Annotated in this window: 39 protein-coding genes (1 of these 39 only partly in view); 10 read left to right on the top strand and 29 right to left on the bottom strand. The window is 71.8% G+C overall.

Going from position 1 to position 41,749, the window contains the following annotated elements:
* Positions 1-136: 136 nt before the first annotated feature.
* Genes ACTZWW_RS01310 through ACTZWW_RS01295 form a run of 4 tightly spaced genes read left to right on the top strand, consistent with a single transcriptional unit; the run spans position 137 to position 4,387 of the window.
* The gene (locus ACTZWW_RS01310; protein WP_444779115.1) at positions 137-1,555 is read left to right on the top strand and encodes a multicopper oxidase family protein; all 1,419 of its coding nucleotides are present in this window, start codon (positions 137-139) and stop codon (positions 1,553-1,555) included.
* A 37-nt stretch (positions 1,556-1,592) separates the two neighbouring features.
* Positions 1,593-1,748 carry a hypothetical protein gene (locus ACTZWW_RS01305; protein WP_444779114.1) on the top strand — a complete coding sequence of 52 codons (156 nt, stop codon included), beginning with the start codon at positions 1,593-1,595 and terminating at the stop codon, positions 1,746-1,748.
* A complete protein-coding gene (locus ACTZWW_RS01300; protein ID WP_444779113.1) occupies positions 1,745-2,209 on the top strand; it encodes a c-type cytochrome in 465 nt (154 codons plus the stop codon). The genes ACTZWW_RS01305 and ACTZWW_RS01300 overlap by 4 nt, the downstream gene beginning before the upstream one ends.
* A gap of 60 nt (positions 2,210-2,269) precedes the next feature.
* On the top strand, positions 2,270-4,387 hold the full coding sequence (locus tag ACTZWW_RS01295; RefSeq protein ID WP_444779112.1) for a heavy metal translocating P-type ATPase: 2,118 nt from the start codon (positions 2,270-2,272) through the stop codon (positions 4,385-4,387).
* 110 nt (positions 4,388-4,497) lie between these two features.
* On the opposite strand, the gene ACTZWW_RS01290 is transcribed toward ACTZWW_RS01295, so the two are convergent.
* The 17 genes from ACTZWW_RS01290 to ACTZWW_RS01210 form a co-directional block, all read right to left on the bottom strand.
* Entirely contained in the window at positions 4,498-5,685 is a 1,188-nt protein-coding gene (locus ACTZWW_RS01290; RefSeq protein ID WP_444779111.1) for a CaiB/BaiF CoA transferase family protein, read from the bottom strand.
* Between the two features lie 46 nt (positions 5,686-5,731).
* On the bottom strand, positions 5,732-7,039 hold the full coding sequence (locus tag ACTZWW_RS01285) for a TRAP transporter large permease (protein ID WP_444779110.1): 1,308 nt from the start codon (positions 7,037-7,039) through the stop codon (positions 5,732-5,734).
* Entirely contained in the window at positions 7,036-7,521 is a 486-nt protein-coding gene (locus ACTZWW_RS01280) for a TRAP transporter small permease (protein WP_444779109.1), read from the bottom strand. Before ACTZWW_RS01280 ends, ACTZWW_RS01285 begins: the two co-directional genes overlap by 4 nt.
* Positions 7,522-7,609: 88 nt before the next feature.
* Positions 7,610-8,623, bottom strand: coding sequence for a TRAP transporter substrate-binding protein (locus ACTZWW_RS01275; protein WP_444779108.1), 1,014 nt, complete (start codon positions 8,621-8,623; stop codon positions 7,610-7,612).
* A 135-nt stretch (positions 8,624-8,758) separates the two neighbouring features.
* The gene (locus ACTZWW_RS01270; RefSeq protein WP_444779107.1) at positions 8,759-9,796 is read right to left on the bottom strand and encodes a hypothetical protein; all 1,038 of its coding nucleotides are present in this window, start codon (positions 9,794-9,796) and stop codon (positions 8,759-8,761) included.
* On the bottom strand, positions 9,786-10,397 hold the full coding sequence (locus tag ACTZWW_RS01265; protein ID WP_444779106.1) for a DAK2 domain-containing protein: 612 nt from the start codon (positions 10,395-10,397) through the stop codon (positions 9,786-9,788). The genes ACTZWW_RS01270 and ACTZWW_RS01265 overlap by 11 nt, the downstream gene beginning before the upstream one ends.
* Positions 10,394-11,395 carry a dihydroxyacetone kinase subunit DhaK gene (locus ACTZWW_RS01260; RefSeq protein ID WP_444779105.1) on the bottom strand — a complete coding sequence of 334 codons (1,002 nt, stop codon included), beginning with the start codon at positions 11,393-11,395 and terminating at the stop codon, positions 10,394-10,396. The genes ACTZWW_RS01265 and ACTZWW_RS01260 overlap by 4 nt, the downstream gene beginning before the upstream one ends.
* Before the next feature lie 17 nt (positions 11,396-11,412).
* Complete coding sequence (locus ACTZWW_RS01255; protein WP_444779104.1) at positions 11,413-13,158, bottom strand: acetolactate synthase catalytic subunit; 1,746 nt, start codon at positions 13,156-13,158, stop codon at positions 11,413-11,415.
* Between the two features lie 236 nt (positions 13,159-13,394).
* Positions 13,395-14,417 (bottom strand): LacI family DNA-binding transcriptional regulator, encoded by a 1,023-nt coding sequence (locus tag ACTZWW_RS01250; protein WP_444779103.1) that lies wholly within the window; start codon positions 14,415-14,417, stop codon positions 13,395-13,397.
* A 280-nt stretch (positions 14,418-14,697) separates the two neighbouring features.
* Positions 14,698-15,000 (bottom strand): SH3-like domain-containing protein, encoded by a 303-nt coding sequence (locus tag ACTZWW_RS01245; protein WP_444779102.1) that lies wholly within the window; start codon positions 14,998-15,000, stop codon positions 14,698-14,700.
* On the bottom strand, positions 14,997-16,004 hold the full coding sequence (locus ACTZWW_RS01240) for a nitrile hydratase subunit alpha (RefSeq protein ID WP_444779101.1): 1,008 nt from the start codon (positions 16,002-16,004) through the stop codon (positions 14,997-14,999). The genes ACTZWW_RS01245 and ACTZWW_RS01240 overlap by 4 nt, the downstream gene beginning before the upstream one ends.
* Positions 16,005-16,006: 2 nt before the next feature.
* Entirely contained in the window at positions 16,007-17,911 is a 1,905-nt protein-coding gene (locus ACTZWW_RS01235; protein WP_444779100.1) for a TRAP transporter permease, read from the bottom strand.
* Between the two features lie 27 nt (positions 17,912-17,938).
* Entirely contained in the window at positions 17,939-18,925 is a 987-nt protein-coding gene (locus tag ACTZWW_RS01230) for a TAXI family TRAP transporter solute-binding subunit (RefSeq protein WP_444779099.1), read from the bottom strand.
* A 51-nt stretch (positions 18,926-18,976) separates the two neighbouring features.
* Positions 18,977-19,957, bottom strand: coding sequence for an ABC transporter substrate-binding protein (locus ACTZWW_RS01225; protein ID WP_444779098.1), 981 nt, complete (start codon positions 19,955-19,957; stop codon positions 18,977-18,979).
* Complete coding sequence (locus ACTZWW_RS01220) at positions 19,950-20,498, bottom strand: hypothetical protein (protein WP_444779097.1); 549 nt, start codon at positions 20,496-20,498, stop codon at positions 19,950-19,952. The genes ACTZWW_RS01225 and ACTZWW_RS01220 overlap by 8 nt, the downstream gene beginning before the upstream one ends.
* A gap of 4 nt (positions 20,499-20,502) precedes the next feature.
* Positions 20,503-21,786 (bottom strand): 3-isopropylmalate dehydratase large subunit, encoded by a 1,284-nt coding sequence (locus ACTZWW_RS01215; RefSeq protein WP_444779096.1) that lies wholly within the window; start codon positions 21,784-21,786, stop codon positions 20,503-20,505.
* Positions 21,783-22,580, bottom strand: a complete 798-nt coding sequence (locus ACTZWW_RS01210) for an IclR family transcriptional regulator (protein ID WP_444779095.1) — start codon at positions 22,578-22,580, stop codon at positions 21,783-21,785. Before ACTZWW_RS01210 ends, ACTZWW_RS01215 begins: the two co-directional genes overlap by 4 nt.
* Positions 22,581-22,677: 97 nt before the next feature.
* Between ACTZWW_RS01210 and ACTZWW_RS01205 the strand changes: the two genes are divergently transcribed.
* The 5 genes from ACTZWW_RS01205 to ACTZWW_RS01185 are packed head-to-tail and all read left to right on the top strand — an operon-like array spanning position 22,678 to position 28,558.
* A complete protein-coding gene (locus tag ACTZWW_RS01205; protein WP_444779094.1) occupies positions 22,678-23,565 on the top strand; it encodes an isocitrate lyase/PEP mutase family protein in 888 nt (295 codons plus the stop codon).
* Positions 23,562-25,937, top strand: a complete 2,376-nt coding sequence (locus ACTZWW_RS01200; protein WP_444779093.1) for a xanthine dehydrogenase family protein molybdopterin-binding subunit — start codon at positions 23,562-23,564, stop codon at positions 25,935-25,937. The genes ACTZWW_RS01205 and ACTZWW_RS01200 overlap by 4 nt, the downstream gene beginning before the upstream one ends.
* Complete coding sequence (locus ACTZWW_RS01195; RefSeq protein ID WP_444779092.1) at positions 25,934-26,749, top strand: aspartate dehydrogenase; 816 nt, start codon at positions 25,934-25,936, stop codon at positions 26,747-26,749. Before ACTZWW_RS01200 ends, ACTZWW_RS01195 begins: the two co-directional genes overlap by 4 nt.
* A gap of 33 nt (positions 26,750-26,782) precedes the next feature.
* Entirely contained in the window at positions 26,783-27,529 is a 747-nt protein-coding gene (gene cnbZ / locus ACTZWW_RS01190; protein WP_444779091.1) for a 2-amino-5-chloromuconate deaminase CnbZ, read from the top strand.
* 57 nt (positions 27,530-27,586) lie between these two features.
* Positions 27,587-28,558: a D-2-hydroxyacid dehydrogenase family protein gene (locus ACTZWW_RS01185; RefSeq protein ID WP_444779090.1), complete on the top strand. Its 972-nt coding sequence runs from the start codon at positions 27,587-27,589 to the stop codon at positions 28,556-28,558.
* 68 nt (positions 28,559-28,626) lie between these two features.
* Here the strand turns inward: ACTZWW_RS01185 and ACTZWW_RS01180 are convergent, their stop codons facing one another.
* From ACTZWW_RS01180 to ACTZWW_RS01135, 10 genes are all read right to left on the bottom strand, one after another.
* Positions 28,627-29,712 carry an AbrB family transcriptional regulator gene (locus tag ACTZWW_RS01180; protein WP_444779089.1) on the bottom strand — a complete coding sequence of 362 codons (1,086 nt, stop codon included), beginning with the start codon at positions 29,710-29,712 and terminating at the stop codon, positions 28,627-28,629.
* 71 nt (positions 29,713-29,783) lie between these two features.
* Entirely contained in the window at positions 29,784-30,776 is a 993-nt protein-coding gene (locus ACTZWW_RS01175; protein WP_444779088.1) for a tripartite tricarboxylate transporter substrate binding protein, read from the bottom strand.
* Between the two features lie 46 nt (positions 30,777-30,822).
* The gene (locus tag ACTZWW_RS01170; protein ID WP_444779087.1) at positions 30,823-32,355 is read right to left on the bottom strand and encodes a tripartite tricarboxylate transporter permease; all 1,533 of its coding nucleotides are present in this window, start codon (positions 32,353-32,355) and stop codon (positions 30,823-30,825) included.
* A 10-nt stretch (positions 32,356-32,365) separates the two neighbouring features.
* Entirely contained in the window at positions 32,366-32,893 is a 528-nt protein-coding gene (locus ACTZWW_RS01165; protein ID WP_444779086.1) for a tripartite tricarboxylate transporter TctB family protein, read from the bottom strand.
* A complete protein-coding gene (locus ACTZWW_RS01160) occupies positions 32,890-33,768 on the bottom strand; it encodes an isocitrate lyase/PEP mutase family protein (protein WP_444779085.1) in 879 nt (292 codons plus the stop codon). Before ACTZWW_RS01160 ends, ACTZWW_RS01165 begins: the two co-directional genes overlap by 4 nt.
* 54 nt (positions 33,769-33,822) lie before the next feature.
* A complete protein-coding gene (locus ACTZWW_RS01155) occupies positions 33,823-35,229 on the bottom strand; it encodes an MmgE/PrpD family protein (protein ID WP_444779084.1) in 1,407 nt (468 codons plus the stop codon).
* Positions 35,226-36,002, bottom strand: a complete 777-nt coding sequence (locus ACTZWW_RS01150) for an SDR family NAD(P)-dependent oxidoreductase (RefSeq protein ID WP_444779083.1) — start codon at positions 36,000-36,002, stop codon at positions 35,226-35,228. The genes ACTZWW_RS01155 and ACTZWW_RS01150 overlap by 4 nt, the downstream gene beginning before the upstream one ends.
* Entirely contained in the window at positions 35,995-36,612 is a 618-nt protein-coding gene (gene leuD, locus ACTZWW_RS01145) for a 3-isopropylmalate dehydratase small subunit (RefSeq protein ID WP_444779082.1), read from the bottom strand. The genes ACTZWW_RS01150 and leuD overlap by 8 nt, the downstream gene beginning before the upstream one ends.
* A 2-nt stretch (positions 36,613-36,614) precedes the next feature.
* Positions 36,615-38,012 carry a 3-isopropylmalate dehydratase large subunit gene (leuC, locus tag ACTZWW_RS01140; RefSeq protein ID WP_444779081.1) on the bottom strand — a complete coding sequence of 466 codons (1,398 nt, stop codon included), beginning with the start codon at positions 38,010-38,012 and terminating at the stop codon, positions 36,615-36,617.
* The gene (locus ACTZWW_RS01135) at positions 38,005-38,808 is read right to left on the bottom strand and encodes an IclR family transcriptional regulator (protein WP_444779080.1); all 804 of its coding nucleotides are present in this window, start codon (positions 38,806-38,808) and stop codon (positions 38,005-38,007) included. Before ACTZWW_RS01135 ends, leuC begins: the two co-directional genes overlap by 8 nt.
* 118 nt (positions 38,809-38,926) lie before the next feature.
* Here ACTZWW_RS01135 and ACTZWW_RS01130 point away from each other — a divergent pair, with 118 nt between their 5' ends.
* Positions 38,927-39,928, top strand: coding sequence for an NADPH:quinone reductase (locus ACTZWW_RS01130; RefSeq protein ID WP_444779079.1), 1,002 nt, complete (start codon positions 38,927-38,929; stop codon positions 39,926-39,928).
* Positions 39,929-39,940: 12 nt separating this feature from the next.
* Here the strand turns inward: ACTZWW_RS01130 and ACTZWW_RS01125 are convergent, their stop codons facing one another.
* Together ACTZWW_RS01125 and ACTZWW_RS01120 are read right to left on the bottom strand one after the other, a co-directional pair.
* Complete coding sequence (locus ACTZWW_RS01125; RefSeq protein ID WP_444779078.1) at positions 39,941-41,173, bottom strand: CaiB/BaiF CoA transferase family protein; 1,233 nt, start codon at positions 41,171-41,173, stop codon at positions 39,941-39,943.
* 20 nt (positions 41,174-41,193) lie between these two features.
* Positions 41,194-41,749 carry the 3' portion of a thiolase family protein gene (locus tag ACTZWW_RS01120; protein ID WP_444779077.1) on the bottom strand. The gene runs 584 nt beyond the window's last position, so 556 of the gene's 1,140 nt are visible here — the last part of the coding sequence; the start codon falls outside the window, past its right edge — the gene reads right to left on this strand; it ends in the stop codon at positions 41,194-41,196.

The raw sequence follows: 41,749 nt of genomic DNA, 5'->3' as shown, positions 1-41,749 counted from the left end.
GTCCGCGCTCGCGCTGCCGCGGGGCCGCACGCTCGGCCCGGACGGCGAGCCGCCGAGACGCCTGACGCGCGCCTGAGCCCGCGGCCGACGGCCGGCGGGCTCCCGAACGCTCGTCCGCCACCAGGAAACCGCATCCATGATCCGCATCCTTCGCGAGCCTGCGCTCACGCGCCGGTCCTTCCTCGCGCGCTCGGCCGCCCTCGTCGGCGCCGCAGCACTCCCCGCCGCTCCCGCCCGCGCCGCCGGGCCGCGCGAGATCACCCTCGCCCCCGCGCCCTCCCGCGCGGCGATCGTCGGCGCGCCCTATCCCGAAACCTCCGTCTGGGCCTACGACGGTCGCATTCCGGGCCCGGAGATCCGCGTCGCCCAGGGCGAGCGGCTGCGCATCGCCGTCGACAACCGCCTGCCGGCTCCGACGACGGTCCACTGGCACGGCCTGCGCCTGCCCAACGCCATGGACGGCGTCGCCCACGTGACCCAGGAGCCGATCGCGCCGGGTGCGCGCTTCGTCTACGCGTTCGACGCCCTCGACGCCGGCACCTTCTGGTACCACCCGCACTACGCCAGCGCGGAGCAGCTCGAGCGCGGCCTCGCGGGCGTCCTCGTCGTCGAGGAGCCCGAGCCCCTGCGGGTCGATCGCGACCTGGTCTGGGCGCTGGACGACTGGCGCCTCGACCGCGAGGCGGCGATCGTCGAGGACTTCGGCAACGGGATGGACACGAGCCATGCCGGGCGGCTCGGCAACACGGTCACTCTGAACGGTCGCGTCCCCGGCGAGATCGCCGTCTCCCCCGGCGAGCGCCTGCGCCTGCGCCTCGTCAACGTCGCCAATGCGCGCATCTTCGCGCTGCGCTTCGCCGACCATGCGCCCGTCGTCGTCGCGCGCGACGGCCATCCGGTCGCGCCGCACGAGCCGAAGGACGGCGTCGTGCTGCTCGGCCCCGGCATGCGGGTCGATCTCGTCCTCGATTGCGGCGCGGATCCCGGCGCGCGCGCCTCCGTCGTCGACGTCTTCCCGCGCGAGCCCTACCGCGTCGTGGATCTCGCCTACGGGCGGATGCCCCTGCGCGAGAGCCCGCTCGATGCGCCCCTCGCGCTGGCGCCGAACCCCGTGCCCGAGCCCGACCTCGCGACGGCGCTGACGCGAGAGGTGGTGTTCGAGGGCGGCATGATGGGCGGCTTCCGCGGCGGCCCTGAGACGATGCGCGCCATGACGAGCCGTGGCCTCGCCTGGGCGGTGAACGGCGTGGCCGACGACGGCGCCCACGCGATGCCGCCGCTGCTGACCGTCGAGAGCGGGCGCTCGGTCGTGCTCGATCTGGTGAACGAGACGGCCTGGTGGCACCCGATCCATCTGCACGGGCACGCGTTCCGGATCCTGGAGCGGGACGGCGCGCCCGAGCCTCATGCGCCGCTCGCCGACACCGCGCTGATGGCCCCGCGCGAGCGCATGCGCATCGCGTTCGTGGCCGAGGGCGCGGGCGCCTGGCTGCTGCACTGCCACGTGCTGGAGCACCAGGCCGGCGGCATGTCGGCCGTCCTGCGCGTCGTCTGACCGGACGCGTGAAACCACGAGAACGGAGGAACGACCGATGCTCACGCAGCGAGGATGGGGCGATCACATGAACGGCTGGATGAACGATCACATGGGCGGCCTCTGGGGCTGGGGCATGGGGCTCTGGGGCCTCCTGCTCCTCGTTCTGGTGGTTCTCGTCATCGCGGCGCTGATCAAGTACCTGCGCCGATGAGGCGGAGCGTCGCGATCGCGCTCGCGGCGGCGCTTCTCGGCATCGCCGCGGCGGGAGCCTGGCTCGCGCTCGGCGAGCGGGGCGAGGCCGCGCGGGTGGCCCAGGGGCGTGCGCTCTACGCGGAGCATTGCGCAGCCTGCCACGGCGCTGAGCTGGAAGGGCAGCCGCGCTGGCGCGAGCGCCTCCCGAGCGGCCGCCTGCCGGCGCCGCCGCACGACGAGACCGGCCACACCTGGCACCATTCCGATCGCCAGCTGATCGCCATCACCAGGCACGGCCCGGGCGCGCTCGTGCCCGGGTACGAGAGCGACATGCCCGGCTTCGCCGACGTGCTCGAGGACGCCGAGATCGAGGCCGTGCTCGCCTTCATCAAGAGCACCTGGCCCGAGCGGGAGCGGCGGTTCCAGGAGGAGCGCACCCTGGCCGACCCGCGCCGAGAGGCGCGCGAGGAAGGCCGTTGACCTTCCAGTCGTTGGAAGGTCGACGGTCCGATCACGACGAGACGAACCGGGAGAAGCGCCATGCCCGAACGAGCCCACGCCCATCGTCACGCACGAGATCACGCCCACGAGGGCGGGGGTCCCGCCGCGACCGCGCGCCGCGCGCAGGATGACGCCGGCCACGGCGGCGGCCACGGCGGCCACGGCGGCCACGACCACACGGCCATGATCGCGGATTTCCGCCGCCGCTTCTGGGTCACACTCGTGCTGACCCCGCCGATCCTGCTGCTCTCGCCGATGATCCAGGAGTTCCTTGGCCTCGCCGAGGCGCTCGCCTTCGGCGGCTCGAGCCTCGTCCTGTTCGCGCTGTCGACGATCGTCTTCTTCTACGGCGGCTGGCCGTTCCTGACGGGCTTCGTGTCGGAGGTCGGCAAGCGCAAGACCGGGATGATGACGCTCATCTCGCTGGCGATCACCGTCGCCTACGTCTACTCCACCGCGACCGTCTTCGGCCTCTCCGGCGAGCCGTTCTTCTGGGAGCTCGCGACGCTGATCCTGATCATGCTGCTCGGGCACTGGATCGAGATGCGCTCGGTCATGGGCGCCTCGGCGGCGCTCCAGGCGCTGGTGGCCCTGATGCCGGCGACGGCGGACCGGGTGGCCCCGGACGGGACCACCGAGGCGGTGCCCGTCTCGGACATCGTGCCCGGCGACCGCGTCCTCGTCCGCCCCGGCGCCAAGGTGCCGACGGACGGCGTCATCGTCGAGGGCCGCACCAGCCTCGACGAATCGATGCTCACGGGCGAGTCGAAGCCGGTGGCGCGCGGCGAGGGCGAGGTCGTCATCGGCGGCGCCGTCAACGGCGAGGGCGCGATCACGATCGAGATACGCAAGACCGGCGGCGAGACCTACCTCGCGCAGGTGGTCGAGATGGTGCGCCGGGCGCAGGAGACGCGCTCACGCAGCCAGAACCTGGCGGACCGTGGCGCCAACATCCTCACCTACAGCGCGATCGCGGTGGGCATCGTGACGCTCGTCGTCTGGCTCGCGGTGGGCGCGGCCCCCGAGTTCGCCATCGCGCGCATGGTGACGGTGATGGTGATCGCCTGCCCCCACGCGCTCGGCCTCGCCGTCCCGCTGGTCGTCGCCGTCAGCACGCGGCTGAGCGCGACGAGCGGCCTCTTGATCCGCGACCGGGCGAGCTTCGAGCGCGCGCGGGGCCTCGACGCGGTCGTCTTCGACAAGACCGGCACGCTCACCGAGGGCCGCTTCGGCGTGAGCGACGTCATCCCGCTCGGCTCGCTGTCCGCCGACGAGGTCCTCGGGTGGGCCGCCGCGCTCGAGAGCCAGTCCGAGCACCCGATCGCCCGCGGGGTCACCCGCTCCGCGCAGGAGCGCGGGCTCACGGTCGAGGCCGTGCGCGACTTCCGGAACCTGCCGGGGGAGGGGGCGGAGGCCGCCGTCGCCGGGCGCGATGTCAAGGTCGTCGGTCCGGGCTACCTTCGCCGGCACGAGATCGCGGCGCACAGCGCGGAGGTCGCGCGGGTCGCCGAGCAGGGCAAGACGGTGGTCTACGTCCTCCTCGACGAGGCCGTCGTCGGCGCCGTCGCGCTGGCGGACGTGATCCGGCCCGAATCCCGCGAGGCGATCGCCACGCTCAAGGCGATGGGCGTCGAATGCATGATGCTCACGGGCGATTCCCGCGCGGTCGCCGCCAGCGTCTCCGCCGAGCTCGGCCTCGACGACTTCTTCGCCGAGGTTCTGCCCGGCGAGAAGGCGGACAAGATCCGCGAGGTGCAGGCGCGCGGCAAGACGGTGGCCATGGTCGGCGACGGCGTCAACGACGCGCCGGCGCTGGTGCAGGCCGATTGCGGCATCGCCATCGGCGCCGGCACGGACGTCGCCGTCCAGTCGGCCGACATCGTGCTCGTGCGCAACGACCCGCGGGACGTCACCGCGATCCTCGCTCTGTCGCGGGCGACCTACCGCAAGATGATCGAGAACTTCGTGCTGGGCGCAGGCTACAACGTCGTCACCATCCCGCTGGCCGCCGGCGTCGCGTATTCCTGGGGCGTGGTGCTCACGCCCGCCGTGGGCGCGGCGCTGATGTCGCTGAGCACCGTCGTCGTCGCGATCAACGCCAAGCTGCTGGAGCGCCGTCGCAAGGACATCGCGGCGCTCGGCCTGCGGCGGAGCTGAACCGGCGGCGACGTCCCGCGACCGGCCTCCGCTCGCAGGGACCTGCTCCAGACTCGCCCTCGGAGCATGATCTCGTCCACCAACCGGATTCCACTTGGTGGGATCATGCTCTAGACGGCGCTCGCGGCGCGGAGGCGCGCGATGTCGTCCGCCTGGTAGCCGAGCCAGTCCCGCAGCACCTCGTCGGTATGCTCGCCCACCACCGGCGGCGGGTAGCGCAGGGTGCCGGGCGTGTCGCCGAGCTTGATCGGGATGCCGGCCATCGTGAGGCTGCCGTAGGCGGGGTTGAACACCTCCATCAGCTGCTCGCGCGCGCGCAGCTGCTCGTTCGCGAAGAGGTCGCCGATCGCCGCGACCTTGCCGCAGGGCACGCCGGCGGCATCCATGATGCGCAGGACCTCGTCCGACTCGCGTTCGAGCGTCCATGCGGCGACGATCGCCTCCACCTCCGGGATGCGCTCCATCCGCGCGCCGTTCGTCGAGAAGCGCGGGTCGTCGAGGAGGTGGCCGAGGCCCGCCGCCTCGGCGAAACGGGGGAAGAGGCTGTCGCTCCCCGCGTTGATGTGCACCCAGCGACCGTCCTCGCACTGGAAGTTCGCCGCGGGGGTCGAGTAGCGATCACGGCTTCCGCCCCGGGTCAGCTCGCGGCCGGTCAGCGCGTATTCCGGGATCGCGGTCATCAGCAGGGACACGGTGCAGTCGAGCATCGCGAGGTCGATCAGCTGACCCTTCCCGGTCCCGTGGCGCGCTTCGACCGCGGACAGGACGCCGATGGCCGCGTAGAGCGAGGTCACGTAGTCGACGATGAAGGTTCCCGCGGGCAACGGCGCGCCTCCGGCCTCGCCGGTGAGCTCCATGATCCCGCCCCCCGCCTGCGCGATCGCGTCGAAGCAGGGCTTGCGGCTCCAGGGCCCGGTCTGGCCGTATCCCGAGATGCGCAGGAGGATGAGCCGCTCGTTGCGGGACCGCAGGGTCTCCCAGTCGCAGCCCATCTTCTCGAGCGTGCCGGGACGGAAGTTCTCGATGACGACGTCGGCCTCGTCGATCAGCGCGCGCAGCAGCTCCTGGCCCTCCGGGCTGCGGAAGTTCAGCGTCATCGCCCGCTTGTTGCGGTTGAAGACGAGCGGGTAGATCGCGTGATCGCCGATCTTCGGCGGAAGGATGCGCGTCTCCTCGCCGCGGCCCGGGCTCTCGACCTTGATCACGTCGGCGCCCTGGTCGGCCAGGATCATGCCGCAATTCGGGCCGGCGATGTAGCGGGAGAGGTCGAGGACCTTGAGGTTCTTCAGCGCTTGCATGGAGCGTCACTCTCGGGCGGGGGCGTGAACGGGGACGACGGCGGGGTCAGCGGCCGAAGACGAGGCTCGGGATCCAGGTGATCGCCTCGGGAACGAACATCAGGAACACGCAGACGAGCAGCTGCGCACCCACGAACCAGCCCGTGGTGATCACCACCTTGTTGAGGGGTATGCCGGCGATGCTGCAGCCGATCAGCAGCAGGGTCCCGACGGGCGGCGTGCAGGCGCCGAGCAGCGACACCATGACGATGATGACGCCGAAGTGGATCGGATCGAAGCCGAGCGTCACGCCGATCGCCGCGAGCGGAGCCGCGAACATGATCAGCATCGCCGTCACGTCGAGCACGAAGCCGAGGACGAAGAGCATCAGGAGGATGATCGTCAGGTGGACGTAGCGGTTCTCGCTGACGAGGCCGATGTTCTCCAGCAGCCAGGTCTGGAACTGGTTGCGGGTCAGGATGTCCGAGAACAGCGTCGAGAAGGCGATGATGGCCATGACCACGGCCGTGAGGACGGCCGTGCGGTAGGAGGCCTCGTAGATCTCCGGCCAGCCGAGCGTGCGGTAGAAGAAGAGCCCGGCGATCATGGCGCAGGCGACCGCGAGGACGCCCGCCTCGGTGGGCGTGGCGAAGCCGCCGACGATGCCGCCCACGATGATCAGCGGGATGACGAGCGCGATCGACGCGTCGCGGAAGGAGACGAGCAGCTCCTTCCAGTACGGCCCGTCGGACGCCGCGACGTCGGACACGCGGAAATCGTAGCCGCGGGCGCGCCCGACGACGTAGGCGACGGCCATCAGGGCGAAGCCGAAGAGGAAGCCGGGGATGATGCCCCCGAGGAAGAGCTGCCCGACGGACAGGCTCGTGAGGGACCCGTAGAGCACCATGAGGATGCTCGGGGGAATGAGCGCGCCGATCGTCCCGGACGTCGCGGTGACGGCGACGGCGTAGTCGGCGTCGTAGCCGGCCTTCTTCATCGAGGGGATCAGGAGCGATCCCATCGCCGCGCTGTCGGCGGTGATCGAGCCCGAGACGCCCGCGAAGATCATGCTCGAGAGGATGTTCACGTAGGCGAGGCCGACGCGGAAGAACCGGCCCACCAGGACATCGGCGAAGCGGACGATGCGTCCGGTCAGCCCGCTCGCCGTGCAGAGCTCTCCGGCGAAGATGAAGAAGGGGATCGCCAGCAGCGTGAAGGAGTCGATGCCGGCGAAGAACTTCGACGTGACGACGTAGGCGATCATCGCCGGGTCGAAGGCGATGATGACGAGGGACGCGACGCCCACGGCGAAGGCGATCGGCATGCCGAAGGCGAGCAGCGCGAAGAAGCAGACGAAGAGGATCGTGATCGTCATGGCGCGGCGCCCTCCGGCCGCCGGCCGTCGCGGCCCCGCAGGACGCCGACGAGCGAGATCAGCGTCTGGACGAGGACGAGCGCGCCGCAGACGGGGATGCCCGCGTAGACGTACGACATCGGCACCTCCATCGCGGCGGAGAGCTGATCGAAGTTCCAGGCCATCATGTCGATGCCGTAGTAGATCAGCACCGCGGCCAGCACGAGGACGCCGACGTGGCTCGCGACCGCCGCCGCACGCTGCAGGGGCCGCGGCAGGGCGTCGACGAGCATCGTCATGCTGAAATGCGCGCCGAGATGGAGCGCGATGCCGATGCCGAGGCACGTGATCCAGAAGTTGAGATAGCGCGTCGCCTCGCCCGCCCAGTAGAGGCTCGGCAAGACCGGGAACAGCCGGGCGACCGTCGCCGCGAAGGTGATCAGCGTCATCAGCAGGAACAGGAACACGATGATCGGCTTCAATGCCTTGACGATCAGCGACACGGCGGCCTCCACGCTCGGGGAGCCGCGAGAGGCCGGGCCTCCCGCGGCGGGCTCCGGGGCGACACGCGCGCGCGCCGCCCCGGCGCGATCACTGCGCAGCGAGCGCGTCGCGCACCTTCGCGAGGAGGTCGACGGCGTCCGCGTTGATGCTGCTCGCGTATTCCTCGCCGAAGGGGCGCAGCACCTCGCGGAACTTCTCGGCCTCCCCGGGCGCGAGCGGGACGACCGTCAGGCCCTGCTCCTTCATCTGCGCCATCACCTCGTCGTTGGACGCGATGACGTCCTCGAGCATGATGTCGGTGGACCGCCGTCCGGCCTCGCGCAGCACCTCCCGATGCTCCTCGGACAGGCTCTCGAACAGGCCCAGATTGATCGCGAGGTAGCACGGGTTCACGATGTGCTCGGTCTGGACGTAGTAGGGCGCGACCTCGAAGAACTTGTTGTTGAAGGTCGTGCTCGGTCCCGATTCCATCCCGTCGGCCACGCCCGTCTGGAGCGACGTGTAGGCCTCGCTGAACGCCGTCGGCGTAGGCACCGCGCCGAGCGCGCGCGCCATGCCCACGTAGAGCGGCGCCTCGGGAATGCGCAGCTTGTATCCCTGCATCTCCTCGAGCGTGTCGAAATGCTCGACGGAGTTGATGCTGCGGGGGCCCTCGTAGCCGAAGCCGAGGATCTCGTAGCCGCGATCGTTGGCGAGCGCGTTGATCTCGTCGACGACCGCCCAGGTGACCGTGTTGATGGCGCGCATCTCGGGATACAGGAACGGCAGCTCCAGCACGTAGAGCTCCGGCACGAAGCGGCCCAGGCCGCCGCCGCCGCTCATCACCATGTCGATCGAGCCGCGCCGGACGGCTTCGGACGCCTCGCGCTCGTTGCCCAGCTGGTTGTTGCAGAAGACCTCGATCTCGATCTCGCCGTTCGTCCCCTCCCGGACGAACTGGGCGAAGTTGTTGGTCTGGATGCACATCGGGTGGTTCTCGGGATAGAGGTTCGAGAGCCGGAACGTGTGGGTCTGCGCCATGGCCGGGCCGACGAGGGACCCGGCTGCGAGAACGGCGACGCCGCCGCGGATGGCGGCCTCGATGATCTTGGAACGCGTCATGATCGTTTCCTCCAGCTTATGATTCGTGACAGGGCTCGCGCCCGGCTCGTGCGCCGCTCGGGAGCGGCGCCTCGACGCTCGCGGCTCTTCGGCCGCGAGCCGAGTGGTCCGGCGCACCGTTCGGTGCGCGCGGCATCACGCCTTCACGGTGCAGCTGCCCCACCCGACGGTGGTGAGCTTCCCGTCGCACAGCCGGCGGATCCACAGGTCGACATCGACCCGGACGCCCTCCGGCACGCGCTCGACCTTGGTCACCAGAGCCGTCGCGCGGATCGGCTCGAACACCTCCAGCGTGTTGACGAACTTCACGCGCAGCCAACCGGAAGTGAAGAAGTCCCGCCCGAACGCGGCCGTGAGGTATTGGCCGAGAAAGCCCACCTGCTGCTGTCCCTGCACGATCGGGACGCGCAGCCGTCCGGCGCGCGCGATGGCGAGATCGTTGTGGATGTTGCGGACGTATTCCCCGATCCGGGAGAACACGGCCGCCTGCTCCGCGGTGAACGTCTTGTCCATCGATGCGAGGACATCGCCCTCGCGGACGTCGCCGTCGACGCGCGCGACGATCCGGGCGTCGGCCGGGACCTCGCCCGTGACCTTGCGATCGGGGGTCCCCTCGCCGCGCCCCGCGACGGCGCCCGGCACGGTCCTGAGGATCTCGACGCCGCGATGACGTACGATCGAGCGACCGTCCTCGCCGGTCGCCCGGGCCTCCATCACGACGTAGCCCTGGCCGCGGCGCTCGTAGGCCTCGACATAGGCGCCCTCGAGCGTCACGCGTTCCCCGAGGAAGACCGGGCTGTCGAACCACATCTGCTCCTCGGTGTGGAACCCGACCGTCTTCGAGCCGGCATAGACGAGCGTGAAGAGCTGCAGCAGGTCGTTCCCGAGCAGGCAGGCGTGTCCGATGCGGCGACCCCCGAAGGGGCTCGCGTCGAGGGTCCAGGGATCGTAGTCGTCCTGCGTGAAGGCGAAGCGCTTGATCTTGTGATCGTCGACCGTGACGGTGACGGGGCCGAGCGCCTCCGGGATGGCGAGGTTCTCGAAGACCGGCTCCTTGAGGCCGGCCTCGAGATCCTCGACCTCGATCGCACGCCGCGGATCGGTCAGGTCGCGCCGAGGCGATCGGTCGATCCCGCGGGCGCCCGACGCGTGGGCATCGTTCTCAAGCGACATGCGGCGGTTCCTCGTGTTCGAGCAGGAGCGCGACGGCGAGCATGCCGGGGTCGTCCGAACCCGTGCTGCGGTCTGGGAACATGCGGGCGCGACCCACGCGGCAGGGCCTGTCGCGAAACGTCGCGAGCGCCTCGCGCGCAGCGCGCGCGGCGGCGCCGCGCCCGGGGCCCTCCTCGTCGAGCGCGCGCGCGATGGCGTCCAGGCTGTCGAGGACGGTCTTGTCCCCCCGCTCGGCCCGGCCGCGGGCGGCCATGGCGTCGCGCGCCCGGCTGACGATCACCGCGAGATCGCGCGCGTCGATCGCGCCGTCGCGCGCGCGCGCCTCCTTGGCGAGCGAGATCAGCCCGGTCGCGACGAGCGTGCCGAGGCTCGAGCCGGTCTCCCGCGCCGCGGCCTGCGCGAGGATCGTCGCGGCGGCCCCGAGATCCGCGGCCTCGCCGGCCCCGCTCTCGTCCATGGCCCTGGCGATGCGGCGCAGCATCGAGCCGGTGTCGCCGTCGCCGAGCCTCGCGTCGGCCGCGTTGAGCCGCTGCTCGACGGCGTCGGCGGCGGCGCGCATGCGACGGACGAAGGCCGCGAGGGTGGCGGGCGCGATGTTCATGACGGGGTCCGCCAGAACGGGCACGAGGCCGGCGCGGCGAGCAGGCGCTCCAGCTCGTCGTCGAGGGCCATGATCGACAGGGATGCGCCGGCCATCTCCATGGAGGTGACGAAGTTGCCGATCATCGGCGCGACCGGCGTGATCCCCATGTCCCGCAGGCGCAGGGCGATCCGGCGCCAGACGATGAGCAGCTCCTCCAGCGGCGTGGCGCCCAGCCCGTTGACGAGAACGGCGACGCGAGCGCCGGCCGCGAGCGGCAGCTCGGCGGTCACGCGGTCGAGCAGCGCGTCGGCGACCACGTCCGCGCGCGCCACGGGCGCGCGCCGGATGCCGGGCTCCCCGTGGATGCCCATGCCCATCTCCATCTCGCCCTCGGGCAGCGTGAAGTTGGGCTCCGAGGCCGCGGGAAGCCGGCAGGGCGAGAGCGCGACGCCCATCGAGCGCGTGCGCTGCGCCGCCTTGCGGGTGACCGCCTCGACCTCGGCGAGGCCGAGCCCCGCCTCGGCGGCGGCGCCGGCGATCCTGTAGAGAAGCACGATCCCGGCGACGCCGCGGCGCTTCTCGGCCTCCTCGGGCGGCGCGCTGGCGACGTCGTCGGCGCCGAGCACGAGCCGCGTGGCGATGCCGTCGAGCTCGACCATGTCGCACGCCATCTCGAAGTTCATGCGATCGCCGCCGTAGTTGCCGATCAGGCAGAGGACGCCGGCGCCCCGATCGGCGGCGCGGATCGCGTCGACGCACGCCTGCACGCTCGGGCCCTCGAAGACGTTGCCGACCGCGCAGGCGTCGAGCAGCCCCTCGCCGACATAGCCCGTGAAGAGGGGCAGATGCCCGGAGCCGCCGCCGGACGCGATGCCGACCTTCCCCGTGCGGGCCGGCCGGCTGCGCGAGACGCAGCGGCCGCTCTCGCCGCCCAGGGAGAGGGACGGATAGGCGTCGACGAGGCCCTCGAGCATCTCGGGGACGTATGCGTCCGGGTCGTTGACGAGCTTCTTCATGCCCACGGCCCTTCCTTTCAGTAATCCAGGCGACGATCGCCTTCGAACATCGTCACCGGCGGGTAGGCGCGCTCGTCGGTCACGACGTCGAGGACGGTGGTCTGGTCGGAGGCGAGGGCGGCTTCGAGCGCCGGCCGGAAGTCGCCGGGCGCCTCGATGCGCACGCCGGCGACGCCGCACGCACGCGCGATCGCCGCGTGATCGACGGGCTCGAAGTCGACGACGTCCGTGTGGTCGCCCCAGATCACCTTCTCGGCGTGCTTCTGGTAGCCGAGGATCTGATTGTTCAGCACGATGACGACCACCGGCAGCCGCATCCGGCGCGAGGTCTCGAGCTCGGACCAGACGTGGGCGAAGCCCCCGTCGCCCACGACCGCCATCACGCGCGCTTCCGGGCGCGCCGCCTTGGCGCCGAGCGCGTAGGGCAGCCCCCAGCCGAGCCCCGCGAGCCCGCGCGGCGTCAGGATGCGCTGGCCCGCCCGACGCACCTCCAGGAAATTGGCGACCCATATCGACGAGTAGCTGGCGTCGGCGACGACGATGTCGTCCTCCCGCATGAGGCCGTCGATGTCGCGCATCAGCCGCTCCGGGCGCACGGGCGACGCCTCCATGTCGACCGCGCGCGCGACCTCGGCGCGATGCGCCGCGATCCCCGTCGCGATGCGCTGCTCGAGCGCGTCGCGCGCGGCGGCGCGGCGCGACAGGTCGCGCTCGGCGAGCGCCGCGGCGAGGGCCTCGAGCGCGCGCCTCGCATCGCCGACGACCCGAACGTCCGCCTCGTAGTTGCGCCCGATCTCGACGGGGTCGACGTCGACGTGGATGTAGCGCGCGTTGCGCGGATAGAGCTGCCAGCTGTCGGTGCCGTTCTGGTTCGTCCGGTTCCCGACGAGGAGGACGACGTCCGCCTCGCTGATCAGGTCACGCAGGAACTTGGTGCGCCCGCGCGTTCCCATGTAGTAGCCGACCGGCCCGATCGTGAGGGGATGCCGCTCGGACACGGCGCCCTTGCCCATCGACGTCGTCGCCACCGGCAGGCTCGCGATCTCCTGCAGCGCCGCGAGCGCGTCGCAGGCGCCCGACACGTGAACGCCGCCGCCGGCGACGATCACGGGACGCTCGGCGGATGCGAGGATGTCCGCCGCCCGGGCGATCGCCATCGGGTCGGGGCCGATGCGGTCGAGCGGGCAGCGCCCGAGGTCGGCGGAGCGCGGGTGTTCCGCGCGACCCACGGCCTCGTCGAACAGGTCGATCGGCACGATCAGCACGGCGGGCCCGGGCCGGCCCGAGGCGGCGGCGGTGAAGGCCATGTCGACGTAGTCGTCGATCCGGTCGCCCTCGGCGAGCCGCCGGATCCACTTCGCGGCGCCCTTGAACAGCTCGAGGTGGTCGAGCTCCTGGAAGGCGTTCTTGTCCGTCGCCGCGCGGTGCACGTCCTGCACGATCGCCACGATCGGGATCGAGGCCTTCAGCGCCTCCGCGAGGCCCGGGACTAGGAGGGTCGCCGCGGGGCCGTTCTGGGCCGTGACGACGGACACGCGACGGCTGACCCGGGCGTAGGCGTCCGCCATGGCGGCGCCCGCGTTCTCCGTCCGATAGCCGATCTGGCGGATGCCGTGGTGCGGCGCGGCGAGGAACAGGGCGGAGGGGATCGACTGGCCGAAGACCACCTCGACGCCGTGGCGGCGCAGAGCGGCCGCGAAGCGGTGCGCTCCCGTCGTGTTCGCAGGGGCTGCGCTGGCCGTCTCGGCCTTGGCTGTACTCATCTGGCTTCGCTCCGTCGTCTGCGGGCCGGGGAGGAAACGACCTCCGGTGCCGCGCCGTGGCCGCCCTCGGCTCGCGAGGACGGGCGGGTGTCGTTGGTCGGCGCGCGAGACCCGTCGCGGGGCGGATCGTCGTGCCGGCCGGGATCGTCCATGAAACGAACGATCGAAACGTTTTTATTCCGTCGTCATGCGTATCGGTACCGAAGCCCTTCGTCAATCCGTCCCGGAAATTGCGATCAGCGCGTCGCGCAGGGGCTCGTCGTGCCGCGGACGATGAGCCGCGTCGGCAGGATCACCGTCCGGGCCGGCGCGTCCGGCCGATCGACCCGGCGCAGCAGGAGGCGCGCGGCCTCCGCTCCTATCTCGCGCTTCTCCAGGCGGATCGTCGTCAGGTCGATCGCCTTGATCCGCGCGAGCTCGATGTCGTCGAGCCCCACGATCGAGACGTCCGCCGGGACGTCCAGGCCGCGCTCGCCCAGGCCCTGGATCAGGCCGATGGCGCTCATGTCGTTGCTGGCGAAGATGCATGTCGGTCGTTGCCGCATGCCGGAGAAATAGCCCGCCGCCTCGAGCCCGGCGTCGAGGCTGTAGCGCCCGTGGCAGACGAGCTCCTCGGACGCGTCGAGGCCCAGCTCGGCGACGCCGTCGCGGAACGTCCGGAGCCGCTCGCGCGCCGAGCTGGAGACGAGCGGCCCCGTCAGGTAGCCGATCCGGTGGTGCCCGAGGCCCTTGACGTAGCGCAGCGCCTCCCGGATGCCGTCGGAATTGTCGGCGCCGACATAGTCGAAGTCGAGCTCGGGATCGCGCCGCTGGACGAGGACCGTGGGTATCCCGCCGGCGAGCATCTCCCGGATCCGCTCGTCCGCGAGATGCTGGGAGATCATCACCAGGCCGTCGACCCCGCGGTCCAGCAGCACCTGCATGGCGGCGACCTGGCGATCGACGTCGCCGTCCGTGTTGGCGAGGAGCAGGGTGCAGCCGGCACGGTCGACGAGATCCTCGACGCCCCGCACGAAGGCCGCGGCCGAGGGGTTGGCGACGTCCTCGATGAGGACGCCGATGGCGTAGCTGCGCTGGGCCCTCAGCGAGCGCGCGACGAGCGACGCGCGATATCCCAGGCGCCGGGCCGCCTCGACGACCTGCTCGCGCGTCTCGGGCCGCACCAGCGGCTTTCCGGCGAGCGCATTGGACACGGTCGAGACCGCGAGGCCGGTCTCGCGTGCGACGTCCTTGATCGTGACTCTTCTGCGCTCAGCCATCGACTGCTCTCTGCCGGATCGCGCGAGCCTGCCATCCATAAAAACGTTTCTATCGCACGATCCACGAGGGCGCAACCTGCCCCGCCGGCCGGGTCGACGGTTCCGGACGCTGGGGCCCTCGTGACGGAAGAGGCGTCTTCGTCTCATCGTCGAGCGCACGGGCCGCGTGCTCGCGGAGCGCGCGACGTCGTGCTCGCGGGGCCGAGGCGGCGGCTGTCGATCGCGATCCCTCGGGTGCCGAGCGCCTCTCGTGCCGAGCGCGCGCCGTTCGCCTCGAGGCTCAGCACTGCAGCCAGTGCTCGTAGATCTCGACATCGAGGCTGTCGCCGGACGGGCCGGCGTAATCCTCCCAGATGTCCGCCATGGCGAATCGAACCCGGTAGAGGGCGACACGGGGCGTCGGGCCGAGCCCGTAGCCGAGCGCCTCCGGGTTGGGAAACCGGCCCACGAAGCGCTCGACGACGCCCGCCCGCCCGCGGACGTACCAGGGCGTGCGCGTGTGGCCCGGCGGGAACGCGCGACGAACCCGCACGGTGGTCCCCGGCGTCAGGATCTCGGAGGGGGGCTGCGCATCGCCGCTCACCTCGCGGCCTCCGGTGCGCGGGCCACGGCGGTTCCGATCATCGCGTCGCGGCCGACGAGAGCGGCGAGCGCGGGTTCGTCCAGCCCCTCCGTCCCCGCCGGCCGCGCCGGCAGGACCATGTAGCGCAGGTCCGCCGTGCTGTCGTGCACCCGCAGGACGGTCTCCTCCGGCAGCCGCAGGCCGAAATCGGCGAGGATCGCGCGGGGCTCCCGAACGGCCCGCGCGCGGTAGGCGCGGCTCTTGTACCAGGCCGGAGGGCGGCCCAGCAGGGTGCGCGGATAGCAGGAGCAGAGCGTGCAGACGATCAGGTTGTGGACGGCCGGCGTGTTCTCGACCACGCACAGCCGGGTGCCGCGAAGATCGATCCCGAGCTCGGCGAGCGCCGCGTCGGGCGCGGCGAGGAGCCTCGCCCTGAAGCCGGGATCGACCCAGGCGCGCGCCACCGCGCGCGCGCCGAGATGCGCGCCGCGGGAATCGTAGAAGTCGATCGTCTCGCGGATGTCGGCGGCCGACACGATCCCCTTGGCGATCAGCAGCCGCTTGACGGCCTCCGCGAGGCGCCGCCCCTCCGGCGTGAACGGATCGTGCCGCTCGTCGTCCGGCTGGTGACCATGGTCGTCGTGCTGGTGGTCGTGGCGATCGTGATCGTGGTCGTGGTCGTGGTCGTGGTGGGCGTGCGCGTCCGCGGGCGGGGCGATGTCGGCGTCCGAGACGGCCGCGGCGGCGGCGTCGATCTCGGCCTCGCTCAGCACGCCCTTCTCGACGAGCACGGTCTTGAAGCCCACGAGCCAGCGCTCGTAATAGGCCATCGTGTCGTATCGCTCGGCGCCCATGCTGGTGATCACGCGCCGCACCTCCTCGCCGTTGAGGAGCCGTCGGCGATCGTCCGCGAGCAGCATGCGGATGGCGTCGACCTCGCGCTCCCATTGCGTGAGCGCGTGCTCGATCGCCTCGAAGGGCTCCGCCGGAACGCCGCCGAGATCGTGGTAGCCACGGGTCGTCATGCTCATTCTCCCGGCGTCGCGACGCGCAGGCCCGCCGCGCGCTCGGCGCGGAACCGCTGCAGGTTGAAGAAGACGATCACGAGCGCGGTCCCGATCCCCGCGACGTCCGTCGCGACGGAGCCCTCCACGAGGGCGACGCCGCAGGCGAACAGCGCGATGCGCTGCCACATGCGCAGCCGGCAGAACACCGCGCCTCCGCCGGCGAGCCCCATGAGGACGACGCCGACTGCGGTGGTGAGGGTGACCGAGAGGATGTCCAGCGTGTCGCCTCCGATGAGGAGCAGCTCGGGCTGATAGACGAAGAAGAACGCCAGCAGGTAGGCCGGAAGCGCCGCGAGCGTGGCGACGACGGCCGTGCGCAACGGGTCCGCGCCCGAGATGCTCGCGGCGGCGAAGGCCGTCAGCGCGACCGGGGGGGTGAGCCCGGAGAAGAGGGAGAAGTAGAAGATGAACATGTGGGCCGCCAGGATCGGGACGCCGAGCTCCGCCAGCGGCGCGGCCACGACCGAGGCGGCGATGATGTAGGCCGCGATGCCCGGGACGGCGCAACCGAGCACGATGGTCACGACCATCGTGGCGACGAGCGCCAGGAGGAGCGAGCTCTCCCCGAGGGCGAGGACGGTGGAGGACAGCTCGATGCCCAGCCCGGTGACGAGGATGACGCCGACGAGGAGGCCCGAGACCCCGCAGGCCAGCGTGATGTCGATCACGCCCTCGGCGATGCCGTCGACGGCGCGCCGCAGCGACGCCGGCCGGAACGCGCCCCGATCGTAGAACACCGTGCCGACGATCAGGATCGCCGCCGCCTGCAGCGCGGCATGCTCGAGCGGATAGAAGCTCACGATCCTGTACATCAGCCAGCCGATTGCGACGAGGATGATCCAGTACCGCGCCAGCAGCTGCCCGCCGGTCTCGGGTACCGATTGGGGATCGAGCACGATGCCGAGCCGCGTCGTGAGCGCATAGACGAAGCAGGCGATCGCCACGTAGTAGAGCGCCGCCGGGATCGCCGCCGAGGCGATCACCGACAGGTAGGGCGTGTTGGCGAGCTCGGCCATGATGAGGGCCGCGGCGCCCATGATCGGCGGCGTGAGCGCGCCTCCGGTGGAGGCGACCGCCTCGATCGCCCCCGCGTAGAGGGGGCCGTAGCCGACCCGGCGCATGAGGGGGATCGTCATCTGCCCCGTCGACATGACGTTGGCGACGTTGCTGCCGGAGACGGTGCCGAAGAGGGCCGAGGAGATGACCGAGATGTAGGCCGGCCCGCCGCGGACGCCGCCGGCCGCCTTGATCGAGATCTTCTCGAAGAAGATCATCCCGCTGGCGAAGGCCAGCGCCACGCCGAAGACGATGAAGATGAAGATCCACCGCAGCGCGACCTGCAGCGGCTCGGAGAAGAGCCCGATCTCCGTCATCGTCATCGTCCCCACGACGCGGCGCAGGGAGATCCTCGGCGCGATGCCCCAGGCTTCGGGGATGAAGGTTCCCGAGATGGCGTAGAGGAAGGCGAGGGCGCCGAGGATCGGGAGGATCCAGCCGATGGCGCGGCGCCCGGCCTCGAGGATGAGCACGATGAGCAGGATGCCCATCGCGACGTCCGTCGGGTTCGGAAGCGTCGCGCGCCTCACGAAGGCGTTGTAGTCGTAGTACGCGTAGAGGAGCGGCACGAGGGCGAGCGCGGCCAGCGCCCAGTCGTGGAGCGCGACCCGATGCCCGCGCTCGCCCTCGATCGAGACCGCGGCGAGCTTGACGAAGCTCAACGCCGTGACCGAGGAGAGAAACAAGAGCCCGTGCAGCAACGGACTGATCGGTGCTAGGTACAGCAGGTTGAGCTGCCCCAGGAGCAGCGCGAGCGCTCCCCCCGAGAAGACGTAGGCATCGAAGCCGATCAGTTTGCGACGGTTCATGGTTTCACTCCCGGTCGCGACAGGAACTTACTGAAGGACGCCGATCTCTTTGAAGTAACGCTCGGCGCCGGGATGGAACGGCACCATCGACGCCTGCTGGCGCACCATGTCCTCGTCAAGGAAGGACTGCGACGAATGCCGCTCCACGAGCTCGTCCTTGTTCTCCCACATGGCCTTGGTCATGGCGTAGACGAGGTCGTCCGGCACCGAGCGGTGGATCCAGTTGTGGACGCTGGAGCCGATCCAGTAGATGTCCTCGTCCTGCCCTTCGTAGGTCCCGGCCGCGACGCGAGCCGAATGGTAGAAGGGATACTGCTCCGCGATCTTGGCGAGGTCGGCGGGATCGTAGGAGAGCAGCTTCACGTCCCGGGTCGTGATCTGCTCGACGATGGCGCTCGCGGGGTGGGCGGTGCCCCACAGGACGGCGTCGACGTTGCCGGCGGCCAGCGCGCTGAAGGCCGAGCGCGGATCGGTACGCAGGACGCTCTCGAAGTCGGCGTCGGTGACGCCCATCGCCGCGAGACCCTCGGTGACGGTCGCCTCGGCGCCCGAGCCGACCGGGCCGAGCGCGACGCGCTTGCCGAGCAGGTCGCGGAACGTCGTGAAGCCGCTGTCCGCGTTCACGATGATGCCCTGGTCCGCCGTGTATCCCGGAAACCAGCCCAGGAGATCGGGATAGGGAGCCTCGCCCTCGGCGAGGAAGCGGCCGTGATGCACGGCGTAGGCGCCGGTGCTGTTGCCGTTCGCCGATTCCACCTCGCCGGCCTGGAGGAGCCGGGCGTTCTCGACGCCGCCCTGGGTCGCGGTCAGCTCCAGCCGCACGCCGGGGATCTCACGCTCGATGATCGCCTTGTGCCCGGCGTTCACGACGTAGATGGAATGCACCGGCTGGCTGGCCGCGTGCCGCAGGACGATCTCGTCGCCCGGCTTCCAGTCGGCGGACGCGCCGCCTGCGAGCGCCGCGGTCGCGATCGCCGCGAGCGCGAACGACTTCAGGACTTTCGTCGTCTTCATGTCGGTTCCCCATTGTCGTTGGTCTCAGGCGCGGCCTTCGGCCTGCGCCGGTCATGTCTCGAGGGTGGATGGGTGGAAGATCTCCTCGAGCATCGGTGCGCGATCGATCAGCCCCTGCTCGCGCATGTAGCGCAGCATGGCGTCTATCGCTTTCTGGTTTTGTTCTCGGCCGTAGGGCCACCAGTCGTGGCCCATCAGCGCGGTCGTTCGGGCGACCTCCGGGACCAGCCAGGGCAGCGACACGCCGAGCGCCTGGACGGTGCGCAGGGTGTCGAGCGCCATGTCCTTGGCCCGGGTGAACGCCGCGCACAGGGCGCGCGGCAGGTCCGGATCGGCCTCCGCCACGTCCCGCCGCACGCCCATGAGATGCATGATCGGGAAGACGCCGGTCCGGAGGAACGCCTCCTCCTCGCGGGCGGCGTAGTCCGGGAAAAGCCGCGCGATGCGCGCGTCGCCGGCCGTGAAGAGCTTCGGCGGCTTGTAGGCGAGAAGCGCGTCGATCTCGCCCGCGAGCAGGAGGTCGACGAGGAAGCGACCGGGCTCGATCGCCGCGATGCGATAGCCGTCCGGCAGCGGCGTCGGCACGATGGCGTCGCGCTCGCGCGTCTCGACGTCGCCGATCACCCACGCCATCTCCCGCGCCTGGAGCCCGTGCGCGTCGGTGAGCGCGCCGCGGGCGACGACCGCCGCCGTCATCGAGTATTCCCGCACGCCCACGCGCCGGCCGCGCAGGTCCTCGGGGCGCTGCACCGGGCCGTCGCGGCGGACGTACCAGGCGGAATGCCGGAAGCTGCGCGAGGGGAAGACCGGCAGGCCGACGTAGTCGCAGGCGCCACGCGTCTTCAGCCTCAGATAGTTGCTGAACGACAGCTCCGTCACGTCGTAGGCGCCCCGCTCGAAGGCGTCGGCGAACATGGTCTCGAACGGCGGGCTCAGGTAGGTCGCCTCCCGCCCGGGGATCGGCACGCGCCCGTCGATCAGCGGGCGGGTGCGATCGTAGTCGCCGACGGCGATGGTGAGCGCGTCACGCATCGGCCGCGACCGCGCGTGCGCGCTCCCGCTCGAGGCGGCGCCGGAACATCGGCCCCCAGCCGCCGGCCTCGACATAGGCGAGCAGGTTCGCCGGAAGCGGCTCGAAGCGCCGCTCCTCCCCCGACGTCTCGTTGACGACGACGCCCGCCCGGAAATCGACGGCGACGCGATCGCCGTCTGCGACCATCGCGGTCACGCCCGGGCAGCGCGGCAGCATGGGCAGCCCGGCGCAGAGCGCGTTCCGGAAGCTCCCCACCGGGATCGACTCGACCACGATGCCGACCCCGCAGCCGACGAGGCCGATGAGCCCCTGGATGTGCGGGTTCCCCTGGGCGAAGCGGCGCCCCGCGAAGACGACGTCGCCGGCCCGGACGCCCTCGGCGAAGTCCGGGCGCAGGCCCGCGAACGTGTGCGCGCGCAGGACGCGAGGGTCGGTCTCGCGCTTGAGCGCCCATTCGAGCGCCATCAGGTCGCCGTCGATGGCGACGTTGTCCCCGAAGAGCCAGGCGCGCCCGCGGCGCATCAGCGGGTTGTCGGGCATCGGCTCAGGCTCCTGTCGCGGCGAGACGGGGGCGCGGATCCGTGATCCGGCCGGCGATGGCGGAGGCGGCGACCGTGGCGGGGCTCGCGATGTGCAGGACCGCGTCGTGGGCGCCCAGGCGCCCCGGCTCGTTGCGGGTGCCGGTCCCGATCGAGGTCTCGCCGGAGGTGACGCCGCCGATGCGGCCGCCGGCGCAGACCCCGCAGCCGGGCGCCGTCACCATCGCGCCCGCCTGCGCGAAGATCTCGATCAGCCCCTCGCGGCTCGCGATCTCGAGAACCTCCTGGGTCGCAGGGGTGATGATCAGGCGCACGGCGGGGTGGACGACGTTGCCCTTCAGGACCGCGGCCGTCGCGCGCAGGTCGGTGATCATCCCAGACGCGCAGCTGCCCACGAAGGCGTGCTGGATCGGGATTCCCTCCACCTCGGTGACGTCGACCACGTTGTCGGGCGTCGGCGGCAGCGCGACCTGCGGCGCCACGCGCGAGAGATCGAAGGTGACGCGCTCGCGATAGCGCGCCCCTTCGTCCGGCCGCATCCGGGCGACGGCCTCGCCGGAACGCGCCCGGGCGTAGTCCTGCGCATAGGCGTCCACCTCGAACAGGGACGAGACGGAGCCGACCTCGAGCGGCGTGTTGCACAGGGTGAGGCGCGCGTCCATGTCGAGGCGATCGAGCGCGGGGCCGCCGAATTCCACGACCGCGTCCTCGAAGAGCGGCTGCGGGATCGTGCCGATGAGCTTCTGAGCCGCGTCCCGCGCGCTCACGCCCGGGCCCAGGGTGCCGACGAGGTCGACGCGCAGCGTCTCGGGGACGGCCACCCAGACCGATCCGAGCGCGAGAACCTCGGCGATCTCGGTGAGGACCGCGATGCCCAGCGCGCCGACGGCGCCGTAATTGGTCACGTGGGTGTCGTAGGCGAGGACGAGCATGCCCGGGCGGACGATCCCGCGCTCGACGGGAAAGACGTGCCCCAGCCCGCCCCGACCCGACGGATAATGGTGCCGGATGCCGAAGCGCTCCGCGATCTGCCCGATCTGGCGCTGGCGCGCGAAGGCGGCCGGCGACACGCCGAGGGGCTCGTGGTCCGTGCACAGCAGGACGCGGTCCGGGTCCGCGAGCCGCTCGACGCCGAAGGCCTCGAGCGTGCGGAAGGCGTTCAGCGTGTACCAGTCGTGCACGGTGACGAGATCCGCGCGGGGCGTGACGAACTCCCCCGCATGCACGGGACGTCCGACGGCGCGCGACAGGATGATCTCGGCGAGCGTCCGGCTCTGCGCGTCAGTCACTTGGCTCTCCGTTTCATGTCCGAGACGTTGTCGACCGCGCCGCCCTGCCAGCCGAGCCGATGCGAGATCTCGCGTGCGGCCACCCGAAGCTCGGCGACGATCGCGCGCTCCCGCGCGGCCGTGAAGCGCACGACCGGTACGCCGACGCTGATGCCCGCGCAGGGCGCGCCCACCGCATCGAAGATCGGCAGCCCCAACGCGACGATGCCCTCGACCATCTCCTCGCGGCTGTAGGCGACCTCGCCGGCCGCGATCGCGTCGAGCTCGGCGTAGAGCCGCCGCGGCTCCGTGATCGTGTGCGGCGTCGCGCGCGGCAGCGGCCCGGGACCGAGCAGCGCCTCGACCGCGGCCCGAGGCCTCATCGCGAGGATCGCCTTGCCGCTCGCCGACCCGTGGATCGGGCCGCGGCCGCCGAGCTGGAGCGAGTAGAGGATCGCCTTGTCGCAATTCTCCTTGCCGACGACGACGACCTCCCTGTCCTGCGGGATCGTCAGCGCGGCGGATTCCCCGGTCGCGATCATCAGCTGCGCGATGATCGGCTGCGCGAGGCGCGGGATGTCGGAGCGGCGCAGATAGACGCTGCTGAGCGCCAGCAGGGCCGAGCCCAGCGCGTAGGTCGCCGTCGCCGGGTCGTATTCCAGGAAGCGACGCTCGAGCAGCGTTCGCAGGACCGCCGTGAGGCTGCTCTTCGGCAGCGTCAGCCGCCGGGCGATCTCGCCGTGCGTCATGCCCCCGCCCGTGTCGCCGAGCAGCTCCAGAATGTCGATCACGCGGCTTGCGGACTTGACCGCCATGCGAGTTGTTCCGTATCGTGAACTCAGTTCATATAGGTGAACATGCCTGCGGCGCCTGCGCAAGCGAAAATCCGCGGGGCGGGGGAGGAAGACGGCGATGACCGACGAGACGAGCGTTGCCGGGGCGGCGCGCCGGCGCCTGCGCGCGCTGATCGACGGCCCCGACCCGATCCTCGCTCCCGGCGTCTTCGACGGGCTGTCGGCGCGGCTCGCCCGGAAGGCCGGTCTCCTCGCCCTGCACGCCAGCGGCGGCGCCATCGCCCGGGCGATCGGCCACCCGGATCTGGGCGTCGTCTCGTGCACGGAGATGCTCGGGCGGATCGAGGAGATCTGCGAGGCCGGCCTTCCCGTGATCGCCGACGCGGACACCGGCTATGGCGGGCTCCTCAACGTCGCGCGCACCGTCGCGCTCTACGAGCGCGCCGGCGTCGCGGCGTTGCACATCGAGGACCAGACCTTCCCGAAGCGATGCGGGCTCATGGCCGGCGTGCAGGTCGTGCCCTACGAGGAGGCGAGGGCGCGCATCGTCGCGGCCGTCGCCGCGCGGCGCGATCCCGGCATGCTCGTGATCGCGCGCACCGACGCGGTCCATGCAGAGGGCGAGGAGGCGGCCTATCGCCGGATGCGCGGCTATCTCGAGGCCGGCGCGGACGTGGCCTTCATCGAGGGGCTCGACACGACGGACGCCATCCGCGCGGCGGCCCGCGCCGTCCCGGGGCCGAAGATGATCAACGTCTCCAAGGCGCGGGAGGGGCTGCCGCTGCCGCTCGGGGAGATGCGCGCGCTCGGCTACGTGCTCGTGATCTATCCCGGCGACGCGCAGAGCGCGGCCATCGCGGGCATGAACGCGGTCTTCGAGACGATCCGCCGGTCCGGCTCGACCCGGGCCGTGGCCGATCGGCTCGTCCCCGCGGCCGTGCGCGACGAGGCGGTCGACACCTCCGCCGCCATCGCCGCGGAATCCGCCTGGGCCGACGCCCGATGACGCCGGACCGAACGACGCCGGACCGGGAGACCGACGCGCGTCCCGGCCGCTTCGGCAGCCCCCTGCCGCGCAGCGAGGATGGGCGCCTCGTACGCGGCGCCGGGCGCTACGTCGCCGACATCGACGTTCCGGGCGCGGTGTTCGCGGCCTTCGTCCGGTCGCCCCACGGCCACGCGCGCATCCGCGGCATCGACGCCGCGGCCGCCGCCGCGATGGACGGCGTCCTCGACATCGTCACGGCGGACGAGCTGCGCGCCATGGGGGTCGGCCCGCTGGACTGCCGCTTTCCCCGCGAGCGCCGTCCCGGCGAGCCGATGATCGTCCCGCGCCGGCCGGTCCTCGCGGAGGCGATCGCGCCGCATCTCGGGGCGCCCGTGGCGATGGTGGTGGCGCGCACGGCGCGCCAGGCGCTCGACGCGGCCGAGGCCGTCGCCGTGGACTACGAGCCGCTCGCATGCGTCACCGACGCCGCGGGCGCCATCGCGCCGGGCGCTCCGGCGATCTGGCCGGAGGCGCCGGACAACGTCTCGTTCGTGCACGCGGTGGGAAACGCGCAGGGCGTGGCGGAGGCCATCGCCCGTGCGGCGCACGTGACGCGGCTGGACCTGCGGATCTCGCGGGTCTCGGCCGCGGCACTCGAGCCTCGCGCCGCGATCGGCGCCTACGATCCCGGAACCGGGTCCTACACGCTGCACTGCCAGAGCCAGAAGGCCTTCATCCTGCGCCGCGAGCTCGCGGCGATGCTCGGCGCGCCCCTCAACGCGGTGCGTGTGCTCGTGCCCGACGTCGGCGGCGCGTTCGGGATGAAGGGGGCCAACTTTCCGGAATACGCGCTCGTCCTCGTCGCCGCGCGCCGGCTCGGCATGCCGGTGCGCTGGACGGCGACGCGCAGCGAGTCCTTCCTCGCCGACGACCAGGCGCGGGACAACGTCACCAGCGCCGCCCTGGCCCTCGACGAGGCCGGGCGGTTCATCGGCCTGGAGGTGCGCACCGTCGCCAATCTCGGGGCATGGCTGTCGAATTTCGGGCCGAACTCCTCGACCAACAATCTCGGCGGGCTCACCGGCGTCTACCGCATCGGCGCCACCCACGCGCACGTCACGGGCGCGTTCACGAACACGCCCGCCGTCGGCACCTACCGCGGCGCGGGACGCCCCGAGGCGACCTACGTCATCGAGCGGCTCATCGACGTCGCCGCCCGCGAGACGGGCCGGGACCCGGTGGCGCTGCGCAGGCTCAACCTCGTTCCCGACGGAAGCTTTCCCGCGGACACCGGCTTCCTCTTCCGTCTCGACTCGGGCGCCTTCGAGCGGGGCATGGCGCTCGCCGAGGAGGCGGCCGACCTCGCCGGAGCGCCGGCGCGGCGGGCCGACGCGCGGGCGCGCGGGCGCCTCCTCGGGCTCGGCTTCGTCAACGCGATCGAGCAGGCGGGCGGCGGCTTCGAGGAGACCGCCGAGCTGCACCTCGACCGCGACGGCTCGCTCACGCTCACGGTGGGCACCATCTCCAACGGGCAGGGGCACGAGACCGCCTATGCGCAGATCCTGGACGCGGCGCTCGGCCCGCTGCCCGGTCCCCTGCGCCTCGTCCAGGGCGACACGAGCGCCGTGCGCCATGGCGTGGGCACCTTCGGCTCGCGCTCCATGGCCGTCGGCGGGACCGCCGTGACGATGGCCGCGGAGCGCGTGATCGAGACGGCCCGGCTGATCGCCGCCCACGCCCTGGAGGCCGGCGTCGGGGACATCGCCTTCGAGGACGGCGTCTTCGCGGTCGCGGGGACCGACAGGCGGATCACGCTGGGCGAGGTCGCCGAGCGCGCCTACGACCTCGCACGCCTGCCGCCGGGGCTCGAGCCCGGGCTGACCGCGCGCGCGGTCTTCACGCCGGGCGCGCCGACCTTTCCGAACAGCGTGCACGTCTGCGAGGTCGAGGTCGATCCGCAGACGGGCGCGGTCGCCATCGTGCGCTATACGGTCGTCGACGACGTCGGCCGCGTCGTGAACCCGCTCCTGCTCGAGGGCCAGATCCACGGCGGCGTGGCGCAGGGGCTCGGCCAGGCGCTCGGCGAGCGGATCGTCTACGAGGACGGGCAGCTCGTCACCGGCTCGTTCATGGACTACGCCGTGCCCCGCGCCGACGCGATGCCCACGCCGCGCTGCGAGGAGAACAACGTGCCGACGGCGGTGAACCCGCTCGGCGTCAAGGGAGCGGGGGAGGCGGGCACGGTCGGCGGGCTCGTCGCGATCTCGAACGCGGTTCTCGACGCGCTCGCGCCGCTCGGCGTGCGCCACGTCGACATGCCGCTCACGCCCGCGCGGATCTGGCGCGCGATCCGCGACGCCGAGGCGCGCGCACCGGGAGGGAACGGATGAGCGACAGGCGGCGCGCCGCGACGGCGGCGATCATCGGATACGGCGCGATCGGGCGCGTGCTCGCCGCGGAGATCGCGCGCGACCCGAGCGCGCCGCGCCTCGTCGGCGCCCTCGTCCGCTCGCGGCCCGACGAGGCCCGCGCCGCGCTGGGCCCATCCGTCGCGGTCGTCTCGGACGTCGAGGCGCTCGTCGCGCTGCGGCCCGACATCGTGGTGGAATGCGCGGGCCAGGAGGCGCTGCTCGCGCATGCCGGGCGGCTGCTCGATGCGGGGATCGACGTGATGGCGATCGCGACCGGCGCGCTCGCGTCGCCGGGCGTGCTGGAGGATTGGACGGCGCGCGCCCGTCGCAGCGGCGCGCGCCTGATCGCGCCGGCCGGCGCGATCGCAGGGCTCGACGGCCTGGGAGCCCACAAGCGCGCGGGGCTGGAGCGCGTCGTCTACACCTCGACGAAGCCGCCGCTCGCCTGGAAGGGCACGCCGGCGGAGGACCGGGTCGATCTCGACGGCCTGCGCGAGGCCGCCGTCTTCTTCGACGGAAGCGCCCGGGAGGCGGCGCTCGCCTATCCGAAGAACGCCAACCTCGCCGCGACGGTCGCGCTCGCCGGCCTCGGGCTCGACGAGACCCGCGTGCGCCTCGTCGCCGACCCCGCCGCGACCGGGAACACCGGCCGGATCGAGGCGACGAGCGCCGTGGGGACGCTCCTCGTCGAGAACGCGGGGGCGGCCGGCACGAACCCGAAGACCTCTGCCTCGACGGCCTACAGCCTCGCCTGGGCGCTCGCCAACCAGAGCGCGCACTTCGTCATCTGACCTCGGCTCGGCGCCGACACCGGAGGGGAACCCGTGACACACCGCAGCTTCGAGCCCGGCGGCTATCGCTATGCCCCCGGGGTCTTCCAGTACTCGGCGGGGGTCGCCGCGATGCCCGGATACGAGATCGTGCGCGTGCGCTTCCGCGACCCGGTCCCGCTCGCGGAAGGGTTCGCGCGCGCGCAGGCGCTGATGGCGGCCGAGGGCCGCCCCACGACCGCGTTCTGCTCCTGCGAGCTGCGCTCGCCGGCGCCGTTCACGCAGGAGGGCTTCGACGCGTTCAACGCCCTCTACGTCGGCACGCTCGAGCGCTGGGGCATCGTCCGCGACGGCGAGAACCCCGTGGCGCGCGCCAACGTCTGCCCGGAGGTCGACGAGCCGGCGGAGCCGTCGCTGCACGCCTTCGGCTTCACCGTGGAGGCGCGCTCCGGCCTGCCGACCTTCGTCGTCGCGGGTGGCGCGGAGGCGCCGGAAGGGAAGGGCGCGTATCGCGACCACATCGTGAGGCTCGGGGACGTCGGTCCCTCGGCCCTGCGCGAGAAGGCGCGCTTCGTCCTCGCCGAGATGGAGCGACGGATGGGCGTTCTCGGCTTCGGCTGGCGCGACGCGACCGCGACCCAGGTCTACACGGTGCACGACCTCCACCCGTTCCTCGCCGACGAGATCATCCGGCGCGGCGCGGCGCGCCACGGCCTGACGTGGCACTATCACCGTCCCCCGGTGGTCGACCTCGAGTTCGAGATGGATTGCCGGGGCCTCGCCCAAGAGAGGGTGGCCTGAGCGGTGGCTCGAGGCCGGGGGGCGCACGCGGCCCGACGGGCCCAGGAGGAGGATAGGGTGAGGATCGCGGTGCTCGACGACTATGCGGGGGTGGCGCTGCGGCTCGCCGACTGGTCGGGCATGGGCGAGGTCGTCGTCTTTCGCGATACGCTCGCGGACGAGGACCGGCTCGTCGCGCGGCTGGGGCCCTTCGACGTCGTGTGCGTCATGCGCGAGCGCACCCCGCTCCCGGGCCGCGTCCTGTCGCGGCTGCCGCGCCTGCGGCTGATCGTGACGACGGGCCCGCGCAACGCCGCGATCGACGTCGAGGCCGCGCGGGCGAACGGGATCACGATCTGCGGCACCGCCTCGCGCAAGACCGCGACGAGCGAGCTCACCATGGCCATGATCCTGGCCCTGTCGCGCCGGCTCGCACCCGAATCCGCCGCGCTTCTCGACGGGCGCTTCCAGACCGGCCTGGGGCGCGACCTCGCCGGCGCGACGCTGGGCCTGATCGGGCTCGGGGTGATCGGCGCGCAGGTGGCTGCGCTCGGCCGCGCCTTCGGCATGGACGTGTGCGCCTGGTCCCGGAACCTCGACGACGCGCGCTGCGCCGAGGTGGGCGTCTCGCGGTGCGCCTCCCTCGCCGACCTGATGGCGCGCGCCGACGTCGCCTCCGTGCATCTCGTGCTCTCGGAGCGCACCCGCGGGCTCGTCGGCGCGGACGCCTTCGCCGCCGCGAAGCCGGACGCCGTGTTCGTCAACACCTCGCGCGCGGCGATCGTCGATACGAAGGCGCTCCTGGACGCCCTGCGCGAGGGCCGGCTCGGCATGGCCGGGCTCGACGTCTTCGACGAGGAGCCGCTGCCGCCCGACGATCCTGTCCTCGACCGCGCGCTGATCGCGTCTGGGCGCCTCCTGCTCACGCCGCACCTCGGATACGCCACGGAAGCGACGTTCAGCCTGTTCTATCGTGAGACTGTCGAGGCGGTGCGCGCCTGGCTCGCGGGGACGCCCGTGCGCGTCATCGCGGCGCCCTGGAGCGCCTGAGGCTTCTCCCCGCGCGTTAACCCGGCGCGGCGGACGCGACGATGCGCGCGGCGGCGGCGCCGAGCCGCTCACCCGTGCCGGGACGATCCATCCGGCCTCGCGTCGCCCAGCCGAGCGATCCGGGACGCCAGGAAGGGGCTCGTCGTGAGCAGGAAGATCATGCGCGCGACCTGGCAGGTCACGATGAAGGCCACGTCGATCCCGAGCGCATAGGTCACGATCGCCATCTCGGCGATCCCGCCCGGCGCGAGCGCGAGCAGGGCGACGGGCGCGCCGAGCCCGAAGATGCGCACGGCGAGCGCGGCGGCCCCGAGCGTCAGCCCCATCAGGAGAGCCGCCCAGACGATTGCGGCGACGAGCGCGAGGCCCGCCTCGCGAAACGCGATCTTCGCGAAGCGCGCGCCCAGCACCGAGCCGATGAAGATCTGCGCGAGCGCGACGGCCCAGAAGGGAAGCGACGCCTCCGTGAGCCCGGCGCCGTGCACGACGGCGGACACGAACAGCGACGTGATCATGATCCCCCCGGGCACGTGGAGGACCATGCTGAGGGCGGCGCCTCCGAGACCGCAGGCGACGAGCACCATCCAGTCGACGAGGCTGGAGGCGACCTGCGCCTCCGCCGCGCGGCCACCGGAGATGTCGAGGCCGAGCGCGAAGGTGAGGACCATCGGCACGGTGAAGACGACCGTGACGATCCGGATCGCGTGGATCAGGACGAGCGTGCGCAGGTTGCCGCCGAGGCTCCCGCCGATGACGGTGAGCTCGGCGAGGCCGGCCGGCAGCGCGGCCATGAACGCGGTGACCCGATCGAAGCGGAAGGCGAAGCGGAAGAGCACGAACCCGACCAGCGCGACCGTCACGCTGAAGCCGAGCACGAACAGGATCTCCAGCCACCAGGCCACGAGCCCGGCCACGATGGCGGGGGTGAAGGTGCTGCCGACCATGACGCCGACCGTGGGCCGCGCGATCGTCATGACGGCCGGGCTCATCAGCCAGCGCGAGCCGGCGATGGCGAAGGCGGAGCAGAACGCGATGGGACCGAGGGTCCAGGGCAGCGGCGCGCCCAGGGCCGCGAAGATCGCGCCGCCGATCGCCGCCACCGCGAAGGCGGGGACGCTCGCGCGCAGGGCGGATGCGAGATCGTGAGACCGCAAGAAGAGGGCTTTCGCTATGGGGTGGGCGCGCGACGGGAGCCCCGTGGGGCTCCCGTCAGGTCCCTGCGTCCTCACTCGAGGAGACGCGAGTACTCCGAGAGGAGCTGATAGTTGCGCCGCACGATGTCGGTCGAGGCCTCGGGACCGCGCCAGTCGCGGCCGTAGTTGCCCGCGGCGGCGGCTTCCTGGTACTCCGGGCTCTCCACGACGCGCTGGTACGCGTCGACGAAGGCCTGGTAACGGTCCGGATGCTGCTCCGCGAACGCCGCGTGCACCACCATCGAGCGGACCGAGGAATCCAGGATGGGGAGCTCCACGCCGTACGACGCCAGCGCCTCGTTGATCGGGACGGCGTCCGGCCAGCTCGGGTTCGCCTCCTCGGCGACGACCGCGATCTTGCGGACCGAATCGAAGATCACCTCGCTCCCCTGGCCGGGCACCATGCCCAGGTCGACCTGCCCGCCCATGATGGCCGTCCGGGTCGGCCCGCCGCCGTCGAAGGTGACGAGCCGGATGTTGCTCGCCGGGATGTCGAGCTTCTCCATCATGAGAAGCAGGGAGATGTGCTCGCTCGAGCCGCCGATCACGGCGGCCGACAGCCGGCCGGGCTCGCGCATTGCGGCGATGACGTCGTCCAGGGACTGAATCGTGCTGTCCTTGGGCACGACCATCAGCGACTGCGCGACCTCCTGCGCATTGACGAAGACGAAGTCGTCGAGCGTATAGGGAGCGCCCATCACCTCGATGTGGTTGACCATGTACGGCGTCGGCGGCAGGAACAGGACTGTGTAGCCGTCGGGCTCCTGGTTGTAGAACCAGAGCGTGCCGTTGAAGGTCGCGCCGCCGGGACGGTTGACGACGTTCACCGGCACGCCGAGCTCCTCCGCGAGGAAGCCGGACAGGTGGCGAACCATGCGGTCCGTGGCGCCGCCCGCGTCGTAGGGCGCGGCCACCTCGATCGCGCGGCTCGGATAGGCGTCCTGAGCGCTGGCCTGGGCCGGCGCGAGCAGCGCCAGGGCGGCCGCGCCGAACGCGGCTGCCGTCGTTCGAATGGAATGTCTCATCGTCGTTCCTCCACGTCTGGATCCGGGTGGGATCGTTTCCGGGTTCTCAGTCCCGGTTGGGGCCGGCCACCGCCCGATCGCTCCGCATGCGGCGGACGATCGAGACGAGCGACGGGTAGCAGAGCGAAAGCAGCAGCAGGACGAGCATCGTCATCGCGATGGGTCGCGAGAGGACGAAGGCGATGTCGCCGCCGCTCAGCTGATGCGAGAAGACGAACTGCCGCTCGACGAACGAGCCGAGAAGCAGGCCCACCACGGCGGCGGCGGGCGCGAAGCCGTAGCGCGCGAACAGCCACCCGACGATGGAGAACACCGCCAGGGTGAAGGGTCCCATGAGGTTGCCGGTGATGGCGTAGCTGCCCGCCATCGCGAGGACCGTCACGCAAGGCACGAGATGCCGGATCTGGACGCGGACCACGACGACGGCGAGCCGGATGAAGATCAGCCCGACGACGATGAGCAGCAGCGCCTGCGCCATGTTCGCGAGAAGGATCGCGTAGACCACGTCCTTGTTGTCCGCCACGAAGCGCGGCCCGCCTGTGACGTTGTGCATGGCGAAGGCCGCGAGCAGGACGGCCGTGCCCCCGCCGCCGGGAAGCCCCAGCGCCAGCAGGGTCGCCATCGCCCCGCCCTCCGAGCTGCTGTTGGCCGATTCGGAGGCGACCACGCCGTTGGGGTCTCCCTTGCCGAACGTGGCCGGGTCGGGGGCCCCGCGCTTGGCCGAGGCGTAGGAGATCAGGTTGGCGACGGACGCCCCGACGCCGGGGATGGCGCCGATGAGCGTCCCGATGACCGAGCCGCGCACGAGCGTCCGCCAATGCGTCGCGACGTCGAGAAAGCCCCGCACGATCAGGCGGATGCTGAGCACGCGATCCTCCGCGCGCTGGACGATGTAGCGAGAGCGCGCGAGGTTGAAGAGCTCCGCGGTCGCGAGCAGCCCGATCATCGCCGGAACGACGGGGATGCCGTCGATCAGCTCGGGAAACCCGAACGTGCCGCGCATGCGTCCCGTCGGGCCGATGCCGATCGTCCCGATCAGGAGCCCGAACACGCCCGCGAGGAGGCTGCGCTCGACGTTGCCGCCGCGCAGGGCCGCGATCATCGTCACGCCCCACAGTGCGACGACCGCCATCTCGACCGGCCCGAGCTTCAGCACGGCGGTGGAGGCGTAATTGATCAGCAGGAAGAGGAGCACGTAGCCGAACAGCGTGCCGAGCGTCGAGGCCGCGAGCCCCAGGCCGAGCGCCTGGTTGTGCAGGCCCTTGCGAGCCATCGGGAAGCCGTCGAACGCGGTGGAGACCGCGGCCGTCGATCCCGGCATGTTGATCAGGATGGCCGGGATGGCCCCGCCGAAGCCGGCGCCGGTGAAGACGGCGGTGAGGAAGAGGACCGCCGTCAGGAAATCCATGTAGAGCGTCGCCGGCAGCATCAGCGCGAGCGTCATCGTGCCCGAGACCCCCGGCAGGGCGCCGCCGAGAAGGCCGATGAAGAGGCCGGGAACGAGGACGAGCCATGCTTCCCTGCTGGAGAAGAGCAGGCCGAGCCCGCGCTCGAGGGCCGCGATGTCGACGAGTTCCATGACGGCGTCCTCAGAGCAGCAGGGTGTGAGCGGGGACGCGGGCACCGTGCAGAAGGAGCCAGGTCACGCCGAGCCCGAAGGCGAGCGAGAGCGCCGCGACGAAGAGCGGACGGCGCTCTCCGAGGATCCAGAGCCCGGTGGCCATGAAGAGGATGCTCGCCACGTCGAAGCCGATCCACGGGATCGAGAAGGCGTAGGCGATGAGAAGCCCCATCAGCGCGGCGATCCCGAGCGGCCCGAGCGCGGGCGCTTCTCCGGGCTCCGGCGCCGGCTCCGACTTGGGCTCCGACTTGGGCTCCGACGACGGGCTCGGTTCGGCCGGCGTCTCGGCTCGCGCGCGCCCGAGGACGGCCCGCACGATGACGATTCCGGCGAGAACGCCGGTGATGGCGGCCATCGGGATGATGAAGATCACGTTGTGGATGCGGCTCGAGTCCAGGTAGGCCGCCGCGACGTAGACGACCGAGAACACGGCGCAGACGAGCGCGATCAGGACGGGACCCGCCCGGTCGAGTGCGGCGAGACGCGCGTCGCTCATCGCCCCGCCTCCGCCACGGCCTCGGCCGGGGGCAGGGTGCTCCAGCCGTCGAGGTCGAGCAGCTCCAGGTATTCCGACAGCGGCGCCGCGCCCTCGACCGCGCGCGCGACGTCGCCGGTCTCTGCGAGGCGACGCAGCATGGCGCGCATCGGCGGCATCGCCATGAGGACGAGGTAGACCGAGAAGGACATCAGCTTGAAGCCGAGCCGCGACAGCGCCTCGACCGTCAGCGGCGGCACGGAGCCGCTCGGCGTGACGTTGTAGAGCTGCGGACGGTCGATGGCGCGGATGAGCGCGCGCGCCTCCTCGACGTCGCGGGGGCCCTCGACGAAGATCGCGTCGGCGCCTGCTTCGGCATAGGCGCGGGCCCGCTCGATCGCGGCGTCGAGCCCCTCGATCGCCCGCGCGTCGGTGCGCGCCACGACGACCAGGTCGGCATCGACCCGCGCGTCGACCGCGGAGCGGATCTTGTCGCACATCTCCCCCGGCGGAACGACGGCCTTGCCAGCGAGCATGCCGCAGCGCTTGGGGGTGACCTGGTCCTCGATCATGATCGCCGCCGCCCCGGCGCGCTCGAGCTCGCGAACGGTGCGACGCACCGAGATCGCGTTGCCGTAGCCGGTGTCGGCGTCCGCGAAGACCGGAAGCCCCGTCGCGTCGAAGATCCGCCGGACGGTGTCGGCGTTCTCGCTCATCGTGAGCAGGCCGACGTCGGGGAGGCCGAGACGCATGGCCGAGGTCGCGTTGCCCGAGACCATGACGCCGCGATAGCCCTCCGCGGCCGCCAGCCTGGCGGCGAACGGATCGCCCACGGCGGGAAGCACCGTCGTCGTGGCGCCCGTGATGAACGCGCGCATCCGCGTGGTCGGCTTCATCTTGCTTCCTCCCGTGAGGCCCTCTCGCGGGGCCTTTCGTCGGATCGTTCGGGTTCAGTCGATCAGCAGGGTCGCGAGCTCTCGGAGATCGGGCATGGCCTCGATGCGCTGCAGCGCCGACAGGATCGCCTCGCAGCGCTCGGCGCCGGTGATCGGGGCGATCAGGTCGCGCGCCTTGGCGAGCACCTCCTCGCGCGACATCGGATCGTCGGGCGTGCCGCGCACGACGCGGGCATGGTGACGAAGGCGTCGCCCGTCCTTGCAGCCGATCTCGACGATCGCCTGGCGGCGCGGCCGCGCGACGGTGAGCTCCGCGCTCGGCGCGACCCGCGCCCGCGCGCGCAGCGCCGCCACGGACGGATCGGCGAGCCGGGCCTCGTCGTGCGTCGAGGCGAAGGTGAGCCCGCGATCGACGAGGCAGACGGCGACCAGATGCCGAATGTTCACGTTCGGCGCGCCGCCTTCGTCGACGATGTGGGAGACGTCGTCGGGGAGGTGGATGACGATCTCCTCGATCTCGTCCGGCGCGGGGTCGTGCGCCGCGATCAGCGCGGTCACGGCGTCGAGGGCGGCCTGCCCCGGAGAGCCGACCGACCACTTCTTGATGCTCGACGACAGCACTTCCGGCCGCGTCGCGAGGTCGGCCCAGGGCGCGGCCCAGTCGAAGCCGGCCGGCGCGTTCACCTGGAACAGGCCGTTGACGCCGGTCATCGCGTCGGGAACGCCCGGCATCCCGCAGGCCACCATGCCCACCGACATGACCCCGTTGCGGGCGGGCATGCCGGCGAAGTCGAACGCCTTCTCGATATGAGCCTCGTCGCGACGCCAGCAGGTGAGGCCGGAGGCCTGCTGCACGGTGAACGACATCGCGTCGGCCACCTGACGCTGCGTGAAGCGCATCAGCGCCGCGGCCGCGGCGGTCGCCCCGAACATGCCGCCGAGCGCATGCATGCCGCGTCCGGCCTTGAACTGCCGGTAGCAGTCCACCGAGACCGGCACCCGGCCGCAGATGTCGTAGCCGACCGCGATCGCGGCGAGGAGATCCGCGCCGGAGCGTCCTTCGGCCTCGGCGATCGCCATGGCCGCCGGAACCACCCCGCAGCCGGGATGCGTGATCGAGGCCATGTGGAAATCGTCGGTCTCGTCGCCGTGGGCGGCCATCGCATTCGCGAGCGCCGCGTTGACGACGCTGGTCCGCAAGCCCCCCGATCCGACGACCGCCGCCTGCGGATGGCCGCCGAGCGTGCGCACGTAGCGCAGGGCCGCCTCGCCGGCGGGAAGCCGCGTCCCGGAGATCGTCGCGGCGATCGTGTCGATCAGATGGTCGCGGGTCTTCTCACGGACCGCCTCCGGGAGCGCGCGATCGAGGGCGCCGGCGACGTGATCGCCGATCGCCCGAGTGAGCGGATCGAGCGTGCCGTCGAGACCGGACAGGGAGCCGGGGTCGGTCGAGGGTCTCATGGCATCAGCACTCCGCCGTTGACGTGGATGGTCTGCCCCGTGACGTATCCCGACCTGGGATCGGCGATCATGGCGACGGCCTCGCCGATCTCCTCCGGACGCCCCGGCCGGCGCAGCGGCAGGCTGTCGACCCGGTAGATCGTCCGGCGGAAAGCCGCCTTCTCCGGATCGTCGGCGGGGTCCTCGATGAGGCCGGGGGAGACCATGTTGACGGTGATGCCGTCGGGGCCGAGATCGTGCGCCATGGCGCGCGTGAGCCCCTGAAGCCCCGATTTCGCAGCGATGACGTGCAAGTGGTTCGACGCGCCCATGTGCGCCGACGCGCCGCCGATGTTGACGATCCGCCCCGCGGGCGACGCGCGCAGATGCGGCAGCGCCGCCTTGCACAGGAGGAAGGCCGCATCGAGGGTCACGGCCTGGACGCGCCGCCACTCCTCGTAGGTCGTCGTGTCGAGCGTGCTCTTGCCGCGCATCGATGCGTTGTTGACCAGGATGTCGAGCGCCCCGAGCCCTGCGACGGTCTCCGCGACGATTCGCTCGCACTCGGCGGGCACGCCGACGTCGCCGAGGACGGCGATCGCGCGAACGCCCAGCGCGCGCAGCTCGGCCGCCGTGCCTTCGGCCTCCGCGCGGCTCGAGCGGGCATGAACCGCCACGTCGGCTCCGGCGCGCGCGAGCGCGGTCGCGATGGCGCGGCCGATCCGGCGCGAGGAGCCGGTGACGAGGGCGACGGAGCCCGTGAGGGGAAGGGAGGCCGAGATCGCGTCAGGCATGGAGGTAGACCCAGGGACGCGCCGCCCTGTCCGTCGTCTGGAAGGCTTCGACGGCCGTGCGCCGCAGCTGCGTGCGGCCGATCTCGTCGAGACCGAGCAGGAGCGCCGTCCTGGCGTCGGGCTCGACCTCGAAGCGATGGACCGGACCGTCGTCGAGCGACACCGTCTGCGTCTCGAGGTCGACGCGCACGAGACGCGCGCCTCGGCTCGCGAGGACGGCGTCCGCCATGGCGGCGACGTCCGGCTCGGGCAGGACGATCGGGAGAAGCCCGTTCTTGAATGCGTTGCGGCGGAAGTGCACGCCGAAGCTCGGCGCGATCACCGCGCGGATCCCGTAATCCTGCACGGCCCAGACCGCGTGCTCGCGGGAGGAGCCGCTGGCGAAGTTGGGCCCGCCGATCAGGACCCGCGGCTCCCGGAACCAGGGCAGGTTCATCACGAAATCCGCGACCTCCCGGCCGTCGCGATAGCGCAGGTCGTGGAACAGGCCGCGCCCCAGGCCCTTGCGGGCCGTGGTGATCAGGAAGTCGCGGTTGATCATCTGGTCGGTGTCGATGTCCGGAATCATCATCGGCAGCGCGACGCCGTGGACGGGCTCGAACGGCTGCATGCTCAGGGCCCCCAGGGGTTGACGATGCGACCCTCGACGGCGGCGGCCGCCGCCAGCTCCGGGCTCGCGAGGTGGGTGCGCGCCCGCAGGCCCTGCCGCCCCTCGAAATTGCGATTGGACGTCGAGACGCAGCGCTGGCCCGGCTCGACGAGGTCGCCGTTGATGGCGGCGCACATGGAGCAGCCCGCCTCGTGCCACTCGAAGCCGGCCGAGAGGAAGATCTCGGCGAGCCCCTCCGCTTCCGCCTTGGCGCGGATCGCCCTCGAGCCCGGGACGACGACGGCGCGGACGCCGGCCGCGATCCGGCGACCCTCGACGAGCCGCGCCGCGCGCCGCAGGTCGTCGATGCGCGCATTCGTGCACGAGCCGATGAAGACGTGCTCGATCGGCAGTCCGACCAGGCGCTCGCCCGCCCGCAGGCCCATGTAGTCGAGCGCGCGCCGCATCTGCTGGCGTTGCCGCGAATCGGGCGACGCGTCGGGGTCGGGGACGCTCTCGTCGAGGCCGATGACCTGGGCGGGGTTCGTTCCCCAGGTCATCTGCGGCGCCAGCGCCGAGGCGTCGATCCGCACAAGGCGGTCGGCATCGGTCGAGCACCCCTGCGCCAGCGCCCGCCAGTGGGTGAGGGCCGCTTCCCAAGGTGGACCGGACGGCGCGTAGGGACGTCCGTGCAGATACGCGAAGACCGCATCGTCGGGACGGATCAGCGCGATCTCGGCCCCGCACTCCATCGTCATGTTGCAGAGCGTCATGCGGTCCTCGACCGAGAGGGCGCGCAATGCGCTCCCGTCGAACTCGATGGCGAAGCCGCGCCCGCCCCCGGCGCCGATCCGCCCGATGAGGTGGAGGATCAGGTCCTTGGCCCCGATCCCCGGCGGCAGGGCGCCGTCGAGCTCGACGCGCATCAGGCGCGGCTTCTCCGCCCGGATCGTCTGCGTGGCGAGGATGTGCTCGGTCTCGGAGGTGCCGATGCCCCATGCGAGGGCGCCCAGGGCCCCGGCGGTGCAGGCATGGCTGTCGCAGGCGAGGACCGTCAGCCCCGGGAGCACGAGGCCCTGCTCGGCGCCGACGATGTGGATGATGCCGTGATCGCCGTCGTCGACCCCGAACAGCCGCACGCCCCATCGCCTGGTGAAGCGCTCCATGTCGTCGAGGAGCGCCTCGGCGCGCGGCACGGTCGTCCCCGTTCGCCCCGGGCGCGTCGACACGAGATGATCGGCCACGGCGAAGGTCAGCTCGGGATGCAGGACCCGCCGCCCCGCAGCCTCCAGCGTCGAGAACGCGAGCGCGCAGTGCAGGTCGTGGACGAGATGCCGGTCGACATGGATCAGGTCGACGCCGTCCTCCAGCCGGTCGACGACGTGCATCTCCCAGAGCCGGTCGAGGTAGGTGTCAGCCATGGCGACGGTTCCCCTCTCGCTGCTCGGCTCCACGGTTGCCGAGCGCCGCGCTCAGCTCGGCGCTCTCCCGCTGCAGCACGCCGGCGATCTCGCGCTCCTGCGACGGGTCGTAGCGGATCTGCGGGATCGTCACGCACAAGCTGCCGAAGACCTTGTGGCCGCGCTCGAAGACCGGGACGCCGAAGCCGACGGCCCCGGGGATCTTCTGCCCGAAGGTGAGCGCGTAGCCCTTGCGCCGGATCTCGCGCAGGTCGCCCAGGAGGTCGTCGAGCGCCGGCGGCTCCCGTCCGGTCGCCGGAGAGACCTCGCCGGCGGCATGGATCGCAGCGACCTCGTCCTCGGGCAGGAAGGCCAGGACGGACCGGCCGGTGGCGCCCCAGAGAACCGACAGCGGCTCGTAGAGCGCGATCGCGTAGCGCAGCGGATGGGGGCTGTCGACGCTGTCCTCGAGCATCACGCGATGCTGCGCCGGCATGTACCGCATCAGCAGGCAGACCTCGCCGGTCGAGCGGGCGACGCGCTCGAGGAACGGGCGCGCCACGTCGCGAACGCTCCGCGAGGCGACGATCAGGGAGCTGATCCGGTAGAACTCGACCCCGGCGCGATAGGAATGGGGGATCTCGCCGCGCTCGACGATCTGCTCCTTCATGAGAAGCGCGAGAAGCCGATGGACCGTGCTCCCCGGCAGGTCGAGGCGCTCGGCCAGCGACTTGATCGTGACGTCGCCGCCCTCCTCGGCCAATGCGCGCATCATGCGAATGACGCGCTCGATCGTGCCCGTCGCCGACTCCGGCATGTCCGCTCCCTCTTTATTCCGCTGAACGGAATGTTTTTCTGCTTGATGGAAGGTAACCCGGATGCGATTTTCACGTCAAGCGCCATTCGGGACGCGGTGGCGGGGAGGATGCAGGGACATGAGAGCGGTTGCATACGAGGCGTCGGGCCCCGCGCGGGACGTCCTGGGCCTGCGGGAGGTCGACGACGCGCCGCCTGGGCCGGGCGAGGTTCGGATCCGGGTCGCGTTCTCGGGGGTGAACCCGACGGACGCGAAGGTCCGCGGCGGGGCGCCGGGTCGGCGCATGGCGTTTCCCCTCGTCGTGCCCCACCACGACGGCGCCGGAACCGTCGTCGAGTTGGGCTCCGGCGCCGGCCGCTTTCGTGTCGGCGACCGTGTCTGGGTCTTCGGCGCGCAGAACGGCCGAGCCTTCGGTACCGCGGCCGACTTCGTGACGCTTCCGGAGCGCAACGTCATCGGGCTCGCCGACGGTCTCTCCCTCGCGGAGGGCGCCTGCCTCGGGGTGCCGCCGATGACCGCGCACGCCGCGGTGCTCGGTGCGGGATCCCCAGAGGGAGGATGGGTTCTCGTGACGGGCGGCGCGGGCAACGTCGGCCGCTACGCCATCCAGATCGCCCGCCACGCCGGCGCTCGGGTCCTCGCGACGGTCTCGTCGTCCGCCAAGGCGGAGATCGCGCGCGAGGCGGGGGCCGAGCGCTGCGTCGACTATCGCGACCCGGATGCGGGCGCGCAGATCCGCGCCGCCACCGGGGGCGGAGGCGTCGACCTCGCCGTCGACGTCGACACGAGCGCCAACGCCGGCCTCCTGGCGACGGCGCTCGCCGACGGCGGTCGCGTCGTGAGCTACGGCTCCGGCGGGCTCGATGCCGTGATGCCGGTCCGGGACCTGCGGCGCGGCAACGCGACCATCCGTTTCCTCAACATCCTCACCCTGTCGCAGCCGACGCTGGAGGCGATCGCCGCCGATCTCGGCCGGCTCTGCGCCGAAGGCGCCCTGCGCCACCGGATCGCCGCGACGTTCACGCTCGAGCAGACCGCCGCCGCCCACGAGCTGGTGGAGAGCGGCGCCGCCGCGGGGCGGGTGCTCGTCTCGCTCGATCATTCCGACGGCCGCCGGTGACGGCGGCCGAGATCAGCTCGAGGGAACCCCGTCGGCGGCCGGATCGGCGGCCTCCGGCGCCTCCTCAAGAGCGGAGAATACGGCGGCGGTGTCCGCCCCGAGGCGCGGGGGCGGCTCGTGCCCCTCCCGGCGCGAGACCTCGGTGCGGATCGGGTTGCCCATCACGCGCACGCTCCGCTCTCCGAGCGGCAGGTCCAGCACCATGCCGCGATGGCGAACCTGCGGATCGTCCGCGACACGATCGAGCGTGTTGACGACCCCGACGGGCACCTGCTCGGCCTCCAGCCGCTCCACCCACTGCGCGGCGCTCCCCGCCGCGAAGGCGGCCTCGAGCAGCGGCCAGAGGACGTGCCGGTTGGCGAAGCGCTCGCGATTGGTCGTGAAGCGCTCGTCGCCGATCAGCGCGTCCACGCGGAGCGCGCGACACAGCCCCTGCCACATCCGCTCGGTGTTGGCGGTGACCACGACCTCGACGCCGTCTCCGGCCCGGAAGCTGCGGTAGGTCGGGATCGAATCATGGGCCGATCCCTGGCGGCCCGGGACCTCTCCGGAATGGAGATGGTACGCCATCTGATAGGTCAGCATCGCGGCCTGGCAGTCGAGCATCGAGATGTCGACCATCTCGCCCTCGCCGGTCAGATGGCGACGGTTGACGGCCGCGAGGACGCCGACCGCCGCGTAGAGCCCCGCGGCGAGGTCGCCGATCGGCACGCCCGCCCGGACGGCCGTGCGTCCGGGCTCTCCGGTGAGGCTCATGCCGCCCGACAGCGCCTGGACGATCATGTCGTAGGCGGGCTTGTCACGGTACGGCCCGTCCTGCCCGAACCCGCTGATGGCGCACCAGATCAGGGACGGGTCCGCCGCACGCGCCTGCGCCGCGGACACGCCGAGGCGCGCGAGGACTCCCGGGCGGAAGTTCTCGATCACCACGTCGGCCTCGGCGATCAGGCGCATCAGGCGCCGCACGCCATCCGCGGTCTTCAGGTCGAGGACGACGCTCTTCTTGTTGCGGTTGACCGCGTGGAAGTACAGGCTGCTGTCGTCCACGAAGTGCGGCGGGATCTCACGGGCCAGATCGCCCTGGGGCGATTCGACCTTGACGACCCGAGCACCCAGGTCGCCCAGGATCTGGGTGCAGTACGGTCCCGACAGGAATTGCGTCAGGTCGACGATCGTGAGGTTGGCGAGCGGTCCGCCGGAGCCGGGCTCCTGCGCCGCCGCGCCGTGATCCGTCGGGCTCGTCACGTCGCCTCCCATGGGCATGCTCATCGCGTGAGGATGTGGATCGAGCAGGCGCCGTGGTCGTAGCCCGTGAGCCCGCCGCCGGTCGCGTGGGTGAGCGCGACCTTCGCGCCGGGCACCTGGCGCGGGCCGCACGCGCCGCGCAGCTGCTGCACCGCCTCGACGACCTGGGCCGCGCCGGTCGCGCCGATCGGATGGCCCTTCGCCAGGAGGCCGCCCGACGGGTTCACCGCGACGCGCCCGTCGATCCGCGTCGCGCCGCTGTCGAGGAAAGCCCCGGCCTCCCCGCGTCCGCAGAAGCCGAAGGCCTCGTAGTAGATCAGCTCGGCGATGGTGAAGGCGTCGTGGACCTCGGCGAGGTCGACGTCCTCGGGGCCGAGCCCGGCTTCCTCGTAGGCCTCGCGCGCGCCCCGCAGCGTGATCTCCGGGATCGTCATGTCGCGGAACCCGGGCACGAACCTGCCCGACACGAGATCCGAGGCCGCGACGCGCACGCCGGCGCGGCCGAGCTGCCGCGCGAGCGCCGCCGACACGACGACGAGAGCGGCCGCGCCATCGCCGGTCGGGCAGCATTGCAGC

This window comes from Salinarimonas sp. NSM (assembly GCF_052380005.1).
In the GTDB taxonomy this organism is placed as follows: Bacteria; Pseudomonadota; Alphaproteobacteria; order Rhizobiales; family Beijerinckiaceae; genus Salinarimonas.
The sequence above is the reverse complement of the archived record's forward strand: the minus strand, read 5'-3'. Positions and strand labels throughout refer to the sequence as shown.

Excerpts from the sequence above, each read along its gene's own strand:
- ACTZWW_RS01310 (WP_444779115.1), top strand. The coding sequence starts at position 137 with ATGATCCGCATCCTTCGCGAGCCTGCGCTCACGCGCCGGTCCTTCCTC.
- ACTZWW_RS01305 (WP_444779114.1), top strand. The coding sequence starts at position 1,593 with ATGCTCACGCAGCGAGGATGGGGCGATCACATGAACGGCTGGATGAAC.
- ACTZWW_RS01300 (WP_444779113.1), top strand. The coding sequence starts at position 1,745 with ATGAGGCGGAGCGTCGCGATCGCGCTCGCGGCGGCGCTTCTCGGCATC.
- ACTZWW_RS01295 (WP_444779112.1), top strand. The coding sequence starts at position 2,270 with ATGCCCGAACGAGCCCACGCCCATCGTCACGCACGAGATCACGCCCAC.
- ACTZWW_RS01290 (WP_444779111.1), bottom strand. The coding sequence starts at position 5,685 with ATGCAAGCGCTGAAGAACCTCAAGGTCCTCGACCTCTCCCGCTACATC.
- ACTZWW_RS01285 (WP_444779110.1), bottom strand. The coding sequence starts at position 7,039 with ATGACGATCACGATCCTCTTCGTCTGCTTCTTCGCGCTGCTCGCCTTC.
- ACTZWW_RS01275 (WP_444779108.1), bottom strand. The coding sequence starts at position 8,623 with ATGACGCGTTCCAAGATCATCGAGGCCGCCATCCGCGGCGGCGTCGCC.
- ACTZWW_RS01270 (WP_444779107.1), bottom strand. The coding sequence starts at position 9,796 with ATGTCGCTTGAGAACGATGCCCACGCGTCGGGCGCCCGCGGGATCGAC.
- ACTZWW_RS01265 (WP_444779106.1), bottom strand. The coding sequence starts at position 10,397 with ATGAACATCGCGCCCGCCACCCTCGCGGCCTTCGTCCGTCGCATGCGC.
- ACTZWW_RS01260 (WP_444779105.1), bottom strand. The coding sequence starts at position 11,395 with ATGAAGAAGCTCGTCAACGACCCGGACGCATACGTCCCCGAGATGCTC.
- ACTZWW_RS01255 (WP_444779104.1), bottom strand. The coding sequence starts at position 13,158 with ATGAGTACAGCCAAGGCCGAGACGGCCAGCGCAGCCCCTGCGAACACG.
- ACTZWW_RS01250 (WP_444779103.1), bottom strand. The coding sequence starts at position 14,417 with ATGGCTGAGCGCAGAAGAGTCACGATCAAGGACGTCGCACGCGAGACC.
- ACTZWW_RS01240 (WP_444779101.1), bottom strand. The coding sequence starts at position 16,004 with ATGACGACCCGTGGCTACCACGATCTCGGCGGCGTTCCGGCGGAGCCC.
- ACTZWW_RS01235 (WP_444779100.1), bottom strand. The coding sequence starts at position 17,911 with ATGAACCGTCGCAAACTGATCGGCTTCGATGCCTACGTCTTCTCGGGG.
- ACTZWW_RS01230 (WP_444779099.1), bottom strand. The coding sequence starts at position 18,925 with ATGAAGACGACGAAAGTCCTGAAGTCGTTCGCGCTCGCGGCGATCGCG.
- ACTZWW_RS01225 (WP_444779098.1), bottom strand. The coding sequence starts at position 19,957 with ATGCGTGACGCGCTCACCATCGCCGTCGGCGACTACGATCGCACCCGC.
- ACTZWW_RS01220 (WP_444779097.1), bottom strand. The coding sequence starts at position 20,498 with ATGCCCGACAACCCGCTGATGCGCCGCGGGCGCGCCTGGCTCTTCGGG.
- ACTZWW_RS01210 (WP_444779095.1), bottom strand. The coding sequence starts at position 22,580 with ATGGCGGTCAAGTCCGCAAGCCGCGTGATCGACATTCTGGAGCTGCTC.
- ACTZWW_RS01205 (WP_444779094.1), top strand. The coding sequence starts at position 22,678 with ATGACCGACGAGACGAGCGTTGCCGGGGCGGCGCGCCGGCGCCTGCGC.
- ACTZWW_RS01200 (WP_444779093.1), top strand. The coding sequence starts at position 23,562 with ATGACGCCGGACCGAACGACGCCGGACCGGGAGACCGACGCGCGTCCC.
- ACTZWW_RS01195 (WP_444779092.1), top strand. The coding sequence starts at position 25,934 with ATGAGCGACAGGCGGCGCGCCGCGACGGCGGCGATCATCGGATACGGC.
- ACTZWW_RS01175 (WP_444779088.1), bottom strand. The coding sequence starts at position 30,776 with ATGAGACATTCCATTCGAACGACGGCAGCCGCGTTCGGCGCGGCCGCC.
- ACTZWW_RS01170 (WP_444779087.1), bottom strand. The coding sequence starts at position 32,355 with ATGGAACTCGTCGACATCGCGGCCCTCGAGCGCGGGCTCGGCCTGCTC.
- ACTZWW_RS01165 (WP_444779086.1), bottom strand. The coding sequence starts at position 32,893 with ATGAGCGACGCGCGTCTCGCCGCACTCGACCGGGCGGGTCCCGTCCTG.
- ACTZWW_RS01160 (WP_444779085.1), bottom strand. The coding sequence starts at position 33,768 with ATGAAGCCGACCACGCGGATGCGCGCGTTCATCACGGGCGCCACGACG.
- ACTZWW_RS01155 (WP_444779084.1), bottom strand. The coding sequence starts at position 35,229 with ATGAGACCCTCGACCGACCCCGGCTCCCTGTCCGGTCTCGACGGCACG.
- ACTZWW_RS01150 (WP_444779083.1), bottom strand. The coding sequence starts at position 36,002 with ATGCCTGACGCGATCTCGGCCTCCCTTCCCCTCACGGGCTCCGTCGCC.
- leuD (WP_444779082.1), bottom strand. The coding sequence starts at position 36,612 with ATGCAGCCGTTCGAGCCCGTCCACGGCGTCGCGCTGCCGATGATGATT.
- leuC (WP_444779081.1), bottom strand. The coding sequence starts at position 38,012 with ATGGCTGACACCTACCTCGACCGGCTCTGGGAGATGCACGTCGTCGAC.
- ACTZWW_RS01135 (WP_444779080.1), bottom strand. The coding sequence starts at position 38,808 with ATGCCGGAGTCGGCGACGGGCACGATCGAGCGCGTCATTCGCATGATG.
- ACTZWW_RS01130 (WP_444779079.1), top strand. The coding sequence starts at position 38,927 with ATGAGAGCGGTTGCATACGAGGCGTCGGGCCCCGCGCGGGACGTCCTG.